Genomic DNA, 45669 nt, shown 5'->3' with positions numbered 1-45669 from the left:
CCTGCATCTGTATCGCCTTTATACTCATCAATCGCAATCGCTTTTGGTAAACGTACACCCTCTACTAATTGTTTATTCGCTACCTTTTTAAAACGGCGAATGACCGTCGTGGTTGATGTACCTAGTACTTCTGCAGCTTCTTTAAATGTTTTGGCCTTAATAGCGCGTATACTCACTACTTGATTCCATTCCTTTGAATAACGTTGATATTTATCTACGAAGGGGGATTTTTCAGAGAAACGCTTTCCGCATTTACAAACATAACGACGACGCTTATAGAAAAGAATCGTTAAACGTTCAAACCATTTTAAATGATTGATCTTCTGTATACGATAATCATGAACCTTCGATGTTTCTTTTTTACAAGCTGGACATTGATGCGTACATTTAGGTAATTGTACATACAATGCGATTCGATCGCCTACTTCTTCTACTTTCGTAATCTCTACATCTTTTAATCCTGGGATATTCATGTTAAAATTCATTTGCACAGTTCACCTTTCTATTACTTGTTTCTCGACAATTCAAGTATATATAAATCGGTGAATCTGTGCTTTTTTTATGCGTGTAATTGTGTGAATACCCCAACAAATATTATAGAACCGAAAAATACATAACATATTAGAATACAAAACGAATTAAGGGCCACGTTAAAAGACATGAGTCCGATACAAAATATCGAACTCATGCCCAAACCTCTGCATAATGAAATAACTCTGTCTAACATTTGAAGGTCACTTCATTACCATGGGGAATTTTACTATTCTTTTGCTATGCTTACTGAACTAAAAGTCGCTATCGAATAATTCAATATAATGCAGACCGTTTTATAGCTTGTTTATATCAATAATTTCTATTTTCCGAATCGAAATAATAAAAAATAGTGTTTATTTACAATATAGATTGTAGATAGTTAGGCACTGAATCTAAGTCCATAAATTGAATCCCTTTAAGATTATCTTTTTCACACAATGATTTAAATCTCTCTGAACAAAACAGGTACCTTCCCAGTTTTAAATCGCTTAATTGAAATAAATCAAGATCAGTGTCTTTTATCACCAACTTTATATACTTATCAACGAAACTTCCACCAACTTTTAATTTTGCATTACTTGGAACTTCTCTTGTAAGGTACTCAGATTTATCATAATCAACTAATGAATGTCTTTTAATACATTTAATAAAGAAAAATAAATCTTTTACTTTTGGTTTACCTTTTGTACTAACAACATGTAAATTAGCTATACCATAATCCTGTAATATATTTACTTGATCCATTGAAGATAAAAATTTTTCAGAGATTACATGACCAAAGAAATTTTCGTAGTAGTCAAATTGAACTTTGCTTCTCGTTATTAACCAAAGTTCTTTTGGGAAATCCATTTGTTCAATAAAAGGTCGATTCCAATTATAGCTCATTCCTTCGTCATATTTCTCATCAGTATAGCTTTCGTGCAAAACACCATCTAAATAGATGGGGGAATTTGCACTATCATTGACTAACATAAAATATTTCATAAAATTACCCCAATCGTTTACAAGTTGGATATTTTTTTGATGGTACATAATCTTTACTAAAATGTCCTGTTTGCAGTTGATTTTTAAGTTGCATTTGCAGTTTACGTACTTGTGTTCTAGCTTGTTTTTCATTTATAAAACCATCATCAAAATCTTCATATATAGTGGCTACTCTGTTCATTACATTCTTATTATAAGCACTATGAGAAGTATTATGAATAAAATCAAATGTACTACCTTTTAAAGTATCCGGATTACTAGGAATCATCATACCATTAAAAGCTTGATCTCTTAAACCTCCAATACCAATATCATTGAAAAATGTTTGATATTGCTTCCAAACATTTGTCGGAATCACATGATGAGCCTGAAAACCTGTAAAGTTTCTCCCTTTAAAACCTTTTTGAACATTACCTGAGAGTATTGTACTTGGCGCTCTCGATAATCCAAATGGATCAATACAACTATTCGTATCACTTACATATCCATATAGTGTAGGATTGTTTCCTGCAAGTCCTATAGGGTCTTGTTGGATATAAACCCCTTCGTTCGGCGAGTAATATCGGAATCGGTTGTAGTACAAGTCTGTTTCCTCATCCATATACTGTCCCTGAAAACGGAATGGAATGAAACCTTTATATCCTGTAAGTTCCTTACCTTGTCCATAGATGTTAAGTTCTATAGACCAGACTTGGTTTCCTTCCTCATCGTACGCCTCTACAGGAGTACCTTGATAATCACTGATAATACTAAAGTTACCTTCATTGGTAATTTTAGCTGATGGTGTAAGTGAATTATCTTCATACACCCATGTTACGAGATTTCCCTGTTGGTTTGTATTCGCATCTTGGGTACTTATCGTACTTGCCTTTACTACCCACTCATGTAAAGTCGTATTGCCATCCCAGACAAAGTGAGTCGCTTTTCCTTCACAATTTTTTTCCACACGTCTACCAAGTGGATCGTATTTGAAAATAATCACTTTGTTTAAAGTTGAATTGTCCTTTGATAAGAACACAACCTTTGACATCATCCCATTACCATCGTATTCGTACTCCCACGCATCACCAGTTCTTTCAACTTTCTGAATCAGATTACCTTCATCATCATAAGAGAATGTTGCCTCTTTCGTTTCAAGCAATCTACTTCCGACACCATAGACACGATCTGTCTTTTCTTTTGTTTCATACAGATTCCCGACATCATCGACACTGCGGTGTAAGAAGTCAAATTGACCGCCCTGATTGGACCAAACTAGGTTACTGAATTCATCGTAACCATAGGTCATTTGTACACCCGTTAACTCATTTACCTTGCTTCGTAAGCGATTATTGGCATCCCAATTGTACACTCGTCTTCGTGTTTGACGATTTTGACTACATATTCGATGCTGTGTCGGTCTACCAGTTACATCATATTTCCATTTACTAACGACATCCCCTGGTAGGATTTTCTCAATCTCTTGTCCAAGAGCATTGTACTGAATCGTTGCTGTCCAATGGTCTTGAGCTGAGCGAGAAGCTGTAATTTGCGACACATTTCCAATTTCATTACGAGCGACATCGATGTTTGCACCTAAGCTACTTGTAATTTGTGAGCGATTACCTATTTCATCATAGCTACTTCCAATCCAATGGTCATTTTGCCACTCCTTGATTACTTGTCCAGATTGGTCTCGCTCAAACTTTACAGTCACATGTTCATTTTCAGTCTCAATTAACGAACCATTTTTGTCATAGCCAAACGTTTCCCAAGTGTCATCGTAATAATCAGCACGAATTATATTTCCTAGGCCGTCATGCTGATACGCTGTCCAACGATTACCTGGACGTTGAATCCTTTGAACCAATCCTGCTGGACTTCGCTCATACGTTCTTTCAGCCTCATCAAAGCCAATTTCCTTGATGATATTCCCTTTCGCATCACGTTCAAACTGATACGTTTCGCCTCTTTCGTTGATCACAGCGTTTAACTGCTCCTCTGTATCATAGGTGAATTTGACTTTCTTCCCACCCTGTTCTCGAGAAATTAAACTGCCAAGAATGGTGTAATCAAAGGCTACTTGCGTATGGTTATCCCTTGCAATAACAATATCGTCATAGGCATTGTACTTTAATTGAACGTCGTTTCCATCTGAAAGATTTGCCCGTACAAGGCGATTCAAGTTATCGTAACGGAATTTTTCTGTAGCCCCTAGCGGATTGGTCGTTGTCGTGCAGTTACCACGACGATCATACGCCCATGTCGAACTTGTCCCGTCTGGTAATGTCACTTGACTCAGGTTTAGATCAGCATCATAAGCTAAGCTTACCACATGGTCTTGCGCATTTGTCACCGTTTTAATTAAACATTTCTCATTATAGGAAAATTCAGTTTTTGTGCCGTCTTCTAAAACATTTGCCTGTATTGTACTATCTTCATTATAAATCCATTGACGACTTCCGCCCTCTGCGTTTACAACTTGAACCAACCTATCTTTCTCATCATACTGAGAGGATACGGTACTGCCATCTGCAAGAGTAATCGTTACTGGATTTGCCCACTCATCATAGCTATATGCCGTGACACGACCATCTTCATCTACTTCTTGGAGTAATTCAAAGTCCCCATTATATTCATAGCTTACTTCACTACCATCTGGATGAACAATTTTCGTACATAGATTATCTTCATTGAAATAATAATAACTCTTATGGCCTAAACTATTCGTAATCTCATTATAGCCGTCATGATATGAAAGCTCCCCTGCAAGGACATTGCCATCTCCCCATGTTTTGATTACTCGAGCCCCTGTAGTCGACCCATCATAGCGCCAGAAGAAGCTATTTTTATTGCGATCCGTTTTTTGCATCATTAAGTGATTAACATATTTTAAATGCGTACTTTGCCCTAACGCATCTTGGATTTCGACTAAATCTTGTCCATCATTGTAAACATAGCGAACTAAGACTTCACGGCTCATCTGGTTACGTAAGGCAACTTCAGTCATTCTGCCTACCTCATTAGTAGTAACTTCGAGCACTCTTCCAACACTGTCGGTTACTTGGGATAGGAAACCTTTAAGGTTATACGTAAATTGAATATGATGCACTTGCTCATTTCTTACTTCTTTTAATCGGTATGTTGTTTCTGTTATTTGTTCAAATACATAAATCAATCGTGTATCATGCTCAAATAGATGATATTCCTCACCTGTATTTGTTAAAGTCATTCTTTCTCGTTTGTTTAAATACGGCAAGTTTATTGGTAAAATTGGAAAACTAACTGCGCGACCATCCGTCACAATAATCCCAATCAGGTCATCTTCTTCAAATATCTCTAAGGCTAGATCGTATGTAAAGTGCATACCATGACCTGTTAAGCCAATCCGACTACTATCACTGTACCAAGCGCGTTCCCATGAAAGGGGGATAGGTCCAGGCAGTTCAAAGTCGACGCCTTCATAAATCATACGCCCTGTAATTAAATCAACGGGCTCAAACCCTCTTTTACAGAATTTTTCACTTAACCCTTTTGTACAATTAAATTTCTTTAATACCCCATGATTAAATTTCGTTAGCCCAGCTTTTGCCATAGCTTTCATTCCGTCTACTGCCTTCGACGCAGCGAGCAATTCATCCATCGACGAAATTACTTTATCTGCGGCCGTCTTCACAGCCTTAGATGCTTTGTTAGCTAGTTCCGCTAGTCCCTTTACTGCATCTAACGTTTTAGATACTTTCGGATAAGCTGCCTTCATCCCTTTTGCTAAAGCTTTTGAAGCATCTATTGCCTTATCAGCACCTTTTGCAGCATCAGCAGCTTTATCTAAGAGTTTTGCTCCTTTTTTGACCTTGTAGGCTCCCTTGGCGGCATCACCAACTACTGGGATCGCACCTACTAAGTTCATGGCTGCATCCATGTAATTCCCTCTTGCCAAGCTAATTCCTGCATTCGCAATATCTGCAAATGTACCTATGACAGGAATAAAGCCAGCAACATCCAATGCTGCACTTACGCCATCTACTAATTTACTAAACCAGCCTTTCTTCTCTTTCTTCTCTTCTGCCTTTTGCGGGAAGATTAAGTCAACTTTACTCATAGCTTCGATCGCTTCTTCATTTAACTTCGGTGGTTGACTCTGCTTTTCTATACCTTCTTGATCAATAAGCGTACTAATTAATTGTGTGTCAGCGGCCATTATTACATGACTTTGTTCCTTCGCGGATATCGCAATCCATTCTTCTGCCTCTACGGCTAGCTCTTTCATTCCACTAATTTCGAGTGTTTCATCTGCCGCTAGCATGATGGTACTGTTACTTTGAAATGTTACGCCATCTCCATCATCCATCTTTAAGTCCAAGACACCATCTACTGCACTAAAGGTAATATCACCAACACCTAATGTCACATCTTTCCCTACATTAGTCGCCAATGATTTAACGGTAGTATCCGCCATTTTCTTCATCTGCTTTTGTCCGCCCTCTGGTGTGGCTGGACTGACACGCACCGAGCTGATAACGATAGCTTCTTCTTCAACTGAACTTGGAAAATGCAATTGAGCACGTGCACCTTTTTGAGGCATTAAATACATAACACCATTGGCATCTGCTGAATAAGCAAACCAATGTGCTTTTGCTTGGTCCTGGCTTTTATCGATATCTAAATGAATTTTAACGGTGTTTTGGGTAACATCAATGATCTTTCCTGTAAACGCTGCACCAATGAGATCTAAATTACGTACTAACCGCTGACGAATACTTTTCTCTGGTTGGGCAGTATATTGAAACTTCAACACGCCATCATCAAGATGAGTCTCCCTAGCCGTTACGATATAGGAGCTTCCCTTGAATTGCACCGACGTGCCCAGCTCATGGGCCTCTGTGCTTTCAAACTCACAAAAAGTATAATCGGCTTCACTTACATCCGTACCATCGTTTTCAGTAATCAATCGGTACGCATCGACGTCCATACGGACTATAGACGGCAGGTGGTCGATCGTTATGCTTTTTCTACTTTGAGGTGTACCAAGCCAAAATCGAGCACCTTTTCCTTTTAAATCAGGAAAAACAACCGCATGCAAACGGGAGGCCATTCTTTTAATGAATTCCCAATCTGTTTCTAAGTATTGAATCGCAATACTACCAATGGCTTGACCGTTAGAAGCTTGATCGATGTAATCCCCATTAGGATAGGCGCTTACAATGTTTTTTATTAACTGCATGTACGTCATGTTCACATCTTGAAAAGAACGTGAGCGCTTTGCAATATCCATATTTGCTGTAAAGGATACAGCCTCAACGGAGACATAGTGCACCCCTTGTGATGCTTGCAACTCCGCATTATCAATTCTTCCCGAGAACAATATGGCACTGTCTCGCCCAAATTTCACAACCACTTCATCTGTTTGATTGACCCGCTGAATATACTTTTGCGCTTGCTCTTCAGCGATCATTCCCGTAAAGTACAATCTCGCATGGTCATTGGCCTTATGTTTGATGGTTAGTTTATCTAAATGAATAAGTGAATAGGGCCATTCGAGCACAAGATCTTCATACGTACTAATCATGTGTACTTCCTTTTCTTCTAGCGATTTCATTACTTACCTCCTTTCAATCAACCTCGTCTTTTAAAAACCTTGTAAGTTAAATTCCAACATGCCGCAAGCAATGGCTTTCCAAATATTCATCTCTTTTTTCATACAATTAACCGAGCCCATCGTCATTTCTCGCCTACCTAAAACAAAAACATTAAATTATAAATCTTGTTATCTAGTACTGGCGTCATGAAAATAAATAACCAATTTTTACACCGTTAACTTCATTAATGCCAATATCCAACATTTTCGCAGTTGGCTGTGTTTTTTGAAATATATTCATCATGGACTGTGTGATATCTTTTACTTCTTCTGCTTTTATCTGTTGTTCCATGATTTTCAACATGACGTAGTTTTTTTGTGTTTGTATAGATATAATCGGTATCTACGACTAGATGGATATTTTTTATCTATTATTCAGGTTCCAAACACGTCAAATTTTGAAGGTATACATCCGGATTTTAATCCTCATAAAAACTAATTTCTGTAAACTCATATGTAATAATTAGGGTTCGATGTTCTCCATTCATTCCTTTTGCCTTACATGTCTCTTCATCCATGAAATTCATTGTGTTCTATCCTTTGTTTCAATTTGTATTATTCTTTCTATCTCATAACCTTTTATTTTTTACTTTCCTATTAAATCCTATCGCTAAATTTTGTTTTTTAATTCAGCAATACCCCAAAATTAATTAAATACGGAATAAAAACCATTAATTGGTTATTTTTCTTCATAAATATGCTAATATACCATAGATAAAAAGTCAACATCCATACGAACCGTTATTCAGAATAGACCAAAAATACTGTATATTAGGGAAATTTGAATTTTAGTAGTTAGATATACTGAGTGAGAGATGTTAAAGTGAAACTTTAAACATTAGGTACAAGAAATATAATTAATCGTCAAACTAAGATTACATTCGTGATGGGGAGAATAGTTATAGTTGTAAAATATTTTTATACGATGGTGAAAGTACAAATGCTAAGATCTTCATGTACAAACGCACTCACTTAAAGATGTACACTTTTGATTCACTTTCTTGCATACTAATCATGAGGTGATTAGTGTGTACATAACGCTAGATGTTCAAACGAATTTTGAGATTAACAGTCTTTCAGACTTACCAAAATTCAAACAGCTAATGGAGAATTTAAAGATGAAAATTAATAAGAGTCAGTTGGCAAGAGAAATGGGTGTAGATCGACGTACTGTTGATAAATACTTAAATGGATTTACACCAAAAGGAACAAAAGAAAAGACATCTATTATAGATGATTATTATGAAGTGATTGCAGCTTTATTATCAGAAGATTCGAAGCAAGTATTTTATTACCGTCGTGTACTTTGGCAATATTTGAAGGATAATCATGGCTTAGAGTGTGGTGGTTCAACATTCCGTCGTTATATCGCAAAGACGCCTGAGTTCGCAGCTTATTTTACAGATAGAGTACGTATTCCTTCACCAAAAGGAACGACAAGATTTGAAACTCCACCTGGTCAGCAGGCACAATTTGACTGGAAAGAAAGTATTCCGTTTGAAACAAGTGATGGTGAAAAAGTAGAAGTAAACGTAGGTGCGCTTGTACTTGGATATTCACGATTCCGTGTCTTTACGCTAACATTGCGCAAAACACAAGATATTTTATTTTCATTTTTAACAGAAGCTTTTGAAAAAATTGGCGGTGTTCCAAAAGAAATTGTAACGGATAATCCAAAAACGATTATGGATGAACCACGAACAGAATATAGTTCAGGAAAAGTAAACAGCCGGTTCGCAGCATTTGCGAAGGATTTTGATTTCAAGGTACGACCGTGTATTGCGGGACGTCCTCGAACAAAAGGTAAAGTAGAAACACAGATGAAATTTATAGATGAAATCCATGCGTATCAAGGTCAATTGACCTTAGAAGAGTTATATCAGTTTATTGAAAAATTGATGATTCGTATCAATCAATCTTTTCACCAAGGCTCTGGAAAAATACCTGTATTTGCATTAGAAAAAGAAAAGAGCTCCCTTCTTCCGCTACCAACAGAAAAAATCAGGAACGCTTATCGTATCAAGCATCAGCTTGTACAAGTGAATACATCAAGTATGATATCCCACAAAGCCAACCAGTATTCAGTCATTGGGCAAAAAGTTGGGATACAGATACATGATGATCAATTATGGATTTATTATAACATGGAGTGCATTGCACAACATCCTATATCTAAACGAAAATTAAATATTCGTCCTTCGGATTACAAAGAAACGTTGCAAGTTTCTGCACCTAATTATCCAGATATTGATGCTTTAGCGAAAAATAATCTAAAAGCCATTGGAGAGGTGTATGAAACATGATACAGCAAACAAACTAGCTTCTAAAAAATCTAGAGTATTTAAAATTAAAGCAGATGATCACACATCTAGATGAAGTCGTGGACTTCAGTGTTCATAATCAATTATCGTTTATTGATACGTTGATTAAGCTAACAAATTATGAAATTGATTTACGTGAGCAAAATATGATTCATGCGATGGTAAAAGTGGGTGCATTCCCCAACTTAAAAGAACTAAAGGACTTTGATTTTGACTTTCAACCATCGATAAATCCGCAGCAAATTCATGATTTTACTACACTGCGTTTTATTGAAAGTAGTGAAAACATTGTATTTTTAGGTCCAAGTGGCGTTGGCAAAACGCATTTAGCCTCGGCAATCGGTATCGCAGCTGCAAAAAAACGTACAAGCACGTACTTTGTGAAATGCCATGATTTGATTCAAAACTTAAAAAAGGCTCGCCTAGAGAATCGTCTAGAGAGTCGTTTGAAGCATTACACAAAATATAAGTTACTTATTATTGATAAGATTGGTTATTTACCGATTGATCCGGAGGATACAAAACTATTCTTCCAGTTAATCGATATGCGTTATGAAAAACGTAGCACTATTTTTACGACAAACGTTAACTTCAAGTCCTGGGACGAAGTGTTCCAGGAGCCCAAATTAGCTAATGCGATTTTAGATCGTATTTTACATCACGCAACAGTTGTCACAATTGTCGGCAATTCATATCGTTTGAAGAACCATCTAGCTCCAGAAGGTGAGTAATTTTATACACAATTAAGTGAGCGTTTCTGTACATAGATTAGTTGACATTTGTACAAATAAATATAAACACCAATATGTACATTTTTGCTTGTTTAAAGGTGAATAACTCACTTGTTTTCAGAGTTTAAATGATACTTTAAACTGTTTGAATCATCGACGATTGTGACAACGCTAGCGTGATGTAATAGGCGATCTATTATCGCATTCGATAACTCTGGTTCAGGGAAAATTTCATTCCATGATTTGTAAAGGTCTTTTTTATTTCTCTCCATATATACTGCGTATACATATCTATTTCATCTTGCATGCTAACTACCAGTTCTCTTTGCTTCTTCTTAAGTATTGTCCAATCTAAGCTGCAACTTAATGAGCCTCGCCCCTCTTAAACTCCCATAAGCAAACCCCACAGGGCAATTTCACCTTATGGGGTACACTTCTGTTAATTTATTAAACACTCGGTTCTCTATAAATTAGGTTGCCCTATTCATCATAGTTAAAAATCAGTTGATGGGGAGTACATATTAAATCTCTTCCACCTCATATGTAAACATAGGTTTACATTCACTTTACAAACTTCCTCAATTAACTTACTTTCTTGAACTCTTCTGTTACCAGTAGTCCAGATGTATATTTCACCCTTGTAATTTTCTATAGTATACCATCGATTCCAATTAACATCGTTATATGGAAATACTATTACTTTTGGATCCATAATTACATCTTTATATTTTTCATTAGACTTAAGGAAAGAGAATATCTTCTCGATTACCAAATCTATTTTTCATTATCTTCAAGAACTATTCTGTATTCAATACCCATTTTATCTACACCCATCTCTATGATTCCTTCCTCTTACGACAGGCAAGTCTTTTGGTTATAACCACCATCACCAGACAGAAAAAGCAGACCCTGACTTAAAAAAACCTACGTAAAAAAGGATATTGTATCTCTTCAAACGTAGGTTCTAAAATTATATTTTCTCGGAAATATTACTATTAATTATGAAGTTCATCAAATACTACTCACAAAGATTTTCCTTACACCTTTAGGTTTTGATAAATTCAGCCCAGCCATAACTAATCACCTCATCTTCAGTTGGAAAATCATATTTTGCATATGTGTTAAATGGCAAACATTGTTCCTGAGTTATTTCATATGGACTTTTCCATTCAGACTCACATTCTTTACAACATAAATACAGACTTGATGTTTGAATATCTTTTACAATTATAACCCAGCCTTGGTCACACAATGGGCACCAATCAACTTTATATTCATTTATCATTTTACTCTCTTCTTTCATCATTAGTTATTTTGAAGGAAATGCGGTAACAATTTTATTTGTTCCACCTTCTGTAATAATCGTAACATTATTTAAAACATCACCTGATCCTCTAAATCCACCTTCCAATCCAGCTTCAGGAGAAGGAATTACATATTTATCATTCCCGTTCGGTTGAGTAACAGGGGTTCCTTTATTTGTCCAAGCATCATTAGTTTGAGTAAAACCATCCTCCGAAAATACGCCGTGCTTCGGTTTAGTTAAATCATCAACGTTATGTAGTTCTACATGCTGTTGAGTAGTGTAACCATCGTGCCTTGTTCGGCTCCAATCTGGCTTGTCAATCTCACATTCATTTAATCCAAAAGGATCGATCAATCTATTTGGATCTTTTACATAGCCATACAAAGTGGGATTTCCACCAGTAAGTCCAATCGGATCTATTTGAGTATAATTGCCTTGTTCTGGGTTATAGTAGCGGAATCGATTGTAATACAAACCTGTTTCAACATCTTCGTACTGACCTTGATACCTAAATGGAATGAAATTCTGTTCACCCGTGAACTCCAACACTCGTCCATAAATATCAAGCTCGGCTGACCAAACTTTCTTTCCGTATTCGTCATAGGCTTCTACAGGCGTTCCGAGATAGTCGCTAACAATACTGTAATTACCTTCATTCGTGATTTTAGCAGAAGGTACGAACCTATCGTTAAATACCCATGTAACTAGATTGTCTGGTATTTCAGATTTATTCTGTGAAGAATACTCATCTAGATTTCCATATATATCAGAATTATTCTGTGAGAAATACTCATGTAGAATAGTATTCCCGTCCCAAACAAATTTCGTTATCTTTTCGTTTGAACACTTCTCTATTCGTCTACCTAGTGAGTCATACTTGAAAGTAACTTCTGTGTTGTCTGGCTTGATGACATTAGACATCATCCCATTGCCGTTATACTCATACTTCCACGTATCACCATTCTTCTCAACTTTCTGAATCAGATTACCTTCATCATCATAAGAAAATGTTGCATCTCTCGTTTCAAGCAATCTACTTCCTGCACCATAGACACGATCTGTCTTTTCTTTTGTTTCATACAAATTCCCGACATCATCAACACTGCGGTGTAAGAAATCAAATTGATCGCCTTCATTGGACCACACGAGGTTACTGAATTCATCGTAACCATAGGTAACTTTTACGCCCGTTAACTCATTTACCATGCTACGTAAGCGTTGATTGACGTCCCAATTATAGACTCTTCTTCTTGTATCGCGGTTTTGACTATTTATTCGATGGTGTGTCGGTCTACCTGTTACATCATACTGCCATCTGCTAATGACATCTCCTGGTAAGATTCTCTCAATCTCTTGACCGAGTTCATTGTACTGCATCACTGCTGTCCAGTTTTCTTGCTCTGACCGAGAGGCTGTGATGTGTGACACATTCCCCATTTCATTACGAGCGACATCGATTTTTGCGCCTAAGCTACTTGTAATCTGCGAACGGTTGCCTAATTCATCGTAGCTACTCGCAATCCAATGGTCGCTCTGCCACTCCTTGATGACTTTGCCAGATGGGTTTCGTTCCAGCTTTACTTTCACATGCTCATTTTCAGTCTCAATTAAAGAACCATTTTTGTCATAGCCAAACGTTTCCCAGGTATCATCATAATAATCAGCTCGAATGACATTCCCTATACCATCATGTTGATATGCTGTCCAACGATCACCAGGACGTTGAATTCTCTGAACTAATCCTGCCAGACTTCGATCATACGTTCTTTCCATCTCATCAAAGCCGATTTCCTTGATGATATTCCCTTTCGTATCACGTTCAAACTGATACGCTTCGCCTTTTTCATTGATGACAGCGGTTAACTGCTCCTCTGTATCATAGGTGAATTTGACTATCTTTCCACCTTGTTCTCGAGACACCAAGCTACCAAGAATGGTATAATCATAGGTTGCTTGCGTATGGTTATCTTTTGCAAAAATGACATCGTCATAGGCATTGTACTTTAATTGAACGTCGTTACCATCTGAAAGATTTGCCCGTACTAAACGATTCAAGTTATCATAACGGAATTTCTCTGTGGCACCTAGCGGATTGGTTGTTGTTGTGCAGTTACCTCGACGGTCATATTCCCATGTTGAACTCGTCCCGTCTGGCAATGTTACTTGACTCAGGTTCGAATCAGCATCATAAGCTAAGCTTACCATATGGCCTTGCGCATTTGTCACTGTTTCGATTAAATAGTTCTCATTATAAGAAAATTCAGTCTTTGTTCCATCTTCTGAAACATTCGCCTGTAATGTTCCATCTTCATTATAAATCCACTGACGACTTCCGCCCTCTGCGTTTACTGCCTGAATCAGCCTATCCTTCTCATCATACTTTGAAGATAAAATACTGCCATCTGCACGAGTAATGGTCACTGGATTTGCCCACTCATCATAGCTATATGATGTGACACGTCCATCTTCATCTACTGTTTGGAGTAATTCAAAGTCCTCATTATATTGATAGCTGACTTCACTACCATCTGGATGAACAATTTTAGTACAGAGATTATCTTCGTTGAAATAATAATAACTCTTATGGCCTAAGCTATTCGTAATTTCGTTATACCCCTCGTGATAAGAAAGCTCATAAGCAAGGACATTTCCATCTCCCCATGTTTTGATGACTCGTGCACCTGTAGTTGGGCCATCATAGCGCCAGAAGAAGCTATTTTTATTGCGATCCGTTTTTTGCATCATTAAGTGATTCACATATTTTAAATGCGTACTTTGTCCTAATGCATCTTGGATTTCGACTAAATCTTGTCCATCATTATATACATAGCGAACTAAGACTTCACGGCTCATCTGGTTGCGTAAGGCAACTTCTGTCATTCTGCCTACCTCATTAGTAGTTACTTCGAGTACTCTTCCAACACTGTCAGTTACTTGGGATAGGAAACCTTTAAGGTTATACGCAAATTGAATATGATGCGCTTGCTCATTTCTTACTTCTTTTAATCGGTAAGCTGTTTCTGTTATTTGTTCAAATACATATATCAATCGTGTATCATGCTCAAATAGATGATACTCCTCACCTGTATTTGTTAAGGTCATTCTTTCTACCTTGTTAAAATAAGGCAAGTTTATTGGTAAAATTGGAAACCCTATTGCGCGACCATCTGTCACAACGATCCCAATCAGGTCTTCTTCTTCAAAAATTTCTAAGGCTAGATCATATGTAAAGTGCATACCATGACCTGACAAGCCAATCCGACTACTATCACTGTACCATGCGCGTTCCCATGAAAGGGGGATAGGCCCAGGTAGTTCAAAGTCGATACCTTCATAAATCATACGCCCGGTAATTGCATCTACAGGATCCCCACATGTTTGTCTACGTTTTTTACTTTCCCCAGCTGTACACTTTTGCTTGTTTGATCCTTTACGATTAAATTTCTTTAGTGCGTCCTTGGCCATATCCTTCATACCATCTAATGCCTTTGACACACCGAGCAATTCATCCATCGACGAAATGACTTTATCTGCAGCCGTCTTCACAGCCTTAGATGCTTTGTTTGCTAGTTCCGCTAGTCCCTTTACTGCATCTAACGTTTTAGATACTTTCGGATAAGCTGCCTTCATCCCTTTTGCTAAAGCTTTTGAAGCATCTATTGCCTTATCAGCACCTTTTGCGGCATCAGCAGCTTTATCTAAGAGTTTTGCCCCTTTTTTGACCTTGTAGGCTCCCTTGGCGGCATCACCAACTACTGGAATTGCACCTACTAAGTTCATGGCTGCATCCATGTAATTCCCTCTTGCCAAGCTAATTCCTGCATTCGCAATATCTGCAAATGTACCGATGACAGGAATAAATCCAGCAACATCCAATGCTGCACTTACGCCATCTACTAATTTACTAAACCAGCCTTTTTTCTCTTTCTTCTCTTCTGCCTTTTGAGGGAAGATTAAGTCAACTTTTGTCATAGCTTCAATCGCTTCTTCATTTAACTTCGGTGGCTGGCTTTGTTTCTCAATACCTTCTTGATCAATAAGCGTACTAATTAATTGTGTATCAGCGGCCATAATCACATGACTTTGCTCCTTCGCTGATATCGCAATCCATTCTTCTGCCTCTACGGCTAGCTCTTTCATGCCACTAATTTCGAGAGTTTCATCGGCCGCTAGCATGATGGTACTGTTACTTTGAAATGTTACGCCATCTCCATCATCCATCTTTAAGTCCAATACCCCATCTACTGCACTAAAGGTAATATCACCAACACCTAATGTCACATCTTTCCCAACATTAGTCGCCAATGATTTAACGGTACTGTCCGCCATTTTCTTCGTCTGCTTTTGCCCGCCCTCAGGTGTGGCTGGATTGACACGCACTGAGCTGATAACGATGGCATCTTCTTCAACTGCACTTGGAAAATGCAATTGAGCACGTGCACCTATTTGAGGCATTAAATACATAACACCATTGGCATCTGCAGAATATGCAAACCAATGTGCCTTTCCTTGATCCTGGCTTTTATCGATATCTAAATGAATTTTTACGGTGTTTTGCGTAACATCAATGATCTTTCCTGTAAATGCTGCACCAATAAGATCTAAATTACGTACTAACCGCTGACGAATACTTTTTTCTGGTTGGGCAGTATATTGGAACTTCAACACGCCATCATCAAGATGGGTTTCCCTAGCCGTTACGATATAGGAACTTCCCTTGAATTGCACCAATGTGCCCAGCTCATGAGCCTCTGTGCTTTCAAACTCACAAAAAGTATAATCGGCTTCACTTACATCCGTGCCATCGTTTTCAGTAATCAACCGATACGCATCGACGTCCATCCGTACTATAGAAGGCAGATGGTCGATCGTTATGCTTTTTCTACTTTGAGGTGTACCAAGCCAAAATCGAGCACCTTTTCCTTTTAAATCAGGAAAAACAACGGCGTGCAAACGGGAGGCCATTCTTTTAATAAATTCCCAATCTGTTTCTAAGTATTGAATCGCAATACTACCAATGGCTTGACCGTTAGAAGCTTGGTCGATGTAATCCCCATTAGGATAGGCGCTTACGATGTTTTTTATTAACTGCACGTATGTCATGTTCGCATCTTGAAAAGAACGTGAGCGCTTTGCAATATCCATATTTGCCGTAAATGATACAGCCTCAACGGAAACATAGTGCACCCCTTGTGATGCCTGTAACTCCGCATTATCAATTCTTCCTGAGAACAAAATGGCACTGTCTCGCCCAAATTTCACAACCACTTCATCTGTTTGATTGACCCGCTGAATATACTTTTGCGCTTGTTCTTCAGCAATCATTCCCGTAAAGTACAATCTTGCATGGTCATTGGCTTTATGTTTAATGGTTAGTTTATCTAAATGAATAAGTGGATATGGCCATTCGAGCACAAGATCCTCATACGTACTAACCATGTGTACTTCTTTTTCTTCTAGCGATTTCATTACTTACCTCCTTTCAATCTACCTCGTCTTTTAAAAACCTTGTTTCGGTATTTCTACTTCCTCTTGACCGTCATGAATAATTTCGATTTTGCCTCCACCTGCTGAGCATTGGGTATGGCAGCGGCTTAATAACGCTTGCTTTCCCTCGATATTGACATTTTCCATGCCTTCCAACCAATCAATAGAACATGTTGGTGTACATGGCTTTTGCAACTGTAAACAAACCCCAAAGGTTGGAATGTTGTCAGGGTTTCGATCCCCTACATTCATTACGGCTTTCTCTTTAATATAAACGCCATGGTCTTGCGGCAAATTTAAATAATTGAGATGGCTACCAAACTCACAAGAAATGATTGCTCCATGTACCACATAACTAAATTGCTCCTGTTCCGAACCTTCTGTTTCCAAACTTTCTACAACTTGAGCCATTAATTATCCTTCCTTTCGTATCGATTGAACACTGTTTCAAACTACGACAGTGTTTTGGAATGATTTTGGCTTATCATCATAGCGTGTAGTTGATTTCCGTTCCGACTGGGCGCTTTGCCGCTGCCGCTTCGCTTTCGCGCAGAGCAGAGCTTCCTGAGGGCGTCCGATGAGCCGCTTCACTCGCGTTGCTCGCTCCAGGGTCTCGGGCCAATACGATGTTGGTCACGGAGGCGTTATCACAGGATGTGATGCCTTTAGTCTCCGTTCCTCTATCGCTAATCCCCAAGGAGTCGCACAGTCTCCACTCCAATCAACTTATATAAATGAACATTAACAAATGTCATCCACAACTTTTGATAATGAGCCATGATTTATTAGAATGATCTATCGTCCTTGTAGTTTTACTCGTTGCAACTGAATCCCGAGATATGGTCGTCGTAGCATACTTTCTGCCACGTCTAAATTGACGATGGTGAACGATTCCTTTTTGCCGTCGACTTGAAAAATACAATCTAGTTCCACCTTCTTCGGGTCAATTACGAGCTCCTTTATTTGTCCGTCTGGATAATAAGCCGTCTCATCGGAAATACAGTTCTTCTTTACAATGTCCATAAGCCAATGCACACGCTGTGTTCCTTTCTTCACATCCGTAAAGACAATGGCTGTAAATTCTAAGTTATCCTCATATTTCACCAATAACCCTTTTAAATCATCCGACACGATTCTTCGAGGCTTTTCTAAATAATCCAGATATACCGCATTCTCTTTTTCTATTACTTCCCCGAATATAGATGAACAGACAAAGTTATCATCAAGGTCTGTCCTGAAAGGAATAATTGGATTTGTAATGCTTTGATCTTGCCGAACAATAAAATACTCCATCTTTTCCTCCTGTAACTATCATTTATGTCGATTGCAACGTTAATGAATCCAATGAATGTCTTTTATCTGGTCTGGGCTAAATAGACATTTCTCTTGATCGCGTTTAAAGAAGGTAGCTCCTTTTAAATTGGCCCCTGTAAAATTGGCGCCTGCAATCTGCGCAAATTCAAATTTTGCATTTTCCAAATTCGCATGGCTGAAATCAGTGCCTAGGTAACAGGCAACTTCATCATCGGGAAGCATTAGCGTTTTTCCTTGTGCATGTGTAAAATTAGCACCTGCTAAATTGGCATTTCGAAAATCAGCATCTTGAATGGCTGCATAGGAAAAATCAACATTCGCTAAGCTACAATCTACAAAACTAGTCCCGACGCAAACACTTTGCTTCAATGAAGCCCCTTCTAAGTCACTGCCATTGAAATTCGCATAAGAAAAGTCCATTTGGTCAAAAAGTTTTTGCTGTAATGGTAGGCTCGAGAAGTTTTCAAACGTATATGATTTGTCCATCTCGTTTTTCCCTAACCATGAGACAAGATTTTGTTCCACCCGTTCCCGTTCGTCGAGCATCGCAACATCTTCACTAAATCCTTTATATTCACCGACACGAAATCGTAAGCACGCAGCTCGTTGAAAGTCTATTTCAGGTACGCTTTCTTGTTGATAGCGGAAAAGATAGCGCACCAATTGAATGATATACTGATGAAACAGAATCACAGTTTGTTGAATAATTCCTCGAACGTCAGCTGCTTGGATAGTGAGATATGGTTTTCTTTCTTTTTCAAGCGTTTTCTGTAAATCTATAATCGCCTCACTAAGCCATTCCGCTTCATACTGTGCCGTGCATTCTACCCAGTCGTAGTACCATTTTTCTCCATACGCTTCTAGCAAATACGTACACTTGTTATCTAGTAAAGATGTTCGTAGCAAAGAAAAATGAATAAAGGCAACTGGCGCTAACTTCCCTTGCTCTTGCTGATCTCTAATAGTTGCAAACAGCTGTTCAAGCGAGTGAATGATTGGTTTTAGTAAGACTTCCTTCTCTTGGCGAAACTGTCGATCAACCTTCTCTTGTAATCGGCTGATATGAACTGACACGCATTCATCCATAAAATGCTGTAATGCTTCTTCTCGTTTCATGCGTCCACATCCTCACTAATTTGCTCGTACTTCTGTTCCTTTAATCTCCATTTTGTCTTCCATCTTGATTGAACTGTCTTTACAAGTCATCTCTATTTTCTCGGTCGCATTAATCATAATTTGCTTCGCATTGATGGCGACTTTATCTGTTGCTTGTAAGGTAATATTTTTATCACTTATGATGGAAATCCCATTATCATCCATAAGCGAAATCATTAATCCTCCACCAGATATAACAATCCGATCCGGTGCAAGTAGAATTTGTTTGCCGTGCTTCGTTCTGAGCGTTTTGACATCTGGATCTGCCATCCGCGCTGGGTCTTGGCGACTATCCTCTGGTGGTGCAGGTCTTGATCCACCGCCGCCACCGCCACTAGCACCGGCACTTCCACCACTTCCTGAACTAGGTGGATTCGTCGCTGCTAACATCGAACCAGATTGTGGTGGCGCTTTTGATACGGAACTAATCGCAATCCCTTCATCCTCACGATTGCCTGGGAAATAGATTCTAACGTTATCGGATAGCTCCGGCATAAAGTACCATCCTGTATTATCTTCTGATGCATAGATCGTAGAATACGGAAACCAATACGCTGTATCTTTATCTTGACCCTCGTCGAAATCGACATGAATACGAATTTTATCCCCCGCTACATCAATTACTTTTCCTTGAATGGAGGCGCCAATAATAGCTTGATTATAAGTAGTGTGGACACTGAAGCCGTTCTGAGGTGTTAACGTATAAATATGCTTAAACAAGCCATCTTTTAAAGTAGAGTAGATTTTATAGACATACAATTTTTTGGATTGGAATGTCACTTCATTGCCTATTTTGAATGGTTGGAACGATTCTACTTCATAGTACATGTAGTCACTATCAGTAATACCGTCGAGATGATTTTTACTGGACACAAGGAAATTGCCGATTGCCTTTTTAACTCGATAATTGATGGCCTCCATTTTCTGCGTGCCCCCAGCTTGAAACGGTACGCCGAAGTAAAACTTTGCGGCTGGGTGAACCGTATCTGGCACCAGACCTGTATGGAATCTTGATGCCATTCGTTTAAGAAACTCCCAATCTGTCTCTATATATTGCATCGTAAAGCGTCCAATAGTAGCGCCCTTTGAGGCATAATCCATGAAATCTGCACCTTTTTGATCGGCAATACATGCATTTATTAATTCACTATAAGGCATACTCGCATTTTGATAAGTTTGATTTTTCTTCTTCACATCTAACACATACGAATGCGAAACTGCTTTAACCTCCAAATAATAGGTGCCCAAAACCGATTTCACTTGTACATCTAACGCCAGCCCATTGAAAATAGGAATAGTTTGTCCACCACTGCCGATTTGCACGACTTCAATAGCCGTTTCGGCATCCGTCATATACACATAGGAATCTTCGAATTCATCTGGAATTACGCCCGTTAAATGCAATGTAGCATGCTCATTCATTTGTTGCGTAATTTCGATTTGATCGACGCGAATATTATAGGGCATCACGATGATATCTTTATACGTCAAGGCTGTTTCCTTACTCATTCGACAACACCTTCCCCATCTAATAATTTGTTTTCAACAAAGATAGATTCCATCATGCCGTAAGCAATGGGCTTCCAAATATCCATCTCTTTTTTCAAACAATTAACCGAGCCCATCGTCACATTCTCGCCTACTATAAACAAAAACATTAAATTATAAATCTTGTTATCTAGTGCTGGCGAAATGAAATCAAAGTAACCAATTTGTAGACCGTTAACTTCATTCATGCCGGTATCCAACATTTTTGTAGTGGGCTGCGTTTTTTGAAGGATATTCCTCATAGCCTCTGTGAAGTCTTCTAATTCTTCTTCTTTTACTTGTTGTTCCATGATTTTCAGTGTGACATTGATGGATGTACTTTCGCTTGTATAAATATAATCAGGTCTACGACTGGATGGATATTTAATATCCATTAATTCAGGCTCCATCACATCAAAAGTTGCAGGCATACACATCCGGATTTGACCCACATAAAAACTCATTTCTTTAAACTCAATCGTTTCATCTTCAATCATGAGCTGACCATCTTTAATCGCTTTCACAATATCCGTATTTAATAATTGGTTTTCGATGTTCTCCATTCGTTTCTTCTGCCTTGCATGTTTCGTCATCTCAATAACTTCTTCATCCATGAAATTCATTTTTTTCGCTCCTTTGTTTCGATTCTTTTTTCTCTATCTCATAGCCTTGTCATTTTTTGCTTTCCTATTAAGGCTAACTCAGCTGACATGATCGAAAATAGCTTCGGCATACGAAACGAAATCTTTCCTTCCATGACATGCTGAATCAATGACTGGTATTTCCTGTTCATCTATATTGACAAAGTACTAGGAAATGCTCTTCATACGGTGTTTAACTTTCTTATAAAGCCGTTTCCATTTGAGTTATTTCACGTTGTCTGTCCTCGACCGTTTTTTTCATCAGTAGACCATCAGCTAGTCAACAATCATGCGCTTTGGTCGCCCTTGACTATGCCCTGTCATTCGACCACCACGTTTTGATTCCAATAAAATACGGTTCAAGTATTTATGAATCTGACTATTAGAAAATGTTTGGTAGTCTAGCTCTAGCCGATTGCAAATATAGAAATCGATTGCATCTCGTTGAACCCGCTCCTGATTTATGCACTCTAAAGCAAAAGCTATATCGTACGGATTCGTTGGGCGATTTTTTAACAGCTCTCGTGCAAAATAGTGCAAAATGATTGGATGGTAAGTGCTTTTTTGAAAACCTGCATACTGACTGTGAAGATAATTAACCGTATTGTATTCAGTCGCAATATCGGAAAAATCATTATACTCCGAACGAAGTTTTGCACCCGATTTTAATTTAAAGCGCGCCAACTCTAGCTCATTATTTGCAAGCTCTAATGAATCATCTAGGACTATTTCTGTCGTGAAGTTTCTAAAATCTAATTCATTCACTTCTTCAGCAAATCGTACTTTTAAAATCGTTTCGCTTCCTGTTGCCTCATAAGGAAGCTCGTAGCTACTATGTAGCATATAGAGCTTTCCGTTATGTTTGATAATGCCTTTCGCTATTATGAGGCTTTTATCTGCTACGACAATATTGGCACCAGCAATAATGCCATTAGAATAATCTTGGAAATATAAATCTAAAAATTCTCTTGGGTAATCTCGCAAATTTTCTAGCATTTCTCGCTTTAAAATGCGGCCCTTTTGAAAATGTGGATATTGATTGGCAAACAAGCTGTCACCCACCTCTTTTCTTGTTTTTCAATGATCAATTATGCCTCGGCATAATTGTTGCTGTCGCTTTGCTTTCGCGCAGATAAACAATGCGTCCGAAATCGCCTTTGTAGGTGAACATCCTCTGGAAATCCAATGACTTCTCAGGGGTACCGGATCACTTTCGGGGACTACCCGATCACTTCTCTGGGGTACCCGATCACTTTCGGGGTCTACCCGATCACTTCTCTAGGGTACCTGATCACTTTCGGGGCTTACCCGATCACTTCTCTAGGGTACCTGATCACTTTCGGGGTCTACCCGATAACTTCTCTGGGGTACCTGATCACTTTCGGGGACTACCCGATCACTTTCGGGGACTACCCGATCACTTCTCTGGGGTACCTGATCACTTTCGGGGACTACCCGATCACTTTTCTGGGGTACCTGATCACTTTCGGGGCCTACCCGATCACTTCTCAGGGGTACCTGATCATTTAATAAACCCTTTCCATCCGACGAAGGTGTTACTTTAATCCATCAAAGAAATCCAGCTCAGACAAATCGGTTTCAAAAGCAAAGAACTCCTTGCTTCCAATAAACAACTGTTCGTCTTTTCTTGCTACTGGAACTACATGGAAACCCCAATTATCTTCGCCTGCAAAGACAAAGAACTTCACTTCTCCATTGGTGATGGAATCCGTCTCGTCCTGCGGAATTTTATCTTGATACTGCATGGCAATATTCTCATATAGAACAGGTGCATAATCTTCCTGACGATTTAAGTAAGTGTATTTATACGATGAGTGATCGTCGTTGCCTGTGAGGAAGAACTCCACCTCTTTTACACCCCATGGGCGAGAAATCGTACCGTGAATTTGATTCAATCTTTCTAAGCTACTAATTAGTAATTTTTCCTGACGATTATGTGTAAAGGCACTGACAGCATATGGGACAACTGGCGCATGGTTCGTCACTTCTGTTTCAATCATGCCGATTTTCTTGGCATTTAAATAACGAAGCGCTCCCCTTAAACAAGCAAGCTTTAACTCTGGAACTTTACCGATATTTTCAGCCTTTTGTCTAAACTCAATGCTGCGTCCTGGTACAAATTCCTTTAATGCCTCGCGAAATGCGTCTATTTTACAGGATTGTCCCGTCAATTTAATGATGGAATAGTCACTCAGAATGCCACTCTCATAAAATTCCTCTAAAAACTCTCGTACGATATCATAAATATCCGCCTTTATGAGATGATTGATTTCTTTAATGTTGAAAAAGACATTCGGGAAGTCATATACTTCTTTAAATTGATTATTTTCTACCAACGACAGGCACCAGCGATCTACTGCTGTGACATTTAAATCACTATCGTGCTGCATATCGCTATCCGCATAGAAACGACTTCTTAATATACCTGTTTTGCGGAAAAATTCCTTCTTCATCTCTTCTGCCATTTCCCATAAGAAATAGTAATTATTGCGGACACGTAGGTATTCATCACGTGTGCGATTTTCATATTCCTTAAAGCGTGTAGGGATAATAGTTTCGGCATCTACAAAGGCTTTTTCGAATTGCTCGTACACCGCTTCTACGCCATGATCGTCGACATATCGATAAATATCCTTACCTGGAATATCGATTAATGCATCGATATCATAATCATTTTTTCCTCGACTATAATAGTTGGCAAATACGATTTTCATAAATTGGAAAATGCGATACGTAATATTGTTGCCACCAAAATTCGTATCTCCATTTTCATAAGTAGTATGAATATCAATTTTGTAAGAAATATGGCCGTCCTCTATGCGAAACTTACAAGAAGAAAGGTCTGTTGTTCCGCCTCCACAATCAATCACAAGCGCTTTATATTCCTTGCCATCGAGAAAACTATCATTCTCTATTTGATTGGCGATTGTATTATAAAGAACTGACATCCCTTCATCGAGAGCATGCTCAGTTTCGATTTGGTATTCGGGTAAAATCGCACGAAACATATCTAAAAATTGTGTTTTCAGCTTAACAGGACTGGAAATATGTAAATGCTTGAAGCGACATTTAAATTGATGCTCCGCCATTCGAATAATATAAAGCATAAACTCTCTTAAAATTTGACTGCGTGGAACAAGTGCAGTATTCCCGTTAGCATCCATCACCTCTTCCAGCTTGGCATAGTTACTAACCCATCGCTTAATACCTTGAAATTTCGTAGCCAATGATGTATAGCTATTTTTTTTCATCATTTTTAACGCTTCATAGCCGTAGTAATAGTTCACTTGGTCTGCATTTGAACAATCTGCGACAGTCATGACCGTCGGTACTACTTCAATCCATTCGTTTTGATGAAGTGGATCTGGGAATTGCACAAAATTGATGCTATTTAGCTGAATTCTGTCATTTAATAAATCATGACTGCAAGGAGAGGACACATAATCACTCTCTAAATAAACACCTGCCGTTGTATTTGTTGTACCAAAGTCAATCGCAAGAATGGCATTCGTTGTTTCCAGCTGTTTCATCTCTAAATCTGGTATTGGAACTTTATAATAATGAAGATTTGTTGGCGGAAGTGGGGTCTCCTGATAATACGTCTTATAGATATACTCAGAATCTTGCTTTCTTAAAAAAATAAAGCTGTAGTTTTTATTGTTTGTCTTCCGAATACCAATTGCTTGGTCAGCAGCGAAATAGTATTGATTTGGGACTTCGTCGTCTTTAAGGATATTAAGGATGCCACAAAGTTCCAGCTGCTCATTGACTAGCAGTACGTTAGATTCAACAAGAAAACCGCCTGTTTCCAAGAAATACTGATCGGGTTTATCAATCTTCATTCCGCTATATAAGCTCATTTTGGCAGGAATTTTAATGTCACCATTGTCAGACATAGGTGTTTTTAAATACTCTTGCATGGCCGCTTCTACTCGTTCAAAGCCCCCATCCTTTTTTTCTCTAATAAGAGGGTTTTCTTCAGAGCCACGGTATCTTAAAATTTTGTCGATTAACTCGTCTCTTGTCAGTGTATTAATAAGCCCAGTCACAAGCTTTTCCTTATAGCAAATATTTCTAAGCTGGAAGGTTGTCATTTCCATTAGTTCTACTCGTGTATAGGTCATATATTTCTTTTCTGTATTACGCTTATTGGCATACAGCTTATATGAATATTTAGTTGTCATTGGAATCCCTCCTCTTCCCTATTTAGTAAAGAGCTATTCGATCTAGCTTCATCGTTTCCTCTGCATCAATAATGCCAAAATGATATTGCCAATAAACCTCCATATGAAAGCCTATTGGCAGAAAAATTTCTTGTACAAGCTGTACCTTTCGCTCATTCTGTTCTGTCTGCTTTTGACGAATGTATAAAAGCAGCTCATCCTGGTCTTCCGATTTCACATAAATCATGCAATTTTTAAAGAGCCTTTTCAGCGTATCCTTTAATAAGTAAATTTCTTCACCTGTCCGGTACAGTCTTAGCATGTTGAGTGCAACTATTTCTTGCTCCTTTTTCGTAAAAGCATGAATGTTGTCCCGCACCAATTTACCAAATACATCGGCCTCGATTTCCCTTAAGATAAAGCGAATATAGAACTCTCTCTTATTCATCCCCTGCATACGATCAATTTCAGCTAAAAAGTGCAATACGGTATCTAAAAGATAATTCCTAAACTCAATATCCGCAGAATTATCTGGATGGAAGAGACCATTAAAAATTCCGTAATAGCGATAATACGGATTTACTTCAACGTGCTGGTCAACATACTGTGCATTTAATAGTTGTGGACTTAGTTCCATATAAGGTGAATAGGCTTCGGCAAGATGAAAATAAATATCCTTTTTAGAAAGTCCTTCATCCTCAGCTTTAATGAGCAAATCCCAAATATAGTTCATAGCCACACACCTACACATTCATATTCGAAGAAATGTCGTTGCACTTCTGATACGAGGAAGCTTAAAATATCGTTTGCGATAAAGTTTCTCTCCTCTTTCGCCTTAAACTTTAATAGCATCGTTTTTCTATGATTATTTTCTCCTATCATTTCCGTTAAGAACGTGTTCGCGGAGTGCGTAAAGCTTGTTCCCGAGAAAGATTCCACTATTTCGACATCTACAAGCTCAAATCGATTAGCTGCCTCAAAGGAGTTAATCATACGAGTAATTTCACCCTTCGTTTTAACAGTAGCTGTATACTTGTTAGCGAATTTGTGTATAAAATGCTCGATTCTTCGATTTGATACAAGCTCGTAATTTAATTTCCCGATCTTGTCATCTTCCATCTTTGCAATTTTGATAAGCTGCCATACCCCTGACTTATCCTGGGGTGAAACAATGGTTAATTCATTGTCTGAGCGCTTAACGTAACGAACATGATTCTCTTCGGCCTCAACAAGATAGCCATGCTCGTTTCCGATTTTACGTACGGAAAGGACATGTTCAAAATTCACCTTATCGATAGCAGGGACGGGAAACCCGACATTTTTGACCTCATGGCGTTCAATATTCCATAGCGGAACCATATTTAGGCGTTTTTTGTCTTCATACTCTTCTAAATCAACGATTATTTCAGTAATTTCAGCATCCTCATTTAAAGGTGGGCAATCTTCTAAATTGACATTAAAAAATTTATAGACGAATGGATGATTAATAGTTTTCCATGGTAAGCCGTTTATTTGGAAAAGCGGATATAACTTGTTTATCTCTTGTAAATAGTCCAGATTTTGAGTAAGGCTGACCTTAATCTCTACTTGTCCTTCTGTCGTTACAAGCTTTCCATTAAAGCGACGCTGCTCAGTAAGTAACTGTTGAATTTGCATGGAATCACACGCTAAAAATAAGGTGAACAGCACTGCAGGTTCATTGTTTTTAGATAATTCAAGCAGTTTTTTTTTATTGATAGATTTACTTTCTAAATCAGCTGGTCGCATCGGGAATAAGCATTCATGAATAGGGTCAACATCCTCCCTAGAACTTAACGTCACATAAATATCAAACCTATTCTCAGCATCATCTATTTCATTGAATACGCGGTCTTCAAGCCTTTTGTTCATTTCATCCTGATAGTCGATTAAATTTACAAAAACGCCACTTACAATATCCTTTAGCAGTTGACGTTGCTCTAAATCCTCTATTTTGCGTAACCGTTCAATCATGAGCTCTTTTATCAATTTATTTTCCCTCTTTCATCACTTCAGCATCGGATGGCTCACTAGCAGCTGTCCCTGCATTCGTAGGGGGAGCTGCCTGATCAGGTGGCGCTGTATCAGCGGCTGGTGCTTGAGGAGGCGGATTTAATTTATCATTGGCGTTCATAACCTTTCGCTCAAGACCTAAAACCTTGGACAGCAGCTCTGTCTCCTGATAAATTTCCTGTGCAAGTGTATAATATTCAATTGCTTTCCCAAACTCCTGGCGTGCATAGCTCTGATCTCCGCTTTTTTCTAAGCCTTCTGCCTTTAATTCTTTCTGGGCCTTTTTCAATTCAGCAATTTTAGCCTCTGTATCTTCTATTTTTGTCTTTATTTCAGGTTCGCCAGTAAAGGCAATTGTCAGCGCTTTTTTTCTTGCCTTTTGATACGTTTCAAGAGCCCCATTGTAATCCTCTGCCTCAAATCGGAAATCTCCATCTTTCACAGCTTCAGCAATTTGTACAATAGTATCCATATTAGCGATTCTTTGTTCAACTACTGCTTTCCCAAAGTCTTTTATAAGCTTTCCTTCTTTTTTAGCCTTTTCGTATTGCTCAAGGGCATCGTTGAATTTACCTTCTTCCGCTGCTTTATCTCCACTGATAATCAGATCGGTAACTCTTAATTTTCTCGCTAGTACATTTCTATGTATTGGATCTTTCAATTTTTTAGCAGCATTTCTGCCCTCACTATATTCCAGCAGTGCCTTATCATAAGTTCCATCTTGAAAATACTGGTTTCCGCTCTTTTCATGATCTTTCATCTCGACAGTTAGTTCAGCCATTTTTTTAGCTTGCTTTGCCTGATAAAAAATCGTGCCTCCACCTACGACCAAAGCTAGGATTAATGCAGCTACAATCATTTTGATGTATTTCATTTTTTTCTTATTTGTTTCCTGGTAAACCTTGTTAGCAAATATAGCTGCGACTGTGTAATTATTGACCACTTTCTTTTGCCTGCTTAACAGGACCTCTTCTAATACATCAATGTATTTCTCAGGCTCTTTTGCGTCTTCCAACGCATCTGCCATTTCAATTTCATTGACATCTTCCCAAAAGCCGGCTGTACAAAGCACTAGTACATCGTCATCCATTAACTTCATTTTCTTTGAAACAAAAGGCTGGAACTCTTTTGGTTTACCCAAATAGTTTAGTAAATTAGTTCTTTCCTCATGCTGGCTAATATCAAGCGAACGGTTCCTATCATTCACTATTTCTTGCGCTAAGCTTTGATCCGTGCTTTTAAACGTTAAAGTCCCATTACGGAAATGATATAATCTCGAATTTCCTGCAACGGCAACAATCATCTTTGAGTAATCCGAGACGACAATGACAATACTAGCCTTCAACCTCACCCTTAAACTTTGAGCTTGAAGAATATCTTGTGCATATTTTAAGTAATGTTTAATTTTCCGTCTGGACATGGATGGCTTTTCCATGAATTTTTCTAAAATTGCCTTTACTGCAAGCTCTGCACTACTTATTTCCTGATCAGAATCTAACCCTTTTACAGCTACCCAGCAGGCAACATCGTCCAGCTCTGTATAGGCAAAGTAATCTTTATTTTGCAAAAATGAGCCCGCTTCGGATAAAAAGCTTGTTTTAAAGTTGCTATTTTCCTTTCTCATGATTACTCCTCCTCATTTACTGACTCATTTAAAGACATATGTGAAATGATTACCATGTTTTTTCTAAAATAACGATGGTTGCATTATCTTGATTTTTTAAGCGTTTTTGTTCAACGGCTTTTATCATGTCTTGAGCAATATCATAGGGAGTAGCTTGCTGAGAGAGAATTTTCTCCATTTCAACCTCTGTTAAAGTATCATAGACGCCATCACTAAATAGACATACTTTATCCCCTCTATTTAGCTGAATTGGACTTTTTCCGATATCCATATTTTTAAAGCCTTCATACCCTAAATAATTGATAAGTCTCTTTTTCAAAGGATTTTCCTGCACCTCAAGCTGAGATATTTCGCCAGATATATATCGCTCCGTTAACACCGATTCAAAAATATGCTTTTGATTGATGGCCTTAAATTCTCCATTTCGGAAAATGGTAATGACACTATCTCCAACGGCTCCCCAATGAAGAAATCCGTTATCATCAATAACGGCTGCCACTAATGTAGTACCACCGTTCGAGCCATTTAAATTTTCGACAATCATATGATTACTTGCAAAAGCGGCCTCCTTAAAAAATTTTTCTAGGGCATTTAGACCGCTCAGCTTTTTAAATTCTTCAATAAATGTATTGACAGCAACCGTACTTGCCATCCTACCGTTTGCTAAACCACTGATGCCATCTGCTAGTACAGCAATTGTTCCATCTTTCGTTTCTGCTGTAGAGAAATAATCATCCTGCTCATCACGTCTGCCAATCGTTTGACCATTTCCGATTGCTATTTTTGTTTTTTCATTTTGTTGCGCAAGCATGTTTCTAACGATTAATAATGCAAAAAGTACAACGATAAAAATAAGTGCAATTATGTATGGCAGTAGTTTCTCATCCATCCGTCATCATCCCTCACTGTTGTTGTTTTCCCATTCAAAATGAACACCACATAAAGGAATAAAGAGAAACATACTTCCGCCTAACTGAATTACATCATACGCTGCTAGCTCCGTTGGCGTATAAACCGCTTCATTGTTAAGATAAGCTAAGCCTGATGCATCTCCAGGAAGTAGATAGAAATTCCTTTTTTTAGGATCATAAACAATTACAGCATGGTTACGTTGAGAAATCGAATTGTCTCCAACAATACGAATGTGCATATCCTCAGCTCTACCAATAAAGTTTTTTTCCGATAAAATTCGATAGTCTCGACCCATTTGAGGTCCTTCAATACAAACTAGCCATCCTGTTACCGGATCAATGCCATCCATTTCTCCAAGGTATGGCATTGTTTTATCATCTAGTTCTGCTACAGCTGTTTGCTGACTACTTGGTCTTTGCTCCTGTTCCACCATTACGTTGCAATACGGACATACATTTCTATGTCTTCTAGAACTAAACATGTGACCATTTGTGCATCTAATCAAACTCATTTTCGCTATCCCCCGTCTATTTTTACGAATTTACTTGTCTCTATTTCACTAAAATTCGTGTATTTGCTATGTATATCGTGTCTCCATTACCTATTGGGTAAGGGTTTTCATGTTTTATTCTGTTTTTAACACGCTTATGAGCCTTTTTTATACCAACGCCATTTACCGAATCAATATCCTCTATGTACCATACTCCTGAAACATTATTTAAAACGGCATGTTCATAGTTGATAAGAGATTCATATTCAGTACCATTTAAATCAATATCTGCCTTATTGTCAGCGGAACTTTTTCCAATAAGTAATGATGTTTGATCACCGATTTCCCATTCATCTATTTCAGCCCCTCGTTCATTGAGGAGAACTAATTTTCGAATTTTCTTGTTTGCCACTTTGTAATCTTTATCTCTAGCTTCATACTTTATAGAGCCATAAATTATTGCTAGTATGCCCAGCATTAGTCCAATAATTGTTTTTAAAATAAAATCCTGATTCATGACAAATACGTATAGAATGAAAAAGAAGGTGATTATGACAATTATGATATCGATAATTTTTATAATCATTTGTTTCTTTGCATTTTCAGTGTATGCATCCATTGGTATCACACTCCTCCATACTAGCTATGGCTTCGTTTACTTGTTAAAAAAACGTTCAAATAAATCAGTTGTATCTAGTGGATTCTTCTTTGCATTCTTATTAAGGGTTGATCCCGTTTCTTTTGTTTTAGGATTAAAACCAAAAAAATGCTCAAAGTTCTTTTCAATATTGTTCATATTAAAATCTGGCTTTTTTTCAGTAGACTGTGGGCGTGAAGACTGTTTTTCAGTTGTTTGTCCCTTGCCCCAACTTTGACTAGCTCCATCTAGTTGAGCATCATATGCTTCTCTTGAAGCTGGATCCTTAAGTACTTTGTATGCCTCTGTCACTTCTAAAAAAATCTTTTCTGATTCTTTGTTTCCACCGCTCACGTCTGGATGATGTTTTTTTGATAGTTTTCTGTAAGCTAGTTTTATTTGTGCTTGCGTGGCGTCTCTACTGACACCTAAAGTTTCGTAATGCGTTTTCATATTTTCCATCCCCAATATTAGGATTATTCAAAATTATCTAAGGAACTATAAAAGTCCCTTAGATAATGTGGAGTTGCTATCAAGCTGCAATCTTAGACAGCGTAGCCGCCTTCGATTTTTGCCAAGTCTGTTTTGTCTTTCTTTTGCTTAATGAATAAGTAGAATTCACCAATACCTTCTGTGTCACCATACTTTTCTGAATAGTCAACAACGAAAGCATTTGGGAAGTGAATTTTTCTTACTACTTGATCAGCAGAAATAACTTCTAACGTTACTTTACGGTAACAGTCAGCTTTTTCAGCTGGTACTAATGACCATAATCCTAATTTCATCGTGTCATCAGAATTATCACCATCAGTTGCAGTAAGAATTTTACCTTTTACTTTTAAAGTTGCTCCTACATCTGTAGAACGTGCGTTAGAGTCATTTGGCGTATCTGTTTCATACTCAACAGTCATAATGCTATCTAACCCTAATTCAATTGATTCTGATCCTTCTACTTTTAATACAAAACCCATTCTCATTACCTCCTGAAATTTGTTTGAATCGTCTCAAAAAATTGTTTTGGGTGAAAATGTATAACTTGTTGTATACATTCCTCTATGCCTAATGTAAATACATGAAGCATGGAGAAATATGTAATGTTTTCACCTTACAATTAATGGCGGATTCTATTTATGTTAAAAGATTTATGAAAAAATCTTAAACATACGACTTAAAAAAATTTTTAGTGTATGTGTAAACTTGTTAGGCCTTAACAGCACTACTTGCCTTTGTAATCATGACTTCAAGATTCTTCACATTACCGTTAAACACTAGGTCAATCTGACAAGTGCTTGTTTTTTCATCGATAATGTAGCCGATGTCATCTCCATCGTGAATAATGGAGTTTACATAGCCTTTATCATTAATCCATTTACTTTTTTGACTACTTGGATTATTACTAAAGAATCGAACGATATTTTCGTGTTTAAAGTCACCAGATTGGAATCGTAAAATTCTTTCAATATACGTACTCACTTGAGTTTTGTAGATTGAATCGAATCCATCTTCCTCCATCGCTAGACTTCTAGCTTTATACACTGTAATACGTTTAATGTCTTTATCTTGAAGCTGTGCATTTTCTGATGAGAATACAAAGCCAAAACTTCTGCTGTTAATGGCATCTTTAATATTATTAGTAAATCCTGAGATTTCTTTTGCCATTGTTGTAACGGCTCTTAGTGAGTTATCACCAGCTTCAATATCGAAGCGTACGCCAGGATTATTTCTCTGAACGTTTTTGAAAGAGTCTTTCAAATATTCCGGACATTGATAAGCTGAGACAATACCTGCCGCTACATAGCTAGCACCAACATAAACGCCCTCTATCCAAAGTTTTAAAATATCTTCTTTTTCTTTAGATAATCGCGCTCCATTTTCTGTTGTCTGCATTCTTGTATCAATGATTACGCCTGATTTATCTTTAGGAATAATCGTGAAGTTTGGTAAACATGGTATCGCAAACTCACTATAATCTTTTCGAATAAGCACTGAGCATTTATCGATCAAGCGATCAATACCTGCAGTAGCAATTCCATTAAATGTCGTTTCTTCTTCTGCCATGAAGTTGAAGAAAATCTGTATTTTATAATCTTTCACAGTATCAAGAAGGATGGATAACGATTCCATTGTATTGCCATCTTGCTTGGCAACCTTATCGTTCCCTTTAAATCTAGCTCTACTTACTTTCATTTTTCCTGAAGCTTCTAGCTCTAGTGCAGGGACAATTCCGTACCATACTGTATCTGTAAAGTCATTTTTGGAGTTAACTGTATTTAAATACGTGCGTAATCGTGGTAGATTATTACTTTTAACGAGCATATCTAACTTTGTATTCGTTACAAGTAACGAGGGCTGCATACCTTTGTTTTTAGTTGCATACTGATCAAAGTACATTTTTACACCTAATAGTTTTTCAACTAATGGCTTCACTGTTTTTACAAATTCATCCTTAGCATCCTTATAGAATTCCAAGTACGTATTGTAGTTTTGTACCTCTGTCTCTACATCTAATTCAGCTCTCACAGCTGGCAATGGAGAGAAAGTTCTTACGACTAAATCTTTGACATAAGAGGATGGTGATTCTGTAATCGCCTCATAGTCCTCTTCAAAAACTGTGCTTAAACCATAGTTACTATTTTCTTCAATAACCATCAGTTCCGAGCTATTATTTTGTGGTGCCTCAATGATTTTTAACTCACCACTGTCGCCAATAGAAAGTGTCCCAATTTGTAATTTTTCGGACTCGTCTTCATCCTGATTAGCACCTAACAATAGTCTCGTTTTAATATCTTCAATTGCTAAAGGAAGCATCGCCATGACATTGTTGTAGTTTCTACTTGCCACTTCAAACATCAGGTTTAGCTTGTCCCCCGTATCCAATTTTTTTGGATCGCCTTCATCTAATTTGTCATATTCACCATATAGGTAATGGATTTCTTTTCGGACTTGTCGAATGTCGTCCATAACCTTTTTAGGAGAGATCATATCGAGCAAATTTTCAAACTTAAAATCAACGTTCGCAATGCCCTGACTTCTTTTCGTATCAATGAGGGTAAATAACATCTTTAAAAAATCATTATTTTGGTCAATTGCTATTTCAGAAATACAGTCATCTTGAATTCCTTCAGGTTTTTTTAATGTATACATAACCTTTTGGTTAGCAGCATTGTAGAATGAGTAAACCGTCGGAGAAAACTTATCTAAAAACTCGTCGAAGCTTTTAACAAGAAGATTTTCATTAATTTCTTTAATTTTTTCATCACTAAGACTGTCAATTCCTTTTACATCTCCAACAAGCGTAATTAAATCCATTTTTTCAGGATTAATTTCCTCAAAGAGCATGGTTCTGTTTGTTTGACTAATAATCTCCATTCAGTCGGCCGTATGATTATACAGCCATCCCTCCTTTTTGTAACGAATTTCGAGTAAGCATAGTCATAAGTGAGTCGCAAATAAAATATGATGATTGCGTATAAAATCAACCAATAAGAAACTAATAAGTAACAAAATGGTAATTACAGACAAAGAATCAGTAGTTATTTATGATTTTGTATGTAATTATGTACACCAGTTACTCAATACTAGAATTCTGATTCTATAATTTTACATACTTATTTCACTGATGACATTATGTATCACAAAGTAACTATACAGTATCTAATTTCATTGTCAATATTTACATTAGTATATTCTGTAAAATAAATGTATTTAACTGGTTGTATGGTAAAAAATGAACATGGTAAGATTTATGACTTTTTTATAGAAATAAATGTATTTATTCTTTATTTTTACTAAAAAAACAGCTTATGGCGTAAAAATTAGTAGTCCATAAGCTGTATTTCAAAAATATGTTTCAAACTCAAAAATAAAACTATAGAACCACTTATTTAATAAAGTAGTCATTTAGAACCAAATGATTCGAAATAACCCTTCGTCTTTTTTACAATATTTTCGAAATTGATGGCCATTTCCATAATTTTAAGTGAAGAGCACCGTTTTTTTGCATGTACTGCCAGCCCCCACATAATAGTTCGGGATAAAATAATACTCACTTTTTCATTATATCTTCTCACATCCTCAATTTTGTCCTCGATTATGCGTTGTGAACTATCCATTGGGATAATATTTGTTAAAGAGTAATAAAACGTTGCTGCTAAACTATAAATATCTGTATATACACCTTGCTCAGATTTATTCGAGTATTGCTCTAAAGGAGAATACCCTGTGCTAGTGAATATTTGATGATTCTCGGCAGTTTTATTAAAAATAGCCGAACCAAAATCTAGTAAATATGGATTACCTTCAGAATCTACTATAATATTACTTGGTTTAATATCACGATGAAGTATGCCCTTTTTATGTAAATAGCCTAAAGCACCAATTAGAGGAAGGAATATATTAGTGTACAAATGCTCCCTATCATTAATAGGAAAATCCTTTAAATATTGATCTAATAAAGTTCCTTCATAATACTCCATCACGATATAAATCGATTCATTTTCTTCAAAGTGGTGCATATATTTGACGATATTGTGATGATTTATTTGCTGCATAATTAACGCTTCATTTAGAAAAATAGCTTTTAAATCCTCGAACTTCTGCTTTGTTGAAGGTAAACGATTAACGACTGTTTTATTATCTAAATCCCGTAAAGCTATGTCATTGGGAAAGAACTCTTTAATAATTAGCTGATTCCCTTCATTAATATTCTCTGCGATATAAACAAATGACAATTTACTAGTAGCAAGTACTTCTTTTAATTTATATGTATCTTTCAAAACACTGTTTATTGGTAAGTTCAATTCAACTTGAGTCGCTTGCATTTTTGTTCTATCATCCCTTTCAACACATAAATTACGAACTATCTGGTAAAATCATCACCATAACTCGTGGTTATTTCGCCTTTCATTTAGTAGGTGTTGGGCACACACTGATAGGAGAACGCATCCACACATTTCACCACTTTAGAGATAGGAGTCTTCTACTAATAAAAGATAAATAGCTTTATGTTTTAACAAATGTCATCCGCAACTTTTGTTTATGACCATTATTTTAACTAAAATACAAATTAATGTAAGTATATCAACATACACTCTTATATTAAATAGTTCTCTTATAGTAGTTCTGCATTAAATGCGGAGGTTAGACACAATTTAAAGTCGTAGATATGTTTGTTTCTTTTCAGCACTTTGATGGTTCTATTCATCGCTTTGACGGTTCTATCCGGCACTTTGACGGTTATATGTGGCACTCTTGTGGTCCTATCCTTTTTAAGGCAAAATGAAGAGGCATGAGTTCATATATTATCGAACTCATGCCCAAACCACTGCCAAATGACCGTATCTAACTTTTAGGGGTCACTTCACTTTACAGTAAAACTTAATAAAATTTTATACTTTCAATTTTCTCAATATGAGCTTTTCAAAGTATTGTAATCTTTCATTTCATATACTTACACAGTGTTTTCTATAGCAAGATTGATTGATTGTTTGCTTTTCTTGATGTCAATCACATGTTTTAACTCCAGAACAGATATTGAAACACATTGTTAATCAAAGATAATAGCCCTACAATCAAAAATCCTGAACCAACAATTTTTTGAGTTTTATTTTTTCTCTTTCTATTTAACAACAAGATAATTAATCCAATCAAGACACAGACGATGCCGAAAATAATAAAAACGACATTCCCCATTTGAACAACACTTTCATCCACTCTTGGTAAAAACGACGGAATTGGCAATCCAGATAAATACATATTTTTTCTCCATTCAAATTTAAATTTTATAATCTATTAACATTTCCGGTTGTTGTTTTAATATTAATTTCATTGGTTGGGTCACCCACGATTTCTGAGCTACATCTTCCATTTTTTACGATACTTTCAACCTTAATACAGTAATCACTTAAGCTTGGATTGATTGTTAACTCAATAGCTCCTGTGGTTGTTTTGATGAATTCCCTACGGAACAGCTTATTATGAATAACTGTTATTTTCCCTGTAGTGCTTGAAATAAGAGCTTGGCTGTTGTCATCTTCACTATCTAAGCTACCCAATGTGATATCTCCAGTTGTTGATTTGAGGGATACATCTTTTCCAACTAAAGATCGAACAGTTATATTTCCTGTATCGGTTTTAAAAGAGGCATTTGGAATAATAAGATCATCGGCTATGATTGAACCTGTTGTCGATTTGATACCTACTTGCCCCATATAAGATTCTGGCAGTTTAATTTGAACATAAATTCCATTGAAGAAATTTAAAGGCATTAAAGAATTTTCTCTTTTCAATTGAAGAGAAAGCTGGCTACCTTTCAAATTCTCTGTAAAGACAAATGATTTTGCCTGTTCTCTATTCGTAAAATAATATTCAATTTCCAGATGATTACCGGGAATGTGTTCAATCTTTCCCTGACCTCTCTCAAAAAATATATTCAGTTGGTCAATCTTAGATAAATCAAATTTACACGTTTTTTTTTCTGACTCAATCCCTTTAGACTGATAATTGGCATAAACTTTTTTAGCTAATAAACTAGAAATTGTAACTGACGACACCAGAGAAATTAATTTTATAGGTTTCATATTCACACCTCTTTTAGTTCATTCTCTATATTCATAAATTGATAGAATCTGGATGTTGGTTGATATAATTTATTAAATGATCCTGCATCAACGACTTTTCCATCTTCCATAAAGATTATTGAATCATACTGAGATAGTAAGTTTTGATCCAATTTATGCGTAATTGTAATCAATGTCTGTTCAGGAATATCTAGTAGATCTTTTTCTACCTGATAGGCCGTCTGCATATCCAATGCAGAGGTTCCTTCATCCAGAACTAGCAAAGGTGATTGACGAATCAATGCCCGTGCCATGACAATTCTTTGTTTTTGTCCGCCCGAAAAATTAGAGCCATTTTCTTTTACTGGTATGTCTAATCCGGTTTCATCTATATCAATAAATTGAGAAACACCGCTGGCTGCCACTGCAAGCTTTTGCTCTTTTTCGGTATAAGTCTTGCTCAAACAAATATTATGGGCAATCGTTGTATTGAATAGATAAACGTTCTGATGAATAATAGAACATAAATTCTTTATCCCCTTCTTATCTATCTTTCTAATTTCTTGATTATCATACAAAATTTCTCCATCATAATTGGTTAAAGTTGACGTTAGTAGATTGATCAGTGTAGATTTTCCACTGCCGCTTGGTCCGACTACAGCATATTTTTTTCCTTTTTCAAAAATCAGATTTATATTTGATAATACAGGCTGATTTTCTTTATAAGAGAATGAAAGGTTTTTACAGGCAATCTTATCCGAAAATGTTGGCTGAGGTAATGCCACTGTTTCCTCTATTTTTTTCACCGCCAATTCTTCTACCTTTGCGATCAATGGGCCGACACTCTTCATTTTTGTAGTATTTTGCATAATCATGATTACTGGACTAATAAAAATGCTAGTCAACTGAACAATAGCTACTAAAGATCCTAATGTCATTTCTTGGTGTAGTACTTGATAGGAACCGATGAAAATAACCAAAAAAATAGTTCCCATAGCAATCACTTCAGATAGTGCTTCATTAACAGCTAATAATTTATCAAATGAAAACTTTGTTTTTACAAGACTCGTGTTAGACTTTTCAAATTCATTAGTACTATCAGATTCCATTTCATAATCTTTGATTACTTCAAAGCCTGAAAATAGATCTTTCGATTTTTCTGTGAATAAAGAGGCTTGAACGGAAGTTTTCTCCTGTTTCGTCTGCAATGGTTTACCGAACAGCGCTGGTACTACAGACATGATGATTAGGCAGCCGAATAAACTAAGCGTGATTATCGGACTTAACGTCAGTAGAATAACTAAGGCGAATACAAATACAAATGCATTCTGCAGACATAAAAGTAATGGTTGTAAAAAGTTTTCCTCAATTGCTTTAACATCATTTGTAACGATCGATAAGTAGCTAGCTGTATTTTTTTCAGCGAACTCCTGATGATTTTTCCTCATCACTCCGAGAAAAACATCCCTTCTCATAGAGTAGACAATTTTCTTTATCAATTGTTTTCCGCATAATGAATACAGGTATTTTACTAGACCCATCCCTAGGAAAAATATGATCGAAAGATACATCATATTTTCGAACATCGAATAATCACCCTTTGTTGCTGCATCAATAATCTTTTGCAGCAGCAATGCAATCAATGCCGTAGAAGCTCCACTTAAACCTCCCAGTATAGTCGTAATAAGCACAAGCCCTTTATTCTGCTTAAGGTATTTCTTCATATTTCATCTCCTCAAATTATTTAACATGCAGAGGCAAAACATTGTTTGAGTAGAATGTTTTACCTCGCATGCTTTTACTAGTTAAAAAATTTCGAACTCTTCCAATTCGCCATTCATTGGCAATTCTTCATATACTTCCCGCACGTCTGCCAAATCATTTAGCATTTTTGCAATTTTTTCCGGAGTTTTCAATTTGAATATTTCAATTAAAGGGATTTTCTTATTAAATTCTTTTTCTATACTATAAGATAGGACAGAAGCATTTAGTGAATTCCCACCCATTGCAAAAAAGTCGTCTTCAATACTGATTATTGATTGCTGTAGCACTTTTTCAAATAGATGAACGATTTTTTCTTCCGTTTCATTTGTTGGTAATACTTCATTCCCCGTTCTTTTTTTCATCGTTGGAGCAGGTAAGCTCTTCTTATCCAGCTTTCCGGTTCTACCGAAACTAAATTGTTCAATATATTGATAAAATTCCGGAAGCATATACCCTGGTAAATGTTTAGCCAGTTCATGCTTGATTTCAGAATCTTGAAGCTCCTCTGAACCAATAAGATAAGCACATAATGTCTTTTCACCGTTTTCATTAGTGACAACAGTTACTGCTGCATTATTGACAGTTGGAATAGCTTTCAGACAACGTTCGATTTCTTCCAGTTCAATCCTAAATCCACGAATTTTTACTTGCTCATCCACTCGACCAATATAGATTACTTGACCCTTCTCATTCACATATCCCAAATCTCCGGTACGGTAGACACGTTGTTCTAGTTGGTCATTAAATGTAAATGTCTGTTCTGTCAATTCACTATTATTTAAGTAGCCCCGTGCAAGACCGCATCCTGCAATATATATTTCACCTGGGATACCTATTCCACTTAGTAAATGGTTGTTCATACATACAACACTTGTCTGGTTAATTGGATAACCGATCGAATTTTGTTTATACTCTTCCGCTTCTGAATACTGCTGAACTGTAGCCCATACTGTTACTTCACTAGGACCATAGCAGTTGAACAGCTTAGTAAGATCACTTCCAGCTATACTGCGATATTTATCGATCATCTCTATTGAAACAGCCTCACCACCGAAACATAAAGTCTCAATCTCGACTAATTTTTCAGTTTGGCTGCTTTCAATTGCATAATCTAAAATCATATTGAATAGACTCGGTGTCAATACAACAAAGTGGTTAGCCATTTTTTGAAGCATTATTTTAGGATTAGTCAATTCATTTTCTAAAACTATATCTAAAGTAGCCCCTAGCGCTAAAGAAGGGAAAATTTCAAAGACCGACCCGTCAAATATATAGTTGAAACATTGCAAAACAAGAGACTGTTCATTAACCTTCAAAATTGTGTTCAATGATTGAATTAGGTTACCTACTCCTCTGTGCTCCAGCATAACACCCTTAGGATTTCCAGTTGTACCAGATGTGTAGATGACATACATCAACTGATTAGGTGCAACCGTTGGTAGAAAAATATCCTCAGAAGCTGTCAGATTACTTTCATTCATGTTTATAAATATTACGTTTTCATCTGCCTGCTCACTAAGAAGCTTACCTTCTTCATTATTGAATAGAACAAATTTAGTCTGACTGTCTGTCAATATAAACATCAAGCGGTCGATTGGGTGCTTAGGATCTAAAGGTAAATAGGCACCACCTGCTTTTATTATCCCTAACATCGCTATAAACATTTCAATTGATTTATCCATCACCAATGCAGCGATATCTTCTGATTGAATTCCCTTTCGTCGTAGCTGACTAGCCAGAATCGTTGATTTCTCATCTAGTTCTCTGTAGGTAATCACTTTATCATCGAATCTAACAGCATCTTTCTCAGGAAAACGAGCTACTGCTTCTGTAAAATAATCCAAAAATGTTATGGAGCTATTTTGTTCATAGTTTTGATAATTTTTCTCCAGTAAGAATTGCTGCTCTTTTTCCGGCAGCATCTGTACCGTGCCCACTACTCTCAACGGATCATTCAAAACAGAACCTAAAAGATATAGAAAATGTTCAGATAAACGGGATATTGTTTCTTCTTTGAATAAATCTGTCGCATATTCCCAATATAAATGATATTGACCACTAAGTTCACTCATGCTCAATGTTATGTCAAATTTCGAAACCTTACTTTTAATTTCCAGGAATGACATTGAAAAATCTGCAGTACGCATTTTTATATCACTGTCATTTTGAAGTGCAAACATAACACTGAACAGTGGATTACGAGATATGTCTCTTACAACAGTGACCTTGTTTACCAATTCTTCAAGCGGATATGCGTGATTTTGGAAAGCATCTAAACATTTATCTTGAACCATGTCTGCCAAGTCAATAAATGTTTGATTTTCATCAATCTGGTTTCGAATCGGTAATGTATTGACGAACATTCCAAGCATATTCTGAATAACTTCGTGGTTTCTTCCACTGAAAGGTGTTCCCACAACAATATCATCCTGCCTGCTATATTTACTCAGCAACAGTGTGAAAGCGGTCATCAATACAGTATATTCTGTATATTTATGCTCCTGACAAAACGCTCTTAAATGGTTCCTCAGCTCGTCAGGCATTATACTAATAAAACTTTCCCCTTTATTCGTTGGAATATTCGGTCTTGGATAGTCTGTTCGAATATTCAAAATAGGTATTTCTCCTGAAAATTCTTCTAGCCAATATTTCTCCTGTTCAGATAAATCGACTTGATTCTGCCAGGCAGCAAAATCTTTATAGTGCAGCTCTATTGGGGTAAGCTCTTCTCCTATATACAGAGAAAGCAGTTCTTCAATCCAAATTGTTGTTGAAGCTCCATCGGAAATAATATGGTGAATGTCTACCAATAAAATATTGTCTCCACCTGTTATTTCTATAAAGAGTGCTCGAATCAAACAGTCCTCTGCCAGGTCAAATGGCTGAACAAAATCGTCATACATATCTTTTAGTTGCTCTTTTGTCCCTTTTTTACTCTCTAATTTGAAAGATGTCTTATCCTTTACCACTTGAACAGGATGGCCATCCTTCAAATAGAAGTTTGTTCGCAAAGATTCATGACGCTCAATCAGCTGAACAAACGCTTTTTCCAATTGCACCGTATCAACAAACCCTTCAACAGAAAGAGCTGTAGGAATGTTATAGAGTGTCGATTCTTTATGCAACTCACTTAAGAGATACATACGGTTTTGTGCAGGGCTCAACAGATATTCAGCTGTTTCATTGGTAACTGGCTTTATCTGCATAATCGGTTGTTCTTTATGAATTTTTTTCGAATCAATAGTTTTTGAAACTGCTGAAATCGTAGCTAACTCTTTAATTTCCTTAATCGTCAAAGTCACATTGAACACTGCATCGATTTTACTAATTAAGCGCATAGTTCTTAAGGAGTGACCACCCAGTCTATAGAAATCTTCCTCCAAACCAATTCCGCTGACTTCCAGTACTTCCTCAAAAATAGTTCCCACAAGCTTCTCAGTTTCTGATCGTGCTTCCCAAGCATCAGGTTGATTCAACTTTCGTTCAATTTTGGGCAGCTTCAACTTATCCACTTTACCATTACTATTTAGCGGCAGATTAGGTAATTGAATCCACGATATTGGAATCATATACTCCGGTAATACCTCCCGAAGCTTTTGCTTCACAGTTTCAATAGAAATCGTTTCTTTTCCAACAAGATACGCAATCAAGTGAGGATCTCCAGTCTCTTTTTCGACCGTAACATAAGCTTCCTGAACTTCATTCAGCTCAACAAGACGACTGACAATCTCCCCCAATTCGATCCTGAAACCACGAATCTTGATTTGTTCATCTGATCGATCAAGATATTCAATGTCTCCCATTTCATTCATTCGTACAATATCGCCTGTTCTATATAATATTTGATTAGGAATTAAAGGATGGGTAATAAACTTTTCTTTCGTCAGTTCTGGACGATTTAAATAGCCTTCAGCCAACCCGTCTCCTCCGATAATCAGCTCTCCAGGCATCCCCACATCACATAACTGTCCATAGACATCAAATAGATAAACTTGTGTATTGGAAATCGGCTTCCCAATAGGCAAAGATAGAGATTTTTCAATATCTTTTACAGGATAATAGGTAGTAAAAGTTGTATTTTCTGTAGGTCCATAAATATTATTCAATTTTACAGACGGTGTTTCTACTAAACACTTGTTCATATGCTGCTCTGAAGCTTTTTCTCCGCCAACATACAATTGAGTCAGACCTTCAAAAGCTTTATTATCTAAGTCAATCAATGAATTAAATAAAGCAGTAGTTATAAACATTGTTGAAATGTCATGATTTTTAATCATTGATTTAAATATCTCTACATTGCTGAGTCCGTTTTCAGATGCAACGTACAAATAGCCACCATTTAGAAGGGCTCCCCAAATTTCAAAGGTTGCCGCATCAAAAGCCATGGATCCAGCTTGAAGTAAACGGATATTCGAAAAATCACAGTAGTTTGTATTTATAACTAAACGAATGATACTTTTTTGATTAATTAATACCCCTTTAGGCTTTCCTGTAGTACCGGAAGTATAAATTAAGTACGCCGGAGCAGAAGCCTTAATAGACGGCAGATTGACCTGAGTTGCTGACTTTATTAATTCACTATAATTTATTACGGGGACTGCTAACAGATTAGCTTCATCCTCCATAGCAACACATAGTTTACATTGGCTGTCTGTCAAAATCATATTCATTCGCTCTACAGGATAGTTAGGATCTAAAGGTAGATAGGTTGCACCGCTTTTCAATATACCGACCATTAAAATAATAGTAGCCGCACGCTTATCTGAGATAAATCCAACGATGTCCTTTTCTTTAATTCCCTGTTCTAACAGACCAGAAGCAATCTGATCAGAAATCCTGTCTACTTCTTCATACGTAAATCTGTCCGATTCATCTTCTAAAACAACTTTATCCGAATAAAGTGATACCTGTTTTTTAAATAATTCAACGATTGAAAGTTCACTTGGATAAGGTACTGGCTGATTATTTAATAGAAGTAATTCTTCTACTCGTTGAGACTCTGTGTGTGCCACATCAGCAATTAGACCATCTGGATTTATGACTATTTTCGTTAATATAGTCATAAAATAACCGGAAAGCCTCTCTATTTCACTTTGAGTATATAAATCATACTTGTATAAAAACGAAAGATTCAAGCCGTCTTTTTCATAAACACTTAAAGAAAGTGGATAATGAGTTTCTTCACTTGCATCAATCAACTCTAAATTCAAATCCGATGCATTCTCTTCCATTTTATAGTAATTTTCAAAAGCGATCATTGTTTGTACTAAATTTTCCTGACTAGCTGTCAATAAGTTTATTTCAGCCAATGGATATTTATCGTATTCACTAGAGTGTATTGCCTGATCCTGTACTTTTTTCAATAGCTCAGCTACAGTCATTCCTTCTTCAGTTCTGATTCGAACTGGAATCATGTTAATAAACAGCCCTAACATTTCTTCTGCTCCAGAAATTGCAATATCTCTACCTGATACAATTTTCCCAAATACTGTATCATTTGTATAATTGAATTTATGCAGAACTAAGCCCCAGACTGCCTCAAAAATAGTATTTTTAGTTACCCCATAATCCTTAACCAATAGGTTAATTTTTTGATTGACTTCAGTAGGAACTTTTTTATCTATCTTACTTACCTTACGGATTCTTTCTTCTTTTATTTCACCTTGTTTATATAAAGGAGAAATGTGATTGACTGCATCATAATCTTTCAACAGCTCGCGCCAATACTCTCTAGCTTCTGTTTTATTTTGGCTTTCATTTGCCTTGACGATATCACTCAAACTTGCCTGTTTACTTTGTGCCACTTCTTCTTCCAAATCCTTGACATTCTTACCAGTAGTCAATTCTCCGTAA

29 protein-coding genes and 1 pseudogene (1 of these 30 cut by a window edge) are annotated in these 45669 nt (G+C 37.0%); 2 read left to right on the top strand and 28 right to left on the bottom strand.

Features of this window, described 5'->3' with window-relative positions; all coding sequences use genetic code 11:
- The 4 genes from ABE34_RS20120 to ABE34_RS20105 form a co-directional block, all read right to left on the bottom strand.
- Positions 1 to 485: transposase family protein (locus ABE34_RS20120; RefSeq protein WP_197141398.1), on the bottom strand; the 485-nt coding region annotated here is incomplete at its 3' end.
- A 406-nt stretch (positions 486 to 891) separates the two neighbouring features.
- Positions 892 to 1518, bottom strand: a complete 627-nt coding sequence (locus tag ABE34_RS20115) for an Imm43 family immunity protein (protein ID WP_036124943.1) — start codon at positions 1516 to 1518, stop codon at positions 892 to 894.
- Positions 1519 to 1522: 4 nt separating this feature from the next.
- Complete coding sequence (locus tag ABE34_RS20110; RefSeq protein WP_197144226.1) at positions 1523 to 7096, bottom strand: DUF6531 domain-containing protein; 5574 nt, start codon at positions 7094 to 7096, stop codon at positions 1523 to 1525.
- A 184-nt stretch (positions 7097 to 7280) separates the two neighbouring features.
- Entirely contained in the window at positions 7281 to 7427 is a 147-nt protein-coding gene (locus ABE34_RS20105) for a hypothetical protein (protein ID WP_197144225.1), read from the bottom strand.
- 736 nt (positions 7428 to 8163) lie between these two features.
- On the opposite strand from ABE34_RS20105, the gene istA reads away from it, so the two are divergent.
- Positions 8164 to 9438, top strand: a complete 1275-nt coding sequence (gene istA / locus ABE34_RS20100) for an IS21 family transposase (RefSeq protein ID WP_197144224.1) — start codon at positions 8164 to 8166, stop codon at positions 9436 to 9438.
- Positions 9439 to 9455: 17 nt separating this feature from the next.
- A pseudogene (istB, locus tag ABE34_RS20095) lies at positions 9456 to 10187 on the top strand (IS21-like element helper ATPase IstB); the annotation flags it as partial.
- Between the two features lie 107 nt (positions 10188 to 10294).
- Here the strand turns inward: istB and ABE34_RS20090 are convergent.
- The 24 genes from ABE34_RS20090 to ABE34_RS19975 form a co-directional block, all read right to left on the bottom strand.
- Positions 10295 to 10459: an ATP-binding protein gene (locus tag ABE34_RS20090; RefSeq protein WP_197144222.1), complete on the bottom strand. Its 165-nt coding sequence runs from the start codon at positions 10457 to 10459 to the stop codon at positions 10295 to 10297.
- A 773-nt stretch (positions 10460 to 11232) separates the two neighbouring features.
- Positions 11233 to 11472, bottom strand: a complete 240-nt coding sequence (locus ABE34_RS20085) for a hypothetical protein (RefSeq protein ID WP_197229940.1) — start codon at positions 11470 to 11472, stop codon at positions 11233 to 11235.
- 24 nt (positions 11473 to 11496) lie between these two features.
- The gene (locus ABE34_RS20080) at positions 11497 to 16962 is read right to left on the bottom strand and encodes an RHS repeat-associated core domain-containing protein (RefSeq protein ID WP_197144220.1); all 5466 of its coding nucleotides are present in this window, start codon (positions 16960 to 16962) and stop codon (positions 11497 to 11499) included.
- Positions 16963 to 16992: 30 nt separating this feature from the next.
- Positions 16993 to 17391 carry a DUF4280 domain-containing protein gene (locus tag ABE34_RS20075; protein ID WP_197144219.1) on the bottom strand — a complete coding sequence of 133 codons (399 nt, stop codon included), beginning with the start codon at positions 17389 to 17391 and terminating at the stop codon, positions 16993 to 16995.
- Between the two features lie 384 nt (positions 17392 to 17775).
- Positions 17776 to 18273: a hypothetical protein gene (locus tag ABE34_RS20070; protein ID WP_197144218.1), complete on the bottom strand. Its 498-nt coding sequence runs from the start codon at positions 18271 to 18273 to the stop codon at positions 17776 to 17778.
- A gap of 39 nt (positions 18274 to 18312) precedes the next feature.
- Positions 18313 to 19410: a pentapeptide repeat-containing protein gene (locus ABE34_RS20065; RefSeq protein ID WP_197144217.1), complete on the bottom strand. Its 1098-nt coding sequence runs from the start codon at positions 19408 to 19410 to the stop codon at positions 18313 to 18315.
- Between the two features lie 15 nt (positions 19411 to 19425).
- Entirely contained in the window at positions 19426 to 20958 is a 1533-nt protein-coding gene (locus ABE34_RS20060; protein WP_197144216.1) for a phage baseplate assembly protein V, read from the bottom strand.
- Positions 20955 to 21599, bottom strand: a complete 645-nt coding sequence (locus ABE34_RS20055; protein ID WP_197144215.1) for a hypothetical protein — start codon at positions 21597 to 21599, stop codon at positions 20955 to 20957. Before ABE34_RS20055 ends, ABE34_RS20060 begins: the two co-directional genes overlap by 4 nt.
- Positions 21600 to 21893: 294 nt before the next feature.
- Complete coding sequence (locus ABE34_RS20050) at positions 21894 to 22667, bottom strand: DNA and RNA helicase (RefSeq protein ID WP_197144214.1); 774 nt, start codon at positions 22665 to 22667, stop codon at positions 21894 to 21896.
- Positions 22668 to 23173: 506 nt separating this feature from the next.
- Positions 23174 to 25822: a molecular chaperone gene (locus ABE34_RS20045; protein ID WP_197144213.1), complete on the bottom strand. Its 2649-nt coding sequence runs from the start codon at positions 25820 to 25822 to the stop codon at positions 23174 to 23176.
- 22 nt (positions 25823 to 25844) lie between these two features.
- Positions 25845 to 26540, bottom strand: coding sequence for an iron-dependent peroxidase (locus ABE34_RS20040; RefSeq protein WP_197144212.1), 696 nt, complete (start codon positions 26538 to 26540; stop codon positions 25845 to 25847).
- A complete protein-coding gene (locus tag ABE34_RS20035; RefSeq protein WP_241747218.1) occupies positions 26531 to 27808 on the bottom strand; it encodes a normocyte-binding protein in 1278 nt (425 codons plus the stop codon). Before ABE34_RS20035 ends, ABE34_RS20040 begins: the two co-directional genes overlap by 10 nt.
- Position 27809: 1 nt before the next feature.
- Entirely contained in the window at positions 27810 to 29456 is a 1647-nt protein-coding gene (locus ABE34_RS20030) for a serine/threonine protein phosphatase (RefSeq protein ID WP_197144211.1), read from the bottom strand.
- 49 nt (positions 29457 to 29505) lie between these two features.
- Positions 29506 to 30345, bottom strand: a complete 840-nt coding sequence (locus tag ABE34_RS20025; RefSeq protein ID WP_197144210.1) for a PP2C family protein-serine/threonine phosphatase — start codon at positions 30343 to 30345, stop codon at positions 29506 to 29508.
- Between the two features lie 6 nt (positions 30346 to 30351).
- Positions 30352 to 30879, bottom strand: a complete 528-nt coding sequence (locus ABE34_RS20020) for an FHA domain-containing protein (protein WP_079562902.1) — start codon at positions 30877 to 30879, stop codon at positions 30352 to 30354.
- A 40-nt stretch (positions 30880 to 30919) separates the two neighbouring features.
- Complete coding sequence (locus ABE34_RS20015) at positions 30920 to 31477, bottom strand: FHA domain-containing protein (RefSeq protein WP_197144209.1); 558 nt, start codon at positions 31475 to 31477, stop codon at positions 30920 to 30922.
- A 36-nt stretch (positions 31478 to 31513) separates the two neighbouring features.
- Positions 31514 to 31948, bottom strand: coding sequence for a J domain-containing protein (locus ABE34_RS20010; protein ID WP_197144208.1), 435 nt, complete (start codon positions 31946 to 31948; stop codon positions 31514 to 31516).
- A gap of 92 nt (positions 31949 to 32040) precedes the next feature.
- A complete protein-coding gene (locus tag ABE34_RS20005; protein ID WP_197144207.1) occupies positions 32041 to 32466 on the bottom strand; it encodes a membrane-associated protease 1 in 426 nt (141 codons plus the stop codon).
- Positions 32467 to 32695: 229 nt separating this feature from the next.
- Positions 32696 to 34864: a transcriptional regulator gene (locus tag ABE34_RS20000; protein ID WP_079562898.1), complete on the bottom strand. Its 2169-nt coding sequence runs from the start codon at positions 34862 to 34864 to the stop codon at positions 32696 to 32698.
- Between the two features lie 527 nt (positions 34865 to 35391).
- The gene (locus ABE34_RS19995; protein WP_197144206.1) at positions 35392 to 36315 is read right to left on the bottom strand and encodes a serine/threonine-protein kinase; all 924 of its coding nucleotides are present in this window, start codon (positions 36313 to 36315) and stop codon (positions 35392 to 35394) included.
- Positions 36316 to 37009: 694 nt separating this feature from the next.
- A complete protein-coding gene (locus ABE34_RS19990; RefSeq protein WP_197144205.1) occupies positions 37010 to 37249 on the bottom strand; it encodes an LPXTG cell wall anchor domain-containing protein in 240 nt (79 codons plus the stop codon).
- 26 nt (positions 37250 to 37275) lie between these two features.
- Positions 37276 to 38073, bottom strand: a complete 798-nt coding sequence (locus ABE34_RS19985) for a DUF4097 family beta strand repeat-containing protein (protein ID WP_197144204.1) — start codon at positions 38071 to 38073, stop codon at positions 37276 to 37278.
- A 2-nt stretch (positions 38074 to 38075) separates the two neighbouring features.
- The gene (locus tag ABE34_RS19980) at positions 38076 to 39776 is read right to left on the bottom strand and encodes an ABC transporter ATP-binding protein (protein ID WP_197144203.1); all 1701 of its coding nucleotides are present in this window, start codon (positions 39774 to 39776) and stop codon (positions 38076 to 38078) included.
- An 81-nt stretch (positions 39777 to 39857) separates the two neighbouring features.
- Positions 39858 to 45669 carry the 3' portion of a non-ribosomal peptide synthetase gene (locus tag ABE34_RS19975; protein ID WP_197144202.1) on the bottom strand. The gene runs 4940 nt beyond the window's last position, so 5812 of the gene's 10752 nt are visible here — the last part of the coding sequence; the start codon falls outside the window, past its right edge; the stop codon is at positions 39858 to 39860.

Origin of the sequence: Lysinibacillus sphaericus (assembly GCF_015844675.1) — a bacterium.
Taxonomy (GTDB): domain Bacteria; phylum Bacillota; class Bacilli; order Bacillales_A; family Planococcaceae; genus Lysinibacillus; species Lysinibacillus sphaericus_E.
Note: the sequence above shows the minus strand (reverse complement) of the source record. Positions and strands in the feature narration are given on the sequence as shown.

What these genes read in the sequence shown, in the direction of transcription:
- ABE34_RS20115 (WP_036124943.1), bottom strand. Translation starts at nt 1,518, where the DNA reads ATGAAATATTTTATGTTAGTCAATGATAGTGCAAATTCCCCCATCTAT.
- ABE34_RS19995 (WP_197144206.1), bottom strand. Translation starts at nt 36,315, where the DNA reads ATGCAAGCGACTCAAGTTGAATTGAACTTACCAATAAACAGTGTTTTG.
- ABE34_RS20075 (WP_197144219.1), bottom strand. Translation starts at nt 17,391, where the DNA reads ATGGCTCAAGTTGTAGAAAGTTTGGAAACAGAAGGTTCGGAACAGGAG.
- ABE34_RS20005 (WP_197144207.1), bottom strand. Translation starts at nt 32,466, where the DNA reads ATGGGTTTTGTATTAAAAGTAGAAGGATCAGAATCAATTGAATTAGGG.
- ABE34_RS20000 (WP_079562898.1), bottom strand. Translation starts at nt 34,864, where the DNA reads ATGGAGATTATTAGTCAAACAAACAGAACCATGCTCTTTGAGGAAATT.
- ABE34_RS20060 (WP_197144216.1), bottom strand. Translation starts at nt 20,958, where the DNA reads ATGAGTAAGGAAACAGCCTTGACGTATAAAGATATCATCGTGATGCCC.
- ABE34_RS20105 (WP_197144225.1), bottom strand. Translation starts at nt 7,427, where the DNA reads ATGGAACAACAGATAAAAGCAGAAGAAGTAAAAGATATCACACAGTCC.
- ABE34_RS20085 (WP_197229940.1), bottom strand. Translation starts at nt 11,472, where the DNA reads ATGATAAATGAATATAAAGTTGATTGGTGCCCATTGTGTGACCAAGGC.
- ABE34_RS20010 (WP_197144208.1), bottom strand. Translation starts at nt 31,948, where the DNA reads ATGAAAACGCATTACGAAACTTTAGGTGTCAGTAGAGACGCCACGCAA.
- ABE34_RS19985 (WP_197144204.1), bottom strand. Translation starts at nt 38,073, where the DNA reads ATGAAACCTATAAAATTAATTTCTCTGGTGTCGTCAGTTACAATTTCT.
- ABE34_RS20070 (WP_197144218.1), bottom strand. Translation starts at nt 18,273, where the DNA reads ATGGAGTATTTTATTGTTCGGCAAGATCAAAGCATTACAAATCCAATT.
- ABE34_RS20015 (WP_197144209.1), bottom strand. Translation starts at nt 31,477, where the DNA reads ATGGATGCATACACTGAAAATGCAAAGAAACAAATGATTATAAAAATT.
- ABE34_RS19980 (WP_197144203.1), bottom strand. Translation starts at nt 39,776, where the DNA reads ATGAAGAAATACCTTAAGCAGAATAAAGGGCTTGTGCTTATTACGACT.
- ABE34_RS20045 (WP_197144213.1), bottom strand. Translation starts at nt 25,822, where the DNA reads ATGACAACTAAATATTCATATAAGCTGTATGCCAATAAGCGTAATACA.
- ABE34_RS20055 (WP_197144215.1), bottom strand. Translation starts at nt 21,599, where the DNA reads ATGAATTTCATGGATGAAGAAGTTATTGAGATGACGAAACATGCAAGG.
- ABE34_RS20025 (WP_197144210.1), bottom strand. Translation starts at nt 30,345, where the DNA reads ATGGATGAGAAACTACTGCCATACATAATTGCACTTATTTTTATCGTT.
- ABE34_RS19990 (WP_197144205.1), bottom strand. Translation starts at nt 37,249, where the DNA reads ATGTATTTATCTGGATTGCCAATTCCGTCGTTTTTACCAAGAGTGGAT.
- ABE34_RS20110 (WP_197144226.1), bottom strand. Translation starts at nt 7,096, where the DNA reads ATGAAATCGCTAGAAGAAAAGGAAGTACACATGATTAGTACGTATGAA.
- ABE34_RS20030 (WP_197144211.1), bottom strand. Translation starts at nt 29,456, where the DNA reads ATGAGAAAGGAAAATAGCAACTTTAAAACAAGCTTTTTATCCGAAGCG.
- ABE34_RS20020 (WP_079562902.1), bottom strand. Translation starts at nt 30,879, where the DNA reads ATGAGTTTGATTAGATGCACAAATGGTCACATGTTTAGTTCTAGAAGA.
- ABE34_RS20065 (WP_197144217.1), bottom strand. Translation starts at nt 19,410, where the DNA reads ATGAAACGAGAAGAAGCATTACAGCATTTTATGGATGAATGCGTGTCA.
- ABE34_RS20090 (WP_197144222.1), bottom strand. Translation starts at nt 10,459, where the DNA reads ATGGAGAGAAATAAAAAAGACCTTTACAAATCATGGAATGAAATTTTC.
- ABE34_RS20080 (WP_197144220.1), bottom strand. Translation starts at nt 16,962, where the DNA reads ATGAAATCGCTAGAAGAAAAAGAAGTACACATGGTTAGTACGTATGAG.